Source organism: Cysteiniphilum halobium (assembly GCF_003574425.1).
In the GTDB taxonomy this organism is placed as follows: domain Bacteria; phylum Pseudomonadota; class Gammaproteobacteria; order Francisellales; family Francisellaceae; genus Caedibacter; species Caedibacter halobius.
This window is the reverse complement of the sequence record NZ_QLIU01000049.1, coordinates 1-57,671: the sequence shown is the minus strand read 5'-3', so window position 1 is coordinate 57,671 and position 57,671 is coordinate 1. Positions and strand designations below refer to the sequence as shown.

Sequence of the window (57,671 nt, the reverse complement as noted above, 5' to 3'; positions counted from 1 at the left end):
CATTGTTGAGTAATGATGCAGTAATGAGGTGATAGTTAAATAAATGACCGGAATAAACCCTTGATATAAGATATTAAGATATGTGCTTAACAAGGTATTTGTTTGATTTGAATATTGATTGGTGAAGATGATTTGTCTTAAGCTAAACATTACGACATATTCGACAATTGCGTAAATAATAAAAAACACAATAACGGCAAGTAATACCCAAGCTACATTAGCTGAGCCAATGGTATAAAAACACCACAATAGCGGCAACATCAACATACCAAATAAAAAGATATTCTGGCGTATCTTAGCATCAGTTGTTTGGCTTTTCTTATGTAAAATAAGGCGCAAACCAATGATCACGACGATTAATGAAAATACAGGCTCTAACGGATAAACTGCTTGATAGATTTGTGAAAATTGATCATTGAATAAAAACAACAGTACCGATGACATCAACACATAAACAACAATACTATATTGGCTTGCACCATTGATGCACAACATAATATAGCGTGGCTTGGTTTTGATAGCGATAGCAATACTCAGAAAAACAATAATGACAATGACAAGTGCATCAGCGATATTATGCCAGCGATACATTAATGCGCCACACAACAGTGCTAATAATGCGCCTATGGCAAAGGAGAGTAGACATTTTAAAAACACCTGTATATTGAAGGTTTCAATGCCACGCACAAAACGGAAGTAGTAAAAACATGCACCACAAATCGAAGTCACCAAGGTGAAAGGCAACAGCAGATTTAAAAAAGAGAAGCCAACAAACAAAATGGTGACGATAATGCCAAGGGTGTTGACGATAAATGACATCAGGTTGTTTTTGATCTCATTGGAAAGTGAGTCTTCTACAACAAGCTGATAACGTTTAGTATGCAATACGACTTGATTGCCTAGATAGGATAATAAAAAGAAATGCACTCCCATTGTCATGTAAAGTATACCACCACCAAATTTTCCGGAGAGCAGGATATAGGTAGTGAACATCAATAAAAATGGACAGAAGAAACCAACCATTGTTAAGGCATCTGACTTTTGCTTCACGTCTTTGACCAGTTTTTCAGTTAGCATGATGGTAAGCCAAGTAATGAGTCCTAAAATCGCACCAATAATCAGCATATCTGAGAAGAAATATAAACGTTCAAAATCATCTTTAAAAACTTGATTAAAGCTTGAAATGCTTTCTGCTAATGCCCGAATAGGGACATATACTGGCAAAATACAGAAATATAAAATACTTGGGTGGCGTATACAGTTAATCAAAAAAGCGCGTTGTGGTGACATTGGTAGTGTTCCTTTATTAAAATCTACTTAATGTACGTTCAAGTGCGCGACTAGATAGTATCCATTTCAAGAACTTAGCAATACTGGTAAATTTAGTGATGCTGTAGCGTGGTGCGGGATTTTTAGCTTTAAGAATTTTCTCAACAACCTTGGCTACGGAAATGGCTTCTTCGCTAAATGGTACAGGTTTATGGTCACCTGATATTAGTTTTTTATAATCACTTAAATGCACCGAATTTTTCAGTTCAATATTTTTAACTGTTTTCATTGAATTTTCTCGGATTTTACTGGTCACCGGTCCGGTATTAAGTATCGTCATATGGATGTTGGAGCCTCTTAACTCTTGACGCATTGAATCAACTAGCCCCTCTATGGCGTATTTACTGGTATTATATGCTCCTCGATATTTCAATGAAACCAGCCCTAAGACTGAACCATGCTGGATAATTTTGCCATACCCTTGCTTGCGCATTATTTTAAGTGCTTTACGCGTCAGGTTGTGTAGCGCAAAAAAGTTGGTATCAAACTGCTCTTTGACGTATTTTGTTGGAATATCTTCCAAGGCACCGGCTTGTGCATAACCGGCATTATTAAATACAACATCTAATTTACCATTCGTCTTTTGTAGAATATCAGCCAATGCAGTATCTATTTGCGCATCATTTAACACATCAATCAAGTAAGTTTCAAAACCTTCAGCAATGAGCTTTTCAACGTTTTCTCGATTCCTAGCGGAGGCAAAAACACGGTAACCTTGTGCCTTTAAATATTTTGCAGTGGCATAACCGATGCCGCCATGCGAGCAGCCTGTAATTAAAATCGTTTGTACGTCCATTAAAAAATTAACTCCAATATATTGAGAAGATTAGTGTCCAATGTTTGATACATACATTTGCACCTTTAAATATGATTTACGCTTAGCTACTCATACAACTTCTTATTTAATATTTCATTGACCTGCTTAGGATTGGCTTTACCTTTGCTATTTTTCATTATTTGTCCGACAAAAAAGCTTAAGAGTTTCTTATTTCCAGCGCGATAATCCTGGACTTGTTGTGGGTTATTGGCGAGTATCTCATTAACCAAGCTTTCAACCAATCCAAGGTCATTGCTTTGACGCACACCGAGTTGATCAATAATGCTTTGTATTGCTTGTGGTTGGTCATAATATTGCTGCAACACGGCTTTAGCCGATTTTAAAGAGATCTCATCCTTATCAACGCTCGTGATGAGCTCAAGCAATATCTTTACAGGTACGCAAGTAGCATCAAATGTGCTTTGTGCACGATTAAAAACAGCTTGTAGCTCAACGGCAACCCAGTTAAATGCCGTTTTCGGTGCAATGCTTTGCGTTAATGCATCGTAATAATCAGCTACTTTCGGGTTATCCATTAAGAAGTTGACTTCATCAGCGTTGAGCGTTTTGGTATATGCTTCACGTCGCACTTTTGGCAGCAGCGGCATCTGCGATTTTATGCGCATGATTTCCTCATCAGATAAGAGGATGGGCAATAAATCAGGATCAGGGAAATAGCGATAATCAAAGGCATTTTCCTTGCTGCGCATGCTGCGTGTTTCGTTGCTATCAGGATCATAAAGCCGTGTTTCTTGTGTAATTATACCACCTTTTTCCAAGGTATTGACTTGACGTTGATACTCATAATGAATTGCACCTTCGATAAAACGAAAGGAGTTAATATTCTTAAGCTCAGCCCTTGTCCCAAGTGCATTACCTGGTTTGCGAATCGACAAATTAACATCGCAACGGAATGATCCTTCTTGCATATTACCATCGCAAATCCCTAAATGCTGTACCAGTTGATGAAGGTCTTTTAGATAACAGACTACTTCCTCAGCACTGCGAAAATCCGGGTGTGTCACGATTTCAAGTAAAGGAGTACCAGCACGGTTATAATCTAAACCGGTTTGATCGCCAATAAAATCATGTACCGATTTACCAGCATCTTCTTCAAGATGGGCGCGTTCAATGCGAATGGTTTTAATGGCTTTATTCGTTGTAATCTCAAGCTGACCATTTTGCACAATCGGATTATTCGATTGACTGATTTGATAGCCTTTGGGTAAATCTGGATAAAAATAATTTTTGCGTGCGAAAAAGCTGTTTTTTGAAATTGTTGCATCAATGGCTAAACCAAACATCACTGCCATGTCGATTGCTTTTTTATTAACCACGGGCAAAGTTCCCGGTAAAGCAATGTCAAGAAAGCTTACTTGCGAGTTTGGTGCTTGTCCATATAAGGTTGCAGCCTGTGAAAATATTTTGGCTTGTGTTTGAAGCTGGACATGTACCTCAAGCCCAATGACCATTTCATAACTCATGCATCGACTCCTACTAATAATTGTTGTGGCAGGTGAAAGGCTGTTTCACGCTGAAATGTACAGGCTGCTTGTAGTAATACATGATCTTTAAAATTATTTGCCATCAGTTGTGCGCCAAATGGCAAATGTTCAATATGTCCAATAGGGAATGAAATTGCCGGTGCCCCTGTTAAATTAGCAATCAATGTATACATATCTGATAAATAAGTTGTCACTGGATCTTTTTGTGCACCCAGTTTTGGTGCAGTCGTCGCTGCTGTTGGCAGTAAAATCATATCGACATTTTGATAGATCATGTCAAGATCTTGCTTTAATTTGGCACGCACTTGTTGGGCTTTGTGATAATAGGCATCATACTGGCTGGCTGCTAAGACATAGTTACCAATGACAATTCGGCGTTTAACCTCGGTACCAAACCCTTCTGTTCGACTATTGATATACAGCTCATCTAACGTATTTGCGTGCGCACTGCGATAGCCATAACGCACACCATCAAAGCGCGCTAAGTTCGTGGCAGCTTCTGCCGGCGCCAATACATAGTAACTTGAAACAGCAGCTTGTAAATCAGGCAACTGAATGTTTTTAATCTTCACACCTTGCTTTTGATAAACAGCGATACAGTCTTGTAGTAGCGCTTGTGCCTCAGGCGAGAGTTTTGATAATAAATGCTCATCAATGCCAATGGTCAGGCTTGCTAGATCTTGCTGTAACGATTTGGTAAAAAAGTCTTTCTCTGTTGAGATACTCGTCCCATCTTTGTCATCTTTTCCCACCATGGTTTGCAATAAATAAGCACAATCTTCAGCATAATGGGCTAATACACCAACCTGATCAAAGGACGAGCCATATGCCACTAAACCGTAGCGTGATAAAGTGCCATAGCTTGGTTTCATCCCAGTGATACCACAGTAGCTTGCAGGTTGCCTTACTGACCCTCCGGTGTCACTGCCTGTGGCAAATGGGGTGAGTCCAGCGGCAACAGCCGCCGCCGAGCCACCGGATGAACCACCAGGGACATGACTTAAATTATAGGGATTTTTAACTGCGCCAAAAAAACTATTTTCATTGGTTGAACCCATACCAAATTCATCCATATTGGTTTTGCCTAGTAATGTCATGCCTTGATTTTTAAGCTTTTCAACAACCGTTGCATTGAAAGGTGAGTGGTAGGTGCTCAATATCTTTGAGGCACAGGTCGTAGTGAGTACATCAGTGCACAGATTATCTTTATGTGCCACAGGAAGACCTGTTAATAGTGTCATCTGACCTTTGGCAATCAAATCATCCATTTCTTTAGCATGTGCTAAAGCCTGTGTTTCACTATATGCGATAAATGCATTTAATACTTTATTTTTATGCTTTATTTCTCTTAAATAATCTGCTGTTAACTCTACTGAGCTTATGGTTTTATCATCTAGTTTCTGACGCAATGCTTTTAATATACTCACAAAAAACTCCCTTATTCAATCACTTTTGGCACGATAAAATGCTGCTTAGAAAACTCAGGTGCAATGCGTGTGAAGACCTCTGCATTTTCTTGTATCTTAGGTACATCATCACGCGTTTGATAGTGACTTTGCAAAGGTGAAATCATCGGGTTAATCCCACGGGTTTCAACTAACTTCAGATTGTCAAACAGATTAAAAATATTGTTCAGGTCATATTCAAATTGTGCCAAATCTTCTGGATTGGCTCTTAATTTTGAAAGCATGAGAATATGCTTTAACTCTTGCTGCGAGATTGCCATTATCTGATTCCCAAAGCTTGTTTTGTATAGAGGCTTATCATATACCCATCACAAACCATTTTACAGAATTTTTTCCTTTGCATTTTCTGTGATTTTGCCAAGTTGAATTTTGACAATAGCGAATGCGTTAAGAAACAATGAACAGTTTCATTGTTTTAGCAAAAGAGCGCCCAAAGCCTCTGGCAAGGGCAGCTATTGCCTGCCATTCAACTTGACAAAACCTTCACAAACTGCGTTGTAACCAAACACTACAAAATGATTTACGATGGGTATGCATTGTTAAATGATAACTAAAACAATTGATGATGCGGTTTATGTTCGATAAAGTGCGTCGCGTCATAGGCTGATAATGGCATGCTGAAATAGTAGCCCTGAATATAATCACATTGCAATTTTTTTAGTAGCTGGTATTGTTCAATGGTTTCAACCCCCTCGGCAATTACCGTGCATCCTAGGCGATGGCTCAAATCAATAATGCTTTCAACAATCAATTTACTGTTGATGTTTGTTAGCATGTCGTCAATAAAAACTTTGTCAATTTTAATATTGTCAATCTGCGCATGAATAAGATAGCTTAACGAGCAAAACCCTGTGCCAAAGTCATCAATTGATATTTTAAAGCCCATATTTTTAAGGGCTTTGAGCACCTGCGAAGTATTATCTAAATTATCCATAATCACGGTTTCGGTTACTTCAAAAGTAATATACTCACTCGGGATATTCATTTGTGCCATCAAGTGCTCTAAAAATGTCAGTAGGACCGACGCATTGTTAATCTGCACTGCTGAGAGGTTAATTGAAATGCTTGGTTTATGTATAATTGCTTCATCCTCATGCCACTGATAAAGCTGATAAAATGCCTGGCGAATAACCCAAGCACCCAGTTCAATAATGAGCTTAAGCTCCTCAGCAACGGGAATAAACTCGCCAGGTGAGACTTCGCCCAAATAACGATTATGCCAGCGAAGCAATACTTCAAAATGCATTTTTTGCTTATCATTCAAATGGATAATTGGTTGAAACATGAGATAAAATTCATTGTTTTTGATTGCACTAGCTAGATACTTGCTAAGTTCAAGTCGGCGAAAATAACGTGTGCCTATCTTTTCATTGAAGATGCAATAACTATTGCCACCGGCTTTTTTGCAGTCTCTGATCGCCATATCGGTATATTGCATCAATGTCTCGCGATTACTAGCGTGCTCTGGTGACATTGCTGCACCAATGCTTATCTTAAGATTAATAGGATAATCCTTTACTAGAATTGACTGATGGACAGCTGCAAACAAATGGCTTATGACTAACTTAACATCATCTAAGGAGCGAGTGTCTTTTAATACAATGACGAACTCATCACCACCAATCCGTGCGACAAAGTCACTTTTGCGTACACTGGACTTTAATCGCACCGCAACCTCACGCAATACGATATTACCAAAGTAATAGCCAAAGCTGTCATTGATATTTTTAAACCGATCAATATCAATATGCAATAAAGCAAGCTTTTTATTGTTTTCTAAAGCTTCTTCTAACATGTTTTCAAACACTGTTTCAAAGTATCGGCGATTTGGTAATGCAGTATGTCCATCTTCGTTCAGAAGCTGATAAAAACGACTATTTTCAACGATGACTTTATTGAGCATGGGGCGTAATAAAAGATATAACAACAGGATAAATACCACAACAAAACCAAGCATTGTCAATGGAATATGCGAGAGATTCCGCCAGATATTTGACACTACTGTCTTATTGTTAATGCCAATGGCCAATACTTGTTGTCCATTGATGCGTTTGAAATAATATCTTTTGTCTTTGATGATAAGATTTGATTGCTCTTTTGTCTTTAGCTGAGTTAAGGCCTCTGTTGGTAATGTTGTAAGATTATTGGCAAAACCGAAACTTACTGCCTGCCATGAGCTCCCCATTTTTATAAACCAATAAAAGTCGCGTTTCTGCGATAGGTTTTCAGATTCGAATTTGTTCAATAGCCTACTTAAGTCAAAATATAGCCGATCATATCCAATAATCTCTCTATCTTGTCTAAGTTGCGTGTAGATTGGGCTTGTTAGAATCGCAGTTAAACTGCCATTTTCGGTTGAAAATGTAAGTGCTTTTTTGTTAAAACGCTGATGCTGTTTGGCACCTACTTCAATCAGTAAATGTCCATTGCTTTCAAAGCGCTGTATCGATTGTAATGCAACACTTGACACTAGTGCTGATGCTAAAATTTGCCTTAAGGCATTGACTTCATCAATAATAGCATCACCCTGTTGGTATTTTCGTTCAATTTCTTCAGTAAGCCATGCGGCTTGTGTGCGGCTACTTATCTGCAATGCAATACTTCTTGCCTCTGACAAAGAAAGTTGAATTTCTGTTTTGTAGCTGGTTAACACCTCTTCATAGTAATGATTGATCGTACGCTGTGTTTTTTGATAAAAAGGGTAAAATGACAAAACAAAAACCGTTAAAGAGGACAAGGTGAGTAATACAATGGTGCTGGTTAGTACGCGCCAGAACACTTGCTTACCGATAAGTCGATCGGCTTTACTGGATTTTTTGATTTTTTTGAATATCTTCAAAGTCCGTCATCCTTGTCGCTATCAACTACCATTACTTGCCATTTTCTCAGTATAGCGCTAATAATTTATTTTTCGAGCGATCATCTGAACAATTTATGTATAGTAATAATGAAAAAATAAGTTGCAGCAACGATTATCCCACCTCATGTGGGAGAGCTCATGCATTGTAAGCTGCGTGGGTGAGGGGTAATAAAACTTACTTATTTTTCATGAGCTATATAGCTATCTCCCCATCGTAAATTGTTTTATGCTTTGAGTAAGCGCTTTGAGCATTTGCTATTTGGTAATTTTTTATATCGCAACAACAGTACGGTTTGTTATGATGACATAAGTTCTAAAACCGCAACATAGAAGCAATCTAATTATGATGAATGTTGATCAAGCTGAAATTAATAAGTTTAGCGCACTTGCGCATCAGTGGTGGTGTGAGGATGGTGAGTTTCGCACATTGCACCAAGTGAATCCATTGCGTGTGCGGTTTATTGAGGAGTGTGTGGGTAATTTGGCGCAACTCAACATTGCTGATATTGGCTGTGGCGGTGGTATTTTAGCCGAAGCACTTGCTAAGAAGAATGCAAATGTTACTGGCTTGGACCTTGCTGAAGCTTCTCTTAGTGTTGCTAAACTTCATTTATTAGAATCAAATCTTTCCATTCGCTATCTAAAAGACACAGTTGAAAACCTGGCACAAAGTGAGCCACAAAGTGTTGATCTTGTTACTTGTATGGAGATGCTTGAACATGTGCCTGATCCTGAAAGCATTATTCGTTCATGTGCTGAGTTATGTAAACCTGGTGGTTGGGTATTTTTTTCAACATTAAATCGTAATTTAAAGTCATTTGCTTTATCGATTGTGATGGCGGAGTATGTCATGGGGCTTATCCCCAAAGGCACACATGAATATAGTAAGTACATCAAACCGCTTGAGTTAATCAATGTTGCAAGCAAATATGGGCTTAAGGTCACCAAAATCAAAGGCGTGCACTATAATCCTTTGACCAAAACGCTGTCTCTAGGAGGCAATGCTGATGTTAACTACATCGCCGCATTTACCAAGGAGTCCTAAGCAGCCGCTTGACTTATTACTCTTTGATCTTGATGGTACATTGCTTGACTCATCCGAGGGGATTTTTAATGCGATAAAGCATGCTTTTATTTGTCATAAGCTACCTGTTGATTTCAAGGCAGATACATTAAGGCAACACGCAGGTCGTGGTGTTGAGTTTTTATTAAAGAAAATCAATGGACAACTCACCAGTGAGCAGTTAAGCACTTTGAAATATGATGCTTTTTTACATTATCAACTGCATGCTGCAGATATGACACATCCTTTTATCGGTACACGTGAATTAATGGATACCTTACATGAATACTCTATTGATTGGGGAATTGTTACCAGTAAGACGCGCAAATTAACTGCGGCTGTCATTGATAAAGTACCACAATACAAAAATGCCAAAATCATTGTTTGTGCTGATGATTTAACCTATAAAAAACCACATCCTATGCCGATTATTCATGCACTTAAATCATTAAACAGGACATCACAGTACACCGCGTATATCGGTGACACTCAATCGGATATGATTGCTGCAAAACGCGCGTATTGTTATCGTATTTTTGCTGATTATGGTTATGAAATAAGTACGATCAATGAAGATGACTATGACTTAAAAATCTCAAACTTGGAGCAATTACGCCAGTGGATTATCTATACGCTTGCCTGACTGAAAATACCCCGCAACCTGGATCTATTTATTATTATGCTTATCGGCATTGCTCAGAGGATGCTGCGAGAATACTTTACGCCCTGGATCAGTTAAAATACCAATGGCTTAAGGCATCTGAGCTGTACTCTGAGCCTTATCCTAGTTTGCAAAAACTGCAATGGTGGCAACAGGCGTTAGTCAATTTAAAAGAACATCGCGATCATCCATTACTCGCTATTTTATATCCATGTTTTGAGTTTGACAGATTACATGAATGTTTAACTCATGATCTGGATTATGCTTTACAGACGATTGCTAATGGGCGCAATTATCAAGGTTCACTTGATCTTCTTAGCGACAGTTTTCTTGGTATTGCCACGCTCAAAGCAAGCGCATTGCAGTGTAATGAAATTAAGCACATTAAAACATTAAATCATATCGATGAGTTATTACGCCATATGCTTATGATTGGCAAGCACTTCTCACGCAATATCAGGTTAGATAGCACATTAACACCACAAGTCACTAAAGAGAATTTCCATCAAGTCATGGAGAAACTCATGCAACACACGCAGATATTAAAGGCTCAATTAAATTTAACATCAGCGCAAATTAAACAGATTAAACCATTGATTGCACTACATAAACAGCAAATATTATGTGTTAAAAAATTTATCCAGAAGGTCGGTAATCCATTTACCGAAAGTATCCATATTTCACCTTTTTCCCTATTATTTGCCAGTGTATTTGCATCAAAACTTTAATCTTCCGTATTTTTCTTATACAATTACACTTAACTTAAATATGCCATATTGCTGCCATGAGTAGAAAATGTTTAATTTTATTATTGAGTTTGATTGCTATGCATGGCGTGTTTGCCAACACCAGCCCATCAAAACCATTTGATAAGCATGACTCTTTAGCCGTTAAGCCTTTGCTCAAAGAGCTCTTAATGCAAAATCAACAAACCCTTAATCATCTAATGACGGAAGTCCAAGCGCTACAAAAATCAAGACAACAAGACGTTATAACCACGCCAAAAAAGGCTGAAAAAATGCCCTCACCATTGGATCGCGAAGCAATGAATAGCCCAATTTTCTTGCCTGGTGGTGCGCCAATACCGGAGGGTTATAATGGTGGGGGTGCAAATCAACAAAAACAGCAGCAAGCAAGCACTCAGAATAATAAAAATAAATCTGCAGATGATGCCACGCAAACAAAAAATCAAAACAATGACAGCACAAGTGGCAGTTTATCTAACTATAATAACCCTTATAGCAACAATTATAATAACTATTCTGGTGGTTCATATTTCCCTAATACATCCACTAAATTTCAAGCAACTTTTAGTTCAGTCAATAGTAGTTATAGCTATGGCATTGCCAAGGAAAATAATACTTTTGTCGATCCTTTTGCCAATATTTCTGATAGTGATAAGATTAGTCTTAAGATTACCGGTAACTCAAGCGGATCTAACTCGACCTATAATTCAATTAAGTTTTGTAACGCCAACTTTACTACATGCAATTCAGTATTAAGCATGTCAGGTAATACAAGAAACCTCACAAGCAATCAACTGGTGGGTGGTAGCTCAAGCTACTCGTTGACAAGTCTGAGTTTTAATGGCACAAGCGCTAATTATCAGGTAGCACGCCTTTATGCGCAAATTACCAATAGCTCAAGCATAACAACCAATATTAGCTTTTCTTTTCCTGTATCTAACTGCACCGTTGCTGACAGTGGTGACCTAAGTTGCAGTTTAGGCACAAGCGGTGTCGTAGTACCTGTTGCAAGCAATTAATCGCTGACTAAAATAGCATTGCTGAAGTTTTCTTCATCGCTAAAATGCTTAAACTTTCTACTGGTACAATGAGCTTGCTTTAACTGTTGAATTTAGCGGTATTACTAATGCTTTAATGTAGCGTTCTATTCTCACTACTTAATACCATATCGTAACTATAGCTATTTGTCTTACCGAGTTCTTCATCGATAAAATCTTGCCAGTTCAGTAAGTCATCAATTTCACCTTGAACCGCAATAAACTGTTGGTATTCATCAAGGTAATAATCTAGCGCTTCATCAAGATTCGTTTGATGATCTTTAGCATACATATACAACTGATATACTAATTCCATTTTTTTGTAGAATTCATCCAGTGTCAGTGCGGTAAACACCTGACGCTGTTGTCCTTGATAAAAAACATTAACCGCATAAAGAACTACTTTCTTTTTATCATCAATACAACATTGCGCCTGTACGTTATAGCCGAAATAAGATAGAGCTAATTCAAAATACTGACAGCAACTGTCAAAATGAATGCGTTGTTGCTTGGTAAACAATTGATCGATTGACGTAGTCATAGCGCATCCTCCTATTGTTGGTTAGCCGCATGGCCTGCGCCGCCTGTTAGCCCTGTGCTTTCAGCGCAGCTAACACCGTACCTATCCTTAGTATAGCAGTATATTGAAATACGCAAGCCTCTTTTTTGTTTTTTCGCAAAAAAATATCTCAACAGCAGCTCAACTGCGGCTTTATTGAGCTATATACTACCCATCATAATCATTTTGTGGTGTTCAAGGGCAAAAATACTGTGAAATGGTTTATGGTGGGTATATACTGGCCTCATAGCTTTAAGGACAGCAGGGATATGATGACAAAGATCGCAATCGCTCAAATCAATGCATGCATGGCAGTTGGGGTTAATTTGCTTTGCTTAAAACGCATGATTGAGCGTGCAGCTGACGGTGGCGCTAAGCTGATTATCTTTCCTGATCGTTGTGCACTGTTTTCCATGAATTCATCAGATTATGAAATCAATAAAGAGATTTTAGGTGAGGGACGCATTCAGGATTACCTACAGAAACTAAGTCGTGAAAATAATATATGGATTATTGTCAGTGGTATCCCCATTGTGTCCGAGTACAGCAAACATAAGTATTATTTGGCAAGTATTGTCTATAATAATGTAGGTGACTTATATGAAGTTTACTATCACTTGGTACCTTCCTTGCCTTCTGCCTTTCAATGGACACATAGCCTGCTTCAAGATCAAGAATATGGTGAAGTTGTCAAAGTGATTAAAACACCGTTTGCCAATATTGGCTTAATTTCAACATATGATTTGTTTTTACCTGAAATTTTTCGTTATTTAAAAAAACAAGGTGCTGATATTTTTGCGGTAAGTGCTGCTTTTACCCAGGATATGGGTGTGCACGCTTGGAACACACTTCTCAAAGCACGCGCACTTGAAAACAGTAGTATGATTCTCGCTGCTAATCAAAGCGGCATTCATGAAGATGCTGATTTGCTTTTTTATGGTAATAGTATGGTTGTTAATTACAATGGTCAGCTTGAGCATCGTATTGAGATGGGAGAGCAACTACTCTACGCTGAGATTGATGCAAAATATTTTAAAAATATTTGTTTTGATCAAAATCCATTCCAGCTACAATACCGCAGATAAAATTAACTTAAAGGTATTTATATGCAGGTAACCATGCCAAAAATTGGCTTTGTCAGCTTAGGCTGCCCTAAAAATTTAGTTGATTCTGAACGTATTATGACAAAATTAAAAACAGATGGTTATGAGATCGCTGTGGATTATAGTAATGCTGATTTGGTGGTTGTAAATACCTGTGGTTTTCTAAACTCTGCCATTGAAGAGTCACTAGAGGCCATCGGTGAAGCACTTGATGAAAATGGCAGAGTCTTGGTAACGGGTTGTTTGGGTAAAAAATCAGACATGATCCTTGAAAAATACCCTAATGTTCTAGGCATTTCAGGTCCACAAGATTATGAAAATCTTGTTAAAGCGGTGCATGATAATCTACCGATTGAACATCATGCTTTTACTTCATTAGTTCCTGCTCAGGGCATAAAGCTTACACCAAGGCATTACGCTTATCTTAAAATTTCTGAAGGATGTAATAATAGCTGTACTTTCTGTATTATCCCAGATATTCGCGGCAAGCTCAGCTCGCGCAAACTTGATGATGTCATGCTGGAGGCAAAGCGCCTTGTTAGTGCGGGTGTTAAAGAGCTTCTGGTGATTTCACAAGATACTAGTGCTTACGGTGTCGACATTAAATATGCTGAGTCCAAATGGAATAATGAAACCTATCAAAGTCGCTTTATTGATTTAGCACGTGCTTTATCAACATTGGGTGTATGGATCCGTATGCATTATGTATATCCTTATCCGCATGTTGATAAAGTAATTCCATTGATGGCTGAAGGTAAAATTGCACCGTATTTGGATATTCCTTTTCAACATGCTGCACCACGCATCTTAAAACTGATGAAACGTCCAGCAAATATGACAAATACATTAGAAGCGATTAAACGCTGGCGTACCATTTGTCCAGAGCTTACAATTCGTAGTACGTTCATAGTTGGGTTTCCAGGGGAGACTGAAGAAGATTTTATGACACTATTGAACTTCTTGGAAGAGGCTGAGCTTGATCGTGTTGGCTGTTTTACTTACTCTGAAGTCGAAGGAGCTAAAGCCAATGATTTTCCAAATCTTGTTCCTGAAGATATAAAACAACAGCGTCTTGAGCGTTTTATGGCGGTACAGTCGCAAATCAGTGCCAAACGTTTACAACGCCACATTGGCAGCACGCAAAAAGTGATTATTGATGAAATTCGTCATGATGAGAATATTGCATTAGCGCGTACACAATATGATGCACCAGAGGTTGATGGTATTGTGATTATTGAAAACATCCATGATCATACTCTTGCTAAAGGAGTATTTATTGACGTTGAGATCTTTGCTGCAAATGAACATGATCTATTTGCAAGAGTTAAGATGGATTCGCTATAAACTTAAAGAGGTGAAGCACTGTTTTTTTTCTATCAATTGAACTAAAATCGCAAACAGATTGTTTTCAAAACAAAAACCTACTGATTTTTATTAATAAATGCCATAAGGAGACATTATGCGCTTTTTAAACACATTACTGATGCTACTGACGATTATCGGTGGCTTTAATTGGTTTACCTCATCAGTCTTTAACTTCAATATTATTACCAGCGTTTTCCATAGTTCAGCCATGTGGCAAAAGATCGCTTATGTGATTATTGGTCTTGCTTCTTTGTATTGCTTAAGCCTGTTAAAACAAATTTATAAAACCAAATAATCAGGAAATTCTGCATAATCCGTTTGAGCTCATTATTTATTGTGTCTATACTCTAAAAAATTATGCGATATGGAAGCTATCTTATTATGTGGAAAAAAAGCATTGTGACTTCTTTATTAATGGCTGGGTGCTTTGGCATGGCATTGGCTGATGATATTTCTTTACCATCAGCAAATTTTAATTTTGATGTCAAAACTGTTTCTTCAGACTCAACGTATAAACCCATTATGGGTTTTGTTGATCAAGGGAAAACCTATATTAAATTCCCACCAACAGTCACGAACAATAATATGCCTTTGATCCTAGTCGATCAGCTAGGTGATGGTGGTGCACCGGTTATTTCATGGTATCAGGGCTATGTTGTAATCAACCAGCCATCAACGCATGTTAAAGTCTATAATCCTAAAACAAGAAAACTTATTTATGATTTAACCTTTCCTGATCAATTTAACTATAGCAAAGTAGCCCCTTCACCAAGAATCCTGCCGTATGAATTTGCTGGATTTTTCATGGGCGCTACTGTTGGGATGTCTAACATTGGGGGTAAGGGTAATTCAGCCTCAGCCGGCCTAAAAGCCGGTTATGATTGGCATTTTACTAAAGGATTCCTAGCCGGTTTTGAGCTTGGGTTTAACTATGATGGTAAAGTGTCAAAAGATGCAGTGGATTATAAAAGCTGGGATATTAACGCAATGCTAAGAGCTAAATACCTATTCCAGTCTGGTTTTAATGTTACCGGCAAGGCTGGGGTTGCTTATGTTAAAAACAGTCAATCAACACCAGTTGGGCATCCAAAAAATAGTATTGGCAATAGTGTGACCCCACGGATTGGCGCTGAAGTCGGATACTTATTTACTAATGGTATTGGTTTAAATCTAGAATATGATCATCTTTTCTCAAACTCAAAAGTATTATCGGTTAACACTTTCCAAGTCGGTATTTCTTATATTTTCTAATTTTTCCATTTATGCAAATTGGATTTGCAAAGTAGTAATGGTCAACAGATAAGTTGCATTATCAATTACCTCTTCGCTTGTGAGAGAGATCGTGCAGCTTACGCTGCGCGGGTCGAGGTAATTGAAACTTAACTTAATTTTTTTGATTACGTATGAGAATAAATATTCCTAATATCACTATTAGCTCTTTTAATTTCACAGTGAAGCATGAGTTTTATACACTTCTGCTAAATTATTTTGTAGGAGTTAAACATGAAATTACGTTCAATTTTTTTATTATCAAGTATTGTTTTGAGTACAAGCTCCGCATTTGGACATGGTGCATTATCTTTCCCAGATAGTAGACAATGGCTTTGTTCAGGTGGAGCTACGCCAAATAAAGGAGTTCAGTGGAATGGTCTTAATGGGGCTGATATTTGTAGTGTTAGCTTGCATGGGGAGGGTATAAATCAAGTCATCACTGACTGGAGTGGTGTGGCGCAAGGGGCTGCTGCTGGCTGGTCCAATGATCCATCCTATACCAATGATTCACGTAGCCCACATATAGCTATTATGGGTGGCAAAGATGTACCAATTTGTTCTGCTAATTTAGAAAAATATCGTAGTCTAGAGGATAATAAATGGGTGGTTAATCAAGGAGATGACCTTTATCCAGTTAGATTAGCAGCAGGAGAGCATAACTTTACTTATGCAGTGACGGCACCTCACAAGACATATGGTAAAGGTTATATTGATATATACATCACTAAGGATCATTGGCAAACTAATAAAGTCTTAACATGGGGTGATTTAGAAGAGAAGCCAATTTGTCATTACATGCCAAGCACAAGTGAATCACCACTGCAATCGTATGGTTTGGGTGGTTTTGAGAGTTTTTCATGTACAATTCCAGAGTCAAAAATGGGACAGCATGTGATATATGCTGTGTGGCAGCGTGATGATAGTGCGGAAGCCTTTTATTCTTGCTCAGATGTCATTATTGGCAATGATACACCAACTCCACCAGAGGATGTCCTATGGCAGGAGATAAAAAGTTTTTCTGGAGAGAATGCATTACCAACTTTGAATATTAAGCCAGAGGATACAGTGACTATTGAGGTCTGTACTATGGATGCGCATAACCAGTGTCATACGACATCTTATAAACCGGTTGCACAAAATGATGCAAAATATTGGCAGCAGCAACTTGCACAGGAGTTTAATCAAAATAATCCTTATAATATGCACATTCAATTAGGTATCTTAAGCGCAGATGGTAAAGATATCGATACAAAGTTGCCATCAGGTTACAGTGTATATCAATTAAAATCATCCCCAGTAAATTATCAATGGCGCATCCAACACCATGCGGTAACACCAGAACCGATTGATAGTGTTTGGACACCGCTTGCAGGTAAAGAAGGTAGTGCAGTGTTTGGTGCAAGCTCTGAACAAGCTTACAAAAAGAATGACCTGCTAAATTTTAGATTATGGCGTAGTGATATCTTTGACTCTGGACGTTTAGGCGGTTATGAGGAAGCGATTGAAGTACCAATGGTTATTGATAATTTGGCGACATGGAAATCACAGTATATTGCCAAATTAAATGATGAACTACAGGGGTATGGTGTTGTAATTGGTGTGCTGCAAGATGATGATACGGTTAAGTCAGTCGAAGGTGGTATTAATATGGTTTATATCAATACGGAGATCGAACAGAGCAATCATATCGAGTACACTTGGCTTTTGGAGAATAAAGGACAAGTTTCACCTGAGCCAACGCCAGATTTACCAGAGTGGCCAAATGGCATAGGTAGTTATCAGATAGGCAGTAAAGTCATTAGAAATGGCGTGACATATACATGTACCGGACATGAAGGTTGGTGCAATCAAAATGCCTATGATCCGGCAGGAATCTTTGGACATGGTACGTGGACTGAGGGCTAAATCGGATAACAGAGAGTATAAAACTTAATTTATACTGCTTCATCATCGGTTTCCCCAGTGCGGATACGAATAACTTCTTCAAGGGGAGTGACGGTGATTTTGCCAGCACCAATTTTATCTGCTTTGTTGGTGTCGACAATCGCTTTTATAAAATCTTGTTGTTGTTCATCTTTGCAGATGATCTCGATCTTAATCTTAGGCAAAAAATCAACAGCATACTCGGCTCCACGATAGAGCTCAGTATGTCCAAGCTGTCGACCAAAGCCTTTGACTTCAGTGATGGTGATGCCAGTTGCACCAACGTTGAGTAAGGCTTCACGTGTGCGATCAAGTAGATGTGGTTTGATATAGGCTGTAATCAGCTTCATGCTCGAATTGATTTGTCAATTTGGCTGTCTATGCTACATTATGCACTATCTATTAGTAAAGCATTTAAGTGGTTGAGTATGAAACTAAACAATAAAATAATCGACGATGTCGCAAGCAAAATTTCCAATGGTATTCCAAGTGGCTTAAAAACAGTGGCTAGCGAATTTGAAAATAACTGCAAAAGTGTGCTCAAAGCAAGCTTTGAGAAGCTGGATCTAGTCACGCGTGAGGAGTTTGATATCCAAAAAGAAGTGTTAGCAAAAACACGTTTAAAGCTCGAGGCGCTTGAGAAAAAAGTCGATGAGCTTATTGCCAAGCAAGGAAATAAGTAAGTAACTGTTATGTCGCTGGCTACGGTTTTTAGTCGTGCACAATTGGGGGTGAACGCACCACAGGTAACAGTGGAAGTACACTTATCCCATGGGTTGCCGAGTTTATCGATCGTTGGTCTACCTGAGGCGGCGGTCAAAGAGAGTAAAGATCGTGTCAGAAGTGCGATTATTAATTCAGGTTTTCAATTTCCCAGTAAACGTATTACCATTAATCTTGCGCCTGCCGATTTGCCAAAGGAAGGTGGACGTTATGATTTGCCGATTGCCATTGGTATTTTAATTGCATCCCAACAAGTCATCGCACCTGATATTGCTGATTATGAATTTGCTGCTGAGCTATCATTAAGTGGTAAACTAAGGCCAATAAAAGGTATTTTGCCTTTTGCCATTCAAAGTTTAAGGCATAAACGTAATCTCATTATTGCAGTAAAAAATGAAAGTGAAGTTGCCTTATTGTCAGATCTTCACGCCTATGCAGCTAAGACCTTGATGGATGTTGTTCTACATTTATCAAAAACACAATTTATCAAAGAGGCACAACAGGCAGAAAGTGTGGTGTCAGATAATGCATTTGAATTGGATTTAGCAGATGTTAAAGGGCAATTTCAAGCCAAGCGTGCATTAGAGATTGCTGCAGCCGGTGGCCATAATCTACTATTTATTGGTCCTCCTGGTACAGGTAAGACAATGCTGGCATCAAGATTTAATACAATTTTGCCTAAACTTTCTATGGATGAAGCTTTAGCAACAGCCATGGTGGCATCAATTAAAGGTTCTCAGGATATTGCTGCGCATTTTTATCAGCGCCCATTTCGCGCCCCTCATCACACTTCATCGGCAGTTTCACTTGTCGGTGGAGGATCGAATCCAAAACCAGGTGAAATTTCTTTAGCACATAATGGTGTATTATTTTTAGATGAGTTGCCGGAGTTTGATCGCAAGGTATTAGAAGTTCTACGCGAACCGCTTGAGTCTGGCAAGATTGTGATCTCAAGAGCTAGCGCACAAGTTGAATACCCTGCTAAGTTTCAATTAATTGCAGCGATGAACCCTTGTCCTTGTGGATTTCTAGGTTCACAACGCAAAATGTGTAAAGACACCGACATGCAAATCAAACGCTATCAGCAAAAGCTCTCAGGTCCACTATTGGACCGTATTGACCTGCAGGTGGAAGTGCTTGAGATTGAGCATGATGTCTTGATTACTGACGCGCAAGGTGAGTCAAGTCATACTATCAAGGAACGTGTGATCAGGGCACGAGATGTACAAATCAAGCGTCAAGGAAAAATTAATGCAGAACTTCAGGGTAAGGAAATTGATCAATTTTGCATTTTAGGGGATAATGAGCGGCTGCTATTGGCAGACGCCATTGAAAAGCTTGGTTTATCGGCAAGAGCATATCACCGAGTTGTCAAAATTGCGCGGACTATTGCTGATTTGGCAGCGCAAGAGATGATTGCAAAGCATCATATTCAAGAGGCATTAAGCTATCGTAAATTTGAACGCTTTCAGCAGTAGAACAGTAAATAAGCCAAAAAAAACGGTAAAAGGCGATGAAGAGGATAGGTGCTCAAGCCCTAATATTAATTTTGTTTCTGTGGGGAAAACTAAGCTTCAAAACAGCACAGCGTATTGGTGTGATGATTGGGACGCTATTTTATTATTTTAAAAGCGATATGCGTCGAGTGGCGCGCATTAATATTGATAAATGTTTTCCTGAGCTAAGTGAATATCATAAGCGTAAGCTGGTTAAGAAAACGTTGCAGCAAACCTGTATGACAGGGGCTGAAATGCCTGGTATTTTATTTAAGAATCCACAAAAATTGCTTAAACAAATTCAAGTGGTGCATGGCGCAGATATCGCACAGCGTTTATATGAAGAAGGTCGCGGTGTTATGGTGGTTGCTCCACATTTAGGAAGTTATGAAATCGCCTCGATGTATTATTCAAGCAAATACCCTTCGGCGATGTTATATACACCACCTAAGATAAAAACACTGGATAAGCTTATTTTGCGTGCGCGCTCACGCTTGTGTAAGAACATGTCACCAGCTAATAAAAAAGGTGTAAAAATGCTATTTAAAGCCTTAGCAAATAAAGAGGTGATCGCAATGCTAACGGATCAAGTGCCAGTTGATGCCGGTAGCACATATATTGATTTCTTTGGCAATCCAGCCAAGACGATGAATTTCCCTGGCAAATTATATAAGCGCTACAAGCCCGCTGTTGTGTTAAGCTATGCCGTTAGAAATGACACTGGTAAAGGTCTAACATTGTTCCATGAGGACTTGGAGCCTTTGATTAAGAACTATCAAGCAATTGGTGGGATTGAAGACCCAGTGGCTTATGCCTTTACTAAACGGTTTGAGGAAATTATTCGTCAATATCCAGAGCAATATCAGTGGACATACAAGCGATTTAAATATCATCCTGATGGGGTTGATTATTACAAAAAGGACAAAAAATGAGAACATTGTTTTTAGATGCCTTACAGGGCAAATCTGTTATGCAGACGCCAATGTGGATTATGCGCCAAGCTGGACGTTATTTGCCAGAATATCGTCAGACGCGTGCGAAGTTTAGTGACTTTATGCAGATGTGTCGCCATGCTGAGGCCTGTTGTGAAGTGGCTTTGCAACCTTTAGATCGCTATGATTTAGATGCATCTATTGTATTTTCAGATATTTTAACTATTCCAGAAGCAATGGGCATGGATCTCAAATTTGTCAGTGGTAAGGGGCCTATTTTTTCTTCGCCGTTAACAACTGTGGCTGATGTGGAGCGTTTAGATATAAAAGGTGCCATTGGTAAATTGCACTATGTAATGAATGCGGTTTCAACCACTAAAAAGGCAATTAAAGATCGAGTGCCTTTGATTGGGTTTACTGGTAGCCCTTGGACGTTAGCAGCTTACATGGTTGAAGGGCAGGGATCTAAACAGTTTACACGGTTACGCAATATGCTCTATAGTGCACCAGAAGTCTTGCATAAATTGTTATCTGATTTAAGTTTAGTGATAGTTGATTATCTTGATGAGCAGGTCAAGGCAGGCGCGGATGCTTTGATGATTTTTGATACATGGGGAGGTGTATTAACGGAAGGTAATTATGCAACATTCTCACTGAATTATATGCAAATGATCACAGCTGAGCTTAAAAAACGCCACCAACATGTCCCTGTGACACTTTTTACTAAAGGGGGTGGTTTGTGGTTAGATCAGCTGGCAAAAACAGACTGCGATGGTATTGGGATCGATTGGAGTATTGAGGTATCACGTGCAAGAAAGGTAGTTGGAAACAAATTTGCTTTACAAGGAAATTTAGATCCCGCCGCGCTTTATGGTAGAGATCAAAGTATTATTGAAGCAGTAAAGAACATTGTTACAAGCCAAGCTCCATATAGTCGTTTTGTCTTTAATTTAGGTCATGGTGTCTACCCAGATATTTCACCGGATAAGGTTAAGGTAATGGTTGATGCCGTACGTGAATTCGGCGCTAAAGACTCAGTGAGTTAGAAATTAGAAAAATATATATAAATATAAAAATAAAATAGAAGCATAATGATGAAGAAAATAAAAAGATTTGAATTTAAACGTAATCCTGAAAGTAATGAGATGTGGGTTGAAACTGATTTGCATGGTAAGAGTTTGTTAACAATTGCCTCTCTTAACAAGGGGACAGCTTTTAGTGAGCGTGAACGTGAAGAGTTTGGGTTGCTGGGCAAATTACCTTTCCAGATCGAGTCACTCGAGGAGCAAAAAACACGCGCGTATCAGCAATATAAATCTTTTAGAAGTAACATTGGACGTTATAGCTTTTTAAAGAATTTACATAATATCAATGAGACACTATTCTATCGCTTAGTGCGCGACAATCTCAATGAAATGCTGCCAATTATTTACACGCCAACGGTTGGGGAGGCGGTGATGCGTTATAGTGAGCAATTTTTATCCCCAAGAGGGCTTTATATTGCTTATCCAGATCGCTACAAAATGCGTGAGATTCTGCGCAATCGTACCAACTCAGACGTTGATATTCTTGTGGTTAGTGATGCGGAAGGTGTATTAGGGATTGGTGACCAAGGTGTTGGCGGAATTGAAATACCTGTTGCCAAACTTATGGTTTATACGCTGTGTGCTGGAATTAATCCCGGGCGTTATTTGCCGGTATTCTTAGATGCAGGAACCAATAATAAAAAACTGCTAGAGGATCCATTGTACCTTGGCTGGCGTCATGAGCGCGTGCGTGGTGAGCAATATGATGAAATGGTACAGTTGTTTATCGAGGCAGTCAAAGAAGAGATGCCGGAGACATTTTTGCATTGGGAAGATTTTGGACGTGATAATGCGCGTAAAAACTTAGTGAAATACCAAAATGAAATTTGCAGCTTTAACGATGATATGCAGGGCACTGCTGCAGTTGCTCTAGCTGGCTTGATCTCAGCATCAAAACGCTCAGGTTTGAAGTTTAATCGTCAGAAGTTTGTTATCTTTGGTGCGGGAACGGCAGGCTTAGGGATTGCTGATCAAATTGTTGCAGCACTTGTACATTCAGGCTTAACAAAAGAAGAAGCTTACCAGCACTTTTGGTGTATTGATAAAGATGGTCTGTTAATTGATGATCAGGAAATGATGGATTTTCAACGTCCTTATGCCTGTACACGCGAGTCAGTTAAAGAGTGGTCTACTGATAGTAAGGGGGGCATTGAGCTTGCAGAAGTTGTCAAACAAGTAAAGCCAACGACTTTAATTGGTTGCTCAGGTGTTGCAGGTGCATTTACTGATGACGTTATTTTATCAATGGCTGAGAATAATGATCACCCAATTATCTTTACCCTATCTAATCCAACAAGTCGTTGTGAACGTGTGCCACAGGATATCATTCGCTTAACTGAAGGGCGTGCACTCATTGCTACAGGTAGTCCATTTGATGATGTTGGCTATAAAGGTAAAGTTTATCGTATTGCCCAATCAAATAATGCCTTGGTTTTTCCTGGTATTGGCTTGGGTATTGTCGCTATTGCTGCAAGATGCTTTACGGATAATATGTTGTGGGCAGCATGTAAAGCTTTGGCAAACTATTCAACACAAGATGATGCATTATTACCAAAGTTAAGTGAAGCATATAGCGTGAGCCGTCAGGTGGCTTTTGCTGTGGCACGCCAAGCAATTGAAGATGGTGTTGCCGAGGATGTTGATGATATTTGGCGCAAGATAGATCAAGTGATTTGGGAGCCGAAGTATTATCCATATTATTTTAAATCATAATTTTTTAAGTGTTTAACATACTAAGCTCTGAAAAAGCATATTTATGTATCTTGCCACAACTAAGTGTCAATATACGTTTGTTAAAATTCTTACTAACTTGACTGGGAATTGTCGCTAATCAAGCAATGATCTACTATGAGTATGGATGAACTCTACTGAAATTTATTTATTCTTTACTTTGCTCACTAAGAGTGATAGTTATACGAGGGGGAGTTAAAAGTATTGTAATAACTTTCAGGAGGATAGGTATGAATAATTATATCTTAATTGTGGACCCTTTAGTTTCAGCAAAATATACGGTGGGTGTTTTTTTAAACTTTGGATTTAAGGTTCTTGCATTTTGGACCAAAGAAATTGATATCCCCTACTTTAAAAATTGTATACAGGATGATTTATTTTCTAAGTCAGTACTAAGTAGGCAGGATTTTAATCAAGACATACAGTTAATTGATGGGCAGCTTAACAAAGAAGGCAAGATTATTTTTGTTATGTGCGGTACGGATAATTCGGTTGGATATGCGGATATGTTAGCAGAGCATTATTGCCCTGAATTGGCAAACAATAGTACAACTTCTTTATTACGGTTTAATAAATTTGAGATGATAGAGGCACTTAAAAAAGCAAATCTTCCGACCCAGTACCAAAGGAGTGTAGCAGACTTAAAAGATTTTAAAGGAGATGACTTTTACTATCCTGTTATTGTAAAGCCATTAGCATATAGCTCGGGATCATTTGATGTTAAAAAATGTTTGGATAAAGAAGAAGCTGAAAAGCAAATCACTCAGATATTGTCTCATGATAGTTTATATGGATACAAAACAGCGGCATTAATTCAAAACTATGTAGGTGGAGATGAATATGCAGTTAATACAGTGAGTTATAAAGGCAAACATTATATTACATCAGTTGTAAAATGCATTAAGAAAGATATACAGGGTATGTTCATATATAAATATCTTGAGATTGTTTCTGACGCGATAGTATTAAATGTCATTCACCAATATGTTATTCAGGTATTAGGTGTACTTGAGGTTAAAAATGGATTTGCTCATACTGAAATAAAAATTCAAAATGGAACCCCTTACTTAATCGAGCTAAATCCACGTGTTGCTGGTTGCTCAGGGGTTTTAAATCATATGGAGCATATATTCTACGATATTGATCAGCAGTTACTTCTGTGTCATTTTCTTGACAATAAAAACAGTGTCACCAAGAAGAATTATGATTATTGCTTGTTATATTTCTTGAATAATTTTGATATGCCCTATGATCAAATAAAACTTGATTTGATAATAGGTCTAGATTCTTATGCTTATCATAAAACAATGAAAATAAGTGACAACAATATGCATAAAGAGAATCAATTTTCACTAAATGATGTGGCTGCATATATTGTACTAGCTCATAAAGATAGAAAAGTGATTGAGAGTGATATCAATATGCTTGAAGAATGTATTAAAGATAACGAAGTGTTTCTTTAAGAAAGCCTATGGGTTGTCAAAGAAAGTAACGGTTGATAAGAATGGCGATAAACCCAAAACTTAACATGACCAATGAACGATATTACATCTACTCACTGGTCCCCTTTTTTGTTAGTATCTAAAAAATTAATTTATGATGTAAGATTGTTGAGGAGTTGAGGATGAATGATAAACAGACACTGAAAGTATCAATACTCGCGGGCACTGGCGGGATGTTAGAGTTTTATGATTTTATTTTATATATGCTATTTTCAGCACAGATAGCAAAAGCATTCTTTGTTGATATTCAATCACCAGCATTAAAAAGCTTAATTGTGATGATTGTATTCTCAATTGCGTATATTGTCAGGCCAATTGGTGGCTTTTTAATCGGTTGGATGGGTGATAGTATCGGTAGGAAAAAAAGTTTTTCTTTTACCATTTTACTGATGGCTTGTTGTGTTTTGTTAATGGGCATTATGCCAACTTATGCCATGATCGGTGTGATGGCCCCCATTATTTTTATATTATTACGTATTATTCAAGGTTTGGCATTAGGGGGAGAGCTACCTGGCGCGATTGTTTTTGTTTATGAATCAGTGGCAAAAAAGGGTCCGGCATTAGGCATCCTCTTTTCGATGGTTCTTGGTGGGATTTTATTAGGTCAGATTATGAGTATTATCTTGCATGCTATTTTTGGTGAATATGCTTGGAGAGCCGCTTTTATTAGTGGTTCTATTGTGGCCTTTATTGGTTTCTATATTAGGCGAAAATTGCAGGAAACAGAGATGTTTAGAAATCTAGAAAGTAAACAAAAGTTCCCACTGATCAAGCTCCTTAAGTCACAGTTAAGAAGTCAAGTTGGCACAATTCTTTGTGTCGTTTTAATTGGGTTTGATGGAGTCATGGCTATGCTTTATTTCCCCAAATATTTAACTGTCCACTTGCATTACCCTCAACACTTTACCAGTATTGTGGCGATTATCGCTTCTTTTTTCAATCTTGGCGTAATTTTTGTAGCTAGTTTGATAAGTGATTATATAAACTACCGACGACTATATGCGATAAGTGCTTTATTACTTATAGTCATTGCTTATCCTGCTTTTTATTTGATTAATAGTTTCCATTTTTTTGATGTGCTTATTGGCATGTTGCTATTGACATTGCCTCCGGCAATGATGTGTGGTTTATTTATGCGTATTATTTGTGAAGCTTTTACTACAGATGTCAGATTTTCAGGAGTGGCCATAGGATATAATTTAGCTTTTGCAATGGTTGGTGGTTTGGTTCCGGTATTAACTGAACTCATGATTCAAAGCAGTGGCAAGATTCTTGGCCCTGTAATTATTAGTGTTTGTTGTGGTGTTATTGGTTTGCTTTCAATGTGGATACTAGGAGGTGGAGGATTACAAAATGTATCATATAAGGCTGTAGGGAGTAAGGAAGCTACACAGTCATAATACTCTTTATTATTTTTCACGATTAATTTCTTATGACTGTGTTATCTTAAAAGTTTTGTGTTATCCTATACATGGTGCAATTTTGCATATTCAACTAAAAGCACAACCTTAGTAGCATTTTGTAGTGTGTTTGGTGGTATTTTATTTTTTTGACTTCCTAAAGCAGATGAAACTTGATAACTAAAGAATAAAATCAATAGTATAAGTGTAAAAGTGCGTATCTGATCTACTAGAAATATTTTTTTACATCCATTCATGATCTTCTCCTTACTTCAAGCACTAAACTTTAAGTAAATATCCACCACCTTTAAGCAATGTGATTTTGGGTGATATTGTGTTGAATTTGTTGATACATATCGTTTTGAGTACCTCTTGCATTAGCACTGTAAAATCCAAATACAATAAATGCAGTAATACCTAAGATTCCGAGTAATTTTTTCATGTTATTTCTCCTTAATAAGAATGTGATATTAATTTTAGTATCTAAAACGATCTCAAAATAAAACATAGGGTAAGTCGTTATTGTCTTTTAGTGACCATCTATCTCTCTGAGATGACATGCCTATTAAAGCAGTAAAGGGTAAATAGAAATTAGCACTAAAAGGCGATGCTTTTCCTTAAAAGCTTATTCGTCAATCCGTTCTAGAACTGCCTCCATTATATGACGATTAATTTACTATTATCCAATGACTAATAAATATAGGTCACATAATTATTTGTTATATGGAGTCGAGTTGCATATTTGGGCACTGTCCGCCCATTAGAATTTCTTGGGAGGTGCTTTATATTGTCGGGTAACAGAGCCATGTTGCCATGACCCTGTATAATACTCCCCATTATTATGGTCATCCCTGAAAAAGCCTCATTTCCCCATAACGACATGTTTAAAGTACACTCAAAAACATCTTTAATAACATCGGCTGGTAAGTTTTTTAATGGGTGGTTATCCTTTAGGTTGAAATGTACGTCATTTTCTAACTCCTTCTTGTTAATTGATAAACCTTGTATTGATAATAAAGTGCAGGAAGTAACAATAATGCCAGTATTGTAGCGCTTACCATCCCCCCTATCATTGGTGTAGCAATCCTTTGCATAACTTCAGAACCTGTACCTGTTGCAATCAAAATTGGAATCAACCCCGCAATAATAGCTGTGACTGTCATCATAATTGGACGAACTCGCAGCAAAGCACCTTCAATAATGGCATTTCTAATTTCTTCTCTAGAAGGTTGTTTTTCTAATTGCTTCAGTGACTGATTCATATACACCAACATCAGAACACCAATTTCTACAGCAACACCTGCAAGCGCGATAAATCCAACACCCACTGCAACGGATAAATTGTAGTTCAAAAGATAAATAAACCAGATACCGCCAACAATAGAAAGTGGCAATGTTAAAACAATCATCAATACATCACTGATTCTTCTAAAGCTTAGGTATAGTAACAATAGTATAATAGCAATCGCAATAGGGACTACTTTCATAAGTTGTTGATTTGCACGCTGCATATACTCATACTGGCCAGAAAAGCTAATGGCGTATCCTGTAGGTAAGTTTAATTTTTCATTTAGAATTGACTTGGCATGATGAATATAATTTCCAATATCCCCTTTAATATCAACAAGCACCCAGCCTGTTAATCGTCCATTTTCACTTTTTATCACAGGTGCGCCACTGTCAATGTATAAATGAGCAACATCGGACAAAGCAATGTGAGCACCTGTAGGGGTAACTATCGGCAAGGTTTTAAGTTTTTCTAATGAATCTCGATCATATTGTGGGAATCTTAAATTGACAGGGTAACGTTCTAAACCTTCCACTGTTTCTGTAATATTCATACCACCTACGGCCATGGAAAGCATCGATTGAATCTCTGTCATTGACAGCCCGTAATTTGCCGCCTTTTTACGATCGATATCAACATTAATATAACGCCCACCGCTAGCACGATCCGCATATACTGACGTTGTTTGCGGTATTGTTTTTAGTAATGATTCAATATTCTGTCCTATCTTCTGTATAGTTGATAAATTATCGCCTGATATTTTAATTCCTATTGGTGTTTTTATCCCTGTTGCCAGCATATCAATTCGAGTTCTAATTGGCATCACCCAAGCATTTGTTACACCAGGTATTTTGACAACTTGATCTAACTCCTGCTTAATTTTTTCAAATGTCATTCCCTCTCGCCACATTGATTTGGGCTTAAATTGAATCACCGTTTCAATCATTGTCAAAGGGGCTGGGTCTGTTGCTGTTTGTGCCCGTCCAATCTTTCCAAAAACACTTTTAACCTCCGGTATTGTTTTAATTAAACGATCTGTTTGCTGTAATACCTGCTGTGCTTTACCAATCGATACCCCAGGTAACAGTGTTGGCATATACATCAAATCACCTTCATTCATATCTGGCATAAACTCATAACCAATCTGCTTTAAAGGGTATAAAGTTGCTAAAACAATTGCAAAACATAACACAATAGTCGTTTTTGGAAATTTCAGAACCCAATGCAAAAAGGGGCGATAACAAGCAATAAGAATTCTATTGACTGGATTTTTATGCTCAGAAATAATTCGACCTCGAATTAAATAGCCCATCAATATGGGTACTAAGGTGATGGATAAACCAGCGGCAGCGGCCATAGCATAGGTTTTTGTATAGGCTAGTGGCGAAAAAAGTTTTCCTTCTTGAGCTTGCAGTGCAAATACAGGCAAAAAGCTCAAGGTAATGATCAGCAAAGAAAAGAAAATAGGGGGACCAACTTCAGCGGTGGCTCTACCAATCAATTGCCAACGATTTTCACTTGTTACCTTTTCTTTTTCAAACTGTTTATGTACATTCTCAATCATCACAATGGCGGCATCAACCATTGCTCCAATGGCAATAGCAATACCGCCCAAAGACATAATATTTGCATTTATGCCCTGCATGCGCATAACAATAAATGCACAGAGAATACCGATAGGCAAACTGATTAATATAACTAAGGATGAGCGAATGTGAAATAAAAATACCAGACAAACTAATAATACAATAATAAGCTCTTCAATGAGCTTATAGCTTAAATTATCAATGGCACTATTAATCAATGTAGAACGGTCATATGTTTCAACAATTTTGACACCTTTAGGTAAGCTTTTTTGAAGACTCTGTAATTTTGCCTTGACTGCATCAATGGTAGAAAGTGCATTCTCACCATCACGCATTACAATAATGCCACCCACCGTATCACCTTCTCCATTTAGATCAGCAACACCTCTTCGCATTTCTGGACCAATTTTAATATCAGCAATATCTTTGAGTAAAATAGCTGTGCCATTTTGCATAACACCAACAGGAATATTTTCAATGGACTGAACATTTTTCAGATAGCCATTTGTTCTTACCATATATTCAGCTTCTGCCATTTCTAACACAGAACCGCCGACTTCCTGATTTGCATCAATAACGGCTTGTTTAATTTTATTTAAATTCAGATTATACGCTCTAATGGCATTAGGATTTAGGGTGATTTGATATTGTTTGACCATCCCACCGACTGTAGCAACCTCAGATATACCAGGAACAGTTTGCAACTCATACTTTAAAAACCAATTTTGAAGGCTGGTCAACTCAGATATGTCATGAGAATGTGTAGGATCAGTTAATGCATATTGATAAATCCAGCCAACACCTGTTGCATCAGGCCCCAATGAGCTTTTAGCTGATTTCGGTAATTTAGATGAGACTTGGCTTAACACTTCTAGCACACGTGAGCGAGCCCAGTAAGGGTCTGTCCCCTCTTTAAAAATAATATAAACATAGGAATCCCCAAAAAAAGAATAGCCGCGTACACTCTCTGCCCCTGGAACCGACAAAAGGGCTGTTGAAAGCGGATAGGTAACTTGATCCTCTACAACCTTTGGCGCCTGTCCAGGGTAATTTGTCTTTACGATCACTTGCACATCAGAAAGATCAGGGATTGCATCAACTGGTGTTGTTTTAAGGGAATAAATACCCGCAATAACAAGGGCGATCGTTGCAGTGACAACAAGAAATCTATTTTTAATAGACCAGTAAATGATTGATTTGATCATGTTTTACCTCTTGCTGACGGCAGTAATCATATAATTTCCATCTTGTTCATGGAATGTAAAATTAACCTTGCTTCCAACGTCAATACCATTTAATGAAACACTATGGGCAAGTTGAAAAAACATATCCATTTCTGGCCATTGTAATGATTTAATAGGTTCATGATGTATTTCAATATCGCTGCCATCTATGGATTTGATGACACCAACAGCTTGATAGCTCTCATGAGTTTTTGTCACGGTCATTTCATGATGATCATGGTGCATATCGCTGGCATAGATATTGGCACCAAAAAGTAATAAAAAGCTTGTTATCATTGCAGTTATTATTCTCATTATCACGCTCCTTCTTAATGTGTCATTATTTTAATAATTTCATACCCATTCTTATTTTTCACAAATTGAAAATGTATTTTCTGATCAGGTGTTATACTCTCTAAGTTAACTTCTTTTTGTACAGCAAAGCGCATAGTCATCGATGGCCAATTAAGCGATTTGATTGGCTCATGTGATATAACAATATTATGTTCATTAGCATTCACTTTGCGTACAACACCTACAGTTTGATAAACCAAAGTTTGATCATCTGATTTTATGGTACTTTTTTGATTTACATTAAGACGAACTAAACTTGCTTGTACATTCGACTCTGAATCAATTAAAAACTGCGCTGAAGTAACTACTTTCTCATCTGGGGATAGTCCTTCAAGCACCTGTACATACCCTTGTGTTTCAACACCAAGCTTAACCTCTTTAGCAATGAATCGTCCTGATTTATTCTGAGTGATCACATAATTGATATTTTTTAATCGAATCACAGCGGAGCTTGGTATGCTTAATGTTTTTGGCAGTTCTTTTGAAATGATGGAGACATCCATATATAAATTAGGCTTAAGCAGCTGTTTGCTATTATCAAGCGTTGCTCTGACTGCTATCGTTCTTGTAACTGGATCAATGGTTGGCGATATAAAAGTTATTGTCCCCGTAAATGCATCATTTATTCCTTTAACTTTGCCCGTAAGCTTGTCTCCCACTTTTAGAAATTGCATTTGATATGGAAAAACTTCAGCACTTAACCACACTGTATTTAAATTTACAATTGTCATAAGATTCTGTGCGGGTGTCACATACATCCCTTCTTTTGCGTCAAGCTCAGACACAACCCCTGAAATAGGTGCATACATATCTATCAGCATATCCGCCTTTTTATTTTTCTCTATTCGCTGAATTTGCTTTTGTGAGATGCCAAGTGCTTCAAGCTTAGATTTAGCTGCTTGGAGATAATCCGTTTGATCTGTATAACTGGACACTTTATATTGATTAGTTTGAGTGCTATTTTGCAATGCTAGAACTAATTCCTGCTCTGCTTCAATAAGTTTTGGAGAATATAACTGTGCAACCAACTGCCCTTTTGTTACTTCACTGCCAATTTCGGCAATCTCTAACTTGCGTATCCATCCATTTTCATAAGTATGGATATGCTCTACATGGTTTTCATTTTCCTTAATGATACCTAGAGAATTAATGATGATGTGTAGATTACGATATTTAACTGGTTCAACCTTAACTCCAATATTATTCATTGTGTCAGGTGATATTCTAACACCCCCACTATCGTTATTTTCTTTATAAACAGGAACCAAATCCATGCCCATAGGAGATTTACCTGGCTTATCTCTTTTATAATTTGGATCCATGGGTGCCACCCAATATAATGGCTTTGTACCATCTTGCTGTTTATTGTTAACATTCTCCCGACCAAGGTTTGTCAATAAATAAAAAAATAAAACACCTATGACAAACCCTAGAATAATTAATGCTAAATACTTAACAATTTTCTTTTGCATAGCTAACCTTCTCCAAAACTTATTATGATCACTATTTTTACTTGTCTCCCGCTTTAACAAAGCGTAAACGATTAACATTCATCCAATTCTTGAGCTGGAAACCATTGTTTTTGTCTAACACGAATGCTTTCTGCATCTTTCTAATCCTCTTTTTTGTTAGTTACCTAACTAACGCTCAGCTTTCGCCGGTAAATTTCTCCTCGCAATGTTAGAAAGGCTTTTTACACTAAAGCACTGTTCGTATCTACGCACTGTTTAACTGTTAGCGACAGGACCTAAAGCTGGAGAAGCACTCTAAGGTGTCCTAACCTATCTAACGTAGCACTTGAAGTGCTTAGGCTGGTCAACCATTCCTAAATTCCAAACCTTCAAGCTCCGTCCTTCAGAGCGAGGTAGTTGACGCTGCTTTATTTCATGCTTTTCCATTTTTAAGACTCCTTGTATGACCAACCTCTAATGTATAAAGGCTTTCCATAATTGGGCACTCTGAAGAAGGCCTGCTTCCATCACAAGTTTGATCCAATCGCATTAAGTTTTTCTCTAATTGCTTAAGTAAATATATTTTGTCCTTGATATCAGATAGCTTAGACTGGACTTTTTGTTTTATCTCAATACTGGATATATACTGACGCTCTAATGAAAAAAGCTCATTAATTTCTGATAAACTAAATCCCATAAATTTAGCATTCTCAATGAACCTTAGCTTTTCTACAGCCTTGTCATCATATTGGCGATAGCCATTTTGATTTCTATCTGGCTGTAATAATCCTACTTTTTCATAATGCCTTATTGTTACATTGGTAATACCAAGTAATTTAGAAAGCTCACCAATATTCATACTGGTATATCCTAAATACATTTATTTACTTATAACTATATGATTAACCTTAAGGTTAAGGTCAAGAATATAATTAGATTATTTTTCAAAATATTTGAGGAAACATAATTTAGTGTATATGGATATAATATGTATCTAAAATAAAGCTACTAGCTCTTGTAATATGCAAAAATTAATCAACTGATACTATTAAAAACTCAGCAATAAAGCTTTCATACAGGTCAATGTCATAATTATATCAATTAATTATTAATCGCATGAATTGCAATATCAGATAGCTTTTTTAGTGTTTTCATTGCTGAGTGATAACTTAGCTTATCGCCATATACCATCATATCAATAAATAAAGCCCAGTTTTCTGACCAACAGGAATTGGCTTTCAGTTCATGAAGTGATTGCTTAATTGCTTTAACAGGGGTTGATGGTGTTAAAATAAGTAATTCTTATGGTAATTTCTCAAGATCAACATGATAGAACTACTTATTTCAACATTTTGCCGCATAGACGACTTTTGCATTATCTATGAAAAGCAACTTAAACTCAAACAAATTGGCATGGATAGAAACAGAAAATATGGCAAAGCGCAACAATTAGCAGTGAGCGAAATTATGACAATTTTTATTATGTTCCAGATAACTCAATCGCAATTTCAAAATATATTACAACGAGTTTATCAAAGTTTATTGGCGTGAATATTTTCCTCAAGCACCATCGTATAATCGTTTTGTAGAGCTGATGAGCAAAGCTATTTTACCTTTGTCCTGCTTTGCACAACAAGGGCTTAAACTGATTACTACGCTCAAAAAGAATATGAAAAAACTATTTAGAACACCACAGAAAAAGCAATTGTTACGCCATAGAGGTATGATTGAAACACTATTTGACCATTTGAAAAATAGTTTAATGTTGTGCCATACGAGACATCGCTCACCTGTAAATGCATGCACAAATTTAATGACATGCCTAGCAGTATGGGTTATTGATCCTATCTCTATTGTTGGACAGAGAAGATTGAGTGTTTTATAAACCGAAACTCCGAACTGAGGTTATATGGAGTCGAGTTACATATTTGGGCACTGTCCGCCCATTAGAATTTCTTGGGAGGTGCTTTATATTACATTACTCTGGGATAAGGTTACTTCTTTTCATCTCTTGCCAGAGAGCCTCTGGAATTTTGGTGTTTAACCATAGTTTATTTTGCATTACTTGTTCTGCGGTATTCATCCCAGCAACAACTGATGCAATAGCTGGATGGCGTAAAGGAAATTGAAGTGCAGCAGCAGGCAAAGGCACATTAAATTGTTGGCATATTTTCTCTAATGCTTTGACACGCTGGATAATTTCATTACTTGCTAGATTGTATTGGTATTTGGCATTTTTATTTGCAGAGCCTTCAACCAGGATTCCTGAGCTAAAAGCGCCTGCTACAAGTACACTAATGCCTTTTTTAGCACATTGATTTAAAAACTCCAATGCATTGTGATCTAGAAGTGTATAGCTATCCTGCAACATAAAGCAGTCAAAATCACCATATTTTAAAGCATCTTGACAGACTTCCCATTGCTTAACTCCCATACTGATTGCGCCAATCATTCCTTGTTTCTTGAGTTTGGCTAATAAGGGATAGCCGGATTCCATTGCCTGCTTGAAGTAACGATGAAAAGTATCTTTTAATACAAGATGATCAAGGTCATGAATGTGAACAATGTCGATATGATTTAGTCCTAGACGTTGCAGACTATCCTCAATGCTTCTTTGAAACCCATCATATGAGTAGTCATATATTACTTGAAAGGGTAAAGGGTTAATGAACCAGTCTTCATCTGCTTGAGCTATGCCACTTGTTGGCCTTAGGATTTTACCAACTTTTGTTGATAACACAAACTTATCTTGTTGTTGCTCTTGCAGAAAGTAGCCTAGGCGATGTTCACTTAATCCTGAGCCATATTGAGGTGCAGTATCAAAGTAGTGGATATCACTCTGCCAAGCCATTTTTATGGTTTCATTTGCTTGAAGATTTGATATTTTTTGATATAAATTACCTAAAGGCGCACCGCCTAGCCCAAGTTCTGTCACTCTAATGTCCGTGGTACCAATTTGTCTTTTTTTCATGATATTGCCGCCCATTTTAGACCGTTTGGAAATTCATACTGATTTATCGTTTCAGGATACATCGTAATACTATAGCCTGGCACTGTCGGTGCGATATAATGCCCTTTTTCTATTTTTACAGGTGCAACAAAATGTTCATGTAAATGATCGACATATTCAAGCACCCTATCAGTTAATGAACCAGAAATGCAGATATAGTCAATCATGGCTAAGTGTTGAACATACTCACATAGACCAACGCCTCCAGCATGAGGACATACGGGAATATTAAATTTGGCAGCCATTAAGTAGACTGCTAACACTTCGTTGACACCGCCTAAACGACAACTATCAATTTGGACAATATCTAATGCGCCACTCTCAATAAATTGTTTAAACAAAATACGGTTCTGACACATTTCTCCAGAGGCAACCCATATAGGAGAAATGGCATCTTTAATTTTTTTATGCCCTAGTATGTCATCTGGGCTTGTCGGCTCTTCAATAAACCATGGTTTAAATTGTTTTAAGGCATCCATCCATTGTATTGCTTGAGAGACTTCCCAACGTTGGTTTGCGTCCATCATTAATTTACGATGAGGGCCTATAACCTCTCTGGCAATGGTGCAGCGCCGAATATCATCTTGCAAATTATCACCCACTTTTAATTTAATATGATTCCATCCTGCATCAATGGCTTCTTGACATAAACGACGTAACTTTTCATCAGAATATCCAAGCCATCCAGCAGAAGTTGTATAGGCTGGATAACCTTTTGTTAACATTTCTTTTTTACGCTGTGCTTTATGTGGTGCCTGTTTTTGCAGTAAAGCAAGTGCTTCATTTGGCGTGAGAACATCTGTTAAATAAGTAAAATCAATACAGCGCGCCAGCTCTTCTGGAGACATATCTACTACTAGCTCCCATAGCGGTTTAGCTTGTTGTTTGGCCCATAAATCCCAAACTGCATTTACAACAGCAGCTGTTGCCAAATGAATAGCACCTTTGTCTGGACCAATCCAGCGTAACTGGCTATCGTTAGTAATATATTTCCAAAAAGCACCCATATCTTTAGTAAAATCAACAAGCTTTTTACCAATGAGTAGTGGAGCTAAAGCTTTGATTGCTAAAGTACAAATTTCATTTCCTCGCCCAATTGTGAAGGTAAGACCATTTCCCTCTAACTCAGGTTGATTTGTATGTAGAGTAACGTATGCGGCGGAGTAATCTGGATCTTTGTTCATCGCATCCGATCCTGCTAAACTTTTAGAGGTTGGGAAACGAATATCATACACATTAAGTTCGGTGATAATTATTTCTTTAGTCATTAATATCTCCTTTCACTAAAATAAAATATATAATGCTGTGGTTTCTACAATACTAGTTTCTGTGCTTACGACTTTTTAATATAAAATACCACTAGATTTTTCTAATAGGTCATGCGGTGTATAAATTTACTCCTCATCAATTGTGTATTGTGTTTGTACGCCAAGGCCATCAATTCCTAGGCGAACTTTTTGTCCTGCACGCAAATAAATGGGGGTAGGCTTTTGTCCAAGTCCTACACCTGGAGGGGTGCCAGTGGATATGACATCACCTGGTTGTAAACTAAAGAATTGACTAAGATAATTTATCAGTTTAGGAACTTTGTACACCATTGTTTTGGTATTTCCATCTTGATAACGTTTTCCATCAACTTCTAGCCAAAGATGTAAATTATTATAATCTTCAATTTCATCGGGAGTGACTAAGTATGGCCCCATTGGACCAAAGCTATCAAAGCTTTTTCCTTTTACCCACTGGCCTTGGCGTTCCAACTGAGCTTCACGTTCAGATAGATCATTAATAACACAAAACCCAGCGACATGGTTGAGAGCATCTTCTTGTGAAATTCGCTTACCTCCTTTGCCTATAACAACACCTAGCTCAACTTCCCAGTCTGTTTTTGTGGAGTTTTTAGGAATAATAATATTGTCATTTGGACCACAAATTGCACTAGTATATTTAGAGAAAATAAGAGGTTCACTTGGAATTTGTGCATTAGTTTCAGCGGCGTGATCTGCGTAATTTAAACCGATACAGATAAATTTACCGATATTACCAACACATGCAGCTAATCTAGGTTCGCCATGCACAAGTGGGAGCTTATCTACGTTAAGACCCCTTAAGGTCTTTATAGCTTCTGGTAATAAGTTGTTATCAGAAATATCTTCAACATATTCGGATAACGCTCTAATTTGTCCTTTCTTATCTAACAGTCCTGGTTTAATGACTCCATCTTGATAATAACGTAATAATTTCATTGTTCACCTTTGATTATTCATGTTAACAAAAAATTTAACTGACAGAAATTTTGCTGCTATATGCTCCAGCCACCATCTATGATTTGTACGGTCCCTGTTGTAAATGAACTTTCATCAGAGGCTAGATAGACAACCAAAGCGGCAATTTCTTCTGCTTTACCAATGCGACCTATCGGTTGACGCGCAATAAAAGCACGGCGTGTTTGTTCGGGATCACCATTTCCTTGAGATCGGACACGCTCTTCCCATGAAGGTGATTCAACAGTGGCAGGAGCAATTGCGTTAACCCTTATTCCTTGTGTTATAAAATCAATAGCAAGAGATTTTGTCATGCCAATGACAGCAGCTTTAGTTGCTCCATATAAAAATCGGTTAGGTGCTCCCTTAACGCTAGATGCAATAGATGCCATATTAATAATGCTTCCACCACCATTTTGAAGCATTTTGGGTAGAAAAGCATGATTCATGTGAAACATTGATTTAACATTAAGATTAAAGCTAAAATCCCATTCGTCGTCTGTACAGTCCAAAATTGTTCCATGATGGACAAATCCAGCGCAATTAAACAATATATCGATGGTATCTATTGAGGTAGAAAGCTCTTGAATTGCCTCATTATTTAGGACATCTAATACTTTTATTTGAATCTCAGGGTGTTCTACTTGTAGTTGCTGCAGTAACTTGATATTGATGTCACTGGCAATAACTTGTGCGCCTGCTTTTGCCATAGCGATTGCGGATGCTTTACCAATTCCTTGGCCTGCAGCAGTTACTAGTGCTTTTTTACCGCTTAATCTCATAGATTGAGCCTGTTGATTTGTCATGATATATGCCTCTTTTGTTATAAACAATTTATGTTTCTCTACTCTTTATCTTAAGAAACTACTTAGCATCATACATAATGATATAGGATATGATTCACTCCAATAGAAAGACTGAAGGTATTGTTTTCCACCATTGTTTTTTCGGTCTATCATCAAATGGGATTTGACATGGGGCAGTTTGTTTCCACCACTGTTGGATGACTGGCGAATTTGCCATGGACTCCATATCTTTTTCAAAGCATTCACCATCATATTCAAAGTAAGCAAATAGCGTATCATTATGGATAAAGATAGAATAGTTATTGATATTGGCTTTTTTTATTTCTTGTAGTACTTGATGAGGGACATTTTGGTGTAAATGGATATACTCTTCAATTTTATCTTGTTTGAGTTTGATTATTTCTGCAATACGTTTCATTTTGTTTGTCCAAGGTTTTTTAATCGAACTCCAGAAAAGAGATTTTGCTCAATTGATTCCAATGAAATACCTCTGGTTTCTGGTATGAAATAATAAATCAAAAATAAGCATACAAAATTAATAATCGCGAATATCATAAACGTGTTTCCAGGACCAATACCTTTAAGTACGCTTAAGAAAAATAGCGCTAAAATGAAGTTTGAAATCCAATTTGTGCAAGTGGCAATACACAAACCAAAGTCTCTTCCTTGTAAAGGAAATATTTCTGCACATAAGACCCAAATTACTGGTCCTGAACTAAAGGCAAAAGTCACCAAAAATAAAACAATTGCAATAATTGCAAGAATTTTAAGTGCTAACGAGGTGACGCCAATATAAAAAACTAAAGATAAAAATACCATGGCCACAGTCATGCCTAAATAGCCATAATATAATAGAGGCTTTCTCCCTTTTTTATCAACAAGTGGGATGGCGATTAAGCATGCAATAATATTAACAATACCAATGAATACCGTTACCCATCCTTGAGAAACTGGAGTATTAAACCCAGCCATGCCAAAAACAATAGAAGCGTAATAAAAAATCATATTGATTCCAGTAAACTGCTGCATAGCTTGCAGTAGAATACCGAATCCAACAACTTTTCTATAGTGCCGGTTATAACAAAAAAGTTTAAATCCGCTTTGACTTTTTGTTTGATTAATAGCATGACTAATTTCATCTATCTCTGCAGTGATTTCATCATTTGATTCTCTTATTTTAGTTAATATTTGTCTTGCTTGATCATCATTACCTTTACTCATAAGAAGCCAGCGGGGACTTTTAGGTAGCAGCCATAATAAGGCAAACATAATAACTGCAGGAATTGCAATAATGCCAAGCATTCCTCGCCATGACGCAAAATAAGTAAAAATTGTATCACTTACAAACGACAAGAAGATGCCAAGATATACCATGACCTGATACATACTAATAATTCCACCACGCAGGCGTTTTGGCGCCATCTCTGAGAGGTACATAGGGGCAACAAAAGCTGCTATACCAACAGAAAAACCAAGCATTAATCGGTATACAATCAATACGCTTTGATCTGAGGCACTCGAAGACAAAAGGGAACTAATGGCATAAATGGCTGATGCAAGGATTAGTGAAGATTTTCTCCCATATTTTTTAGAGATAAAGGAGCCTGCGATTGTACCTATAAACGCGCCGAATAAAACAGCGCTAACCACAATCTCTTGTTCAAATGTACTAATATTGAATTCTTTTTGTAATAAGGGTAGAGCGCCTGAAATTACGCCAGTATCAATCCCAAATAATAATCCAGCTAGTGCAGCAACGATTGTAATAAGGACGATCATTTTAGACGACTGTTGTTGACGATTCATGATAATTAAACCCCCTATATGTTTTTAGCTGAAAATTGATACATTTCATCGTCCTTTTTGAGGGCATGAATGATTGCAGAAACCACACAAGCATCTCATGCTTTAGCAATTAAAATGTATTATATTTACAAGAACAACAATGTATCACTAAAAATATAAATTAATCTACCATCAACAAGCAGAAAATAGATGAGTATAGGTAAATTATTTAGATAGTAGTTTTTTTGCGTTCTGATGGAATAATTTTTCTGCAAAAGCATTACCATAAGGTTTAATAATTTGATTTAATGCAGTGATCCACAGATCAAAACAACCATATAGGTTACACATTGGCCAGTTGCTACCGAAAATAACACGTTCTTCGCCAAATAAATTGTAGCAATATTCAATAATTGGCGTAAGATCCTGTGTCTGCCATTGTGGTGTTCCAATATTTTGAAGTAACCCTGATATCTTACAAATAGCTTGAGGGTGCATTGCATAATTTTTGATGCCTTGATGCCAAGCAGCTTTTAATATTTTATTAGTTTCAAGAGGATTAATGCCCCCACAATGATCAATAATAAATCGCGTATTAGCACAGCTGCACATTAATTTATAAACTGCATTCATGTGTTGGATTTTAGGTAAGACTTCACAGTATAATCCCAGCTCGCCAAGTAGCTTTACATTAGTGGTAAAAGTCTTAGATAGGTAAATAGAGGCATCTTGGAAATCGTGGCCACCATGGCGCACGCCAATGACTTTATTTTCTTCTATAAAAGAAAGGATGTAGCTTGGGAAATGTTCACTTGTAAGATCAGCGCCCAATATAATGCTGGTAATTGTATTTGATTGCTTTGCCAGATGGATAATATTTTGAGCTTCATTCATTAAGTCATTTTTAGCTACGTCGACTTCGACATAATTAATTTGAGTAACATTATAACTTGCAGTTGCTTGTTGATAATCCATTAAATCATAGTTGCGATTAAATAATTTTACTTCTGGATTGTTGAGCCATGGCATCTCTAGTTTGTCCTTATTCCAGATATGCACATGCGTGTCATAAATTTTTTGCAACATCAATCCTTAAAAGCTAATTAGATGGCAATCTGAACTTGTGTGGCTACTACTAAAGCATTAGGTGGTGAAGATGGAGTACCTGACAACTGTATACTACCACCATAAGGGTGAATAATATATTGTAAGTCTGGCTGGATCGCTAACCATTTATTTACTTGTATTTTGTAATTTAGGTCAATATTCATTTCATAGCCAAAATTAGCACCTTTTTGTGTAATAACATCTCGACCATATCTACCATAAGCAAAGCCTAAACCTGCTGTATCATTTGGTCTATATGGATTTATCCCTTTAAATGTAAAACCTCCATCTACAAATAGTGGCATATAATTACTTTCCCAATGATTAAAATACTCTATTGTCAGGAAGGTTTTTAATGTTCGAATCCCTTGATCATATATTGCCTGATCTGCTTGTAGATAATAACCCGTGTCTCGCCTATCATAAGTGCCAGAATTTTGCCCGTAGTAAGCTGGATTTTCATTAGGACCAGTAAAATATGTCATACCAAAAGTATAATGACCAGCATAACGTTGATTATCGTTTAATAAATAACCAATGGAACCTATTAACTGTACTCCTTGGTCACCATTGAATGAGAAATTGAAGCCATGATATTTATTTTCCGATACACTTTCATTTGTATTATACACCCCAAATTTGGCAACAACATAATTAGATTGGGCAGATACAATTGCACCCCATTGCGCATTAGGATAAGCAGAAAAAGGTACATTATAAAAAATACCTATCGGACTGCCACAAAAGGCATTATTCACAAATTGACAATAGATATCAGAACTTAAAAAGTCGTTAGATGCATCAAGTCGACCAATTTTAAACGAGATCTCTTTATTAGCCCAATATTGTTGAAGATAAAGTTCATTAAGCCTGAAGTTTTGCCCACCATAAGACTGTGAAACCGGATATTGATTTCGTATATATTCAGCACTTAAGTTATTTCCATCTCTTTGCACAACATCGATGTGAAATCTAGTATTATTTAAAGAGTGCTCTTTAAAAAGTTTACCAAAGTTTACATCTAAGCTGACACCAAAAGAATCATTATATGTGGCACCTTTTTTATAGCCTCCGATGACATTCCCAAGGACAGCACCTGTATAACTTGCCTGTAAATCAATTCCTCTGCTTTTTAAATCGTCTCGGACACCACCCCAGTTACCAGTAAGGGTATCACCATCCCACCAGTCTTGGATGACTGAAGAAGATTGCTTTTGTGCATTTGCGTTTGATGGTAAATCATTTTCATTAGCAGCATTTGCTAATGAAAAGGAAGATAATGATACCATGCTAATTAAAAATAGTATCTTTCTTTTCATGTTCGCACCCGTTTTAGGATTGCATTCCTTTTGTACTGAATGATCAATAACATTTTTATGTGTTTGTGTTCTTGTAACACAAGTTGTTTCACTAGTCATTGATTTAAATTCATCTTTGTTACAATTATGATAATCTTTTTTTGCTCTTTTAGTCATATTCCTCACTCCTCCATCACCTTAATTCTTGTCTAAAATATACCGTTAATAATTTAAATGCAATATTTACAACCATAATAATCGCTGACTTTGGCATAAGCTTTTTATTAAGCTATTAATTGAATCAATTACTAAGTATTTATTGATCATGCGCATGAATTCTTCAGCGTTTTGCAGCAATCAAATGAGTAGTCATTTAAACCTTAATCTTGCTTCATGGCCTTTCATTATCTAAGCATATGCACAATAGAAGTTGAGCTTGAACTCCTAATTCATCAATATATAACCTTAGTCTTTTATGTCTTTAAATTATCAATTTGAAATTTAGTAGTAATAAATATGATTTAAATAGAAATCCTTACTCTACTTATGACAAAGTCCCTTGTTTGCAAGTGTGCCAGATTGAGTTAACCACCACACCATACTTTTAAAGCATGTGTTTGCTAGAATATACCAGGGTGAGAGTATATGAATATTCTTTCGATTCATCAGGAAAATCTAATGGTGCCCGGGGCCGGAGTCGAACCGGCACGAGAGTTAAGTCTCGAGGGATTTTAAGTCCCTTGTGTCTACCAATTTCACCACCCGGGCAAAGACTTTGTTCTGGAGGCTGAGACCGGAATCGAACCGGTGTCCAAGGCTTTGCAGGCCTCTGCATAACCACTTTGCTACCCAGCCAACTGGAGCGGGAAACGAGGTTCGAACTCGCGACCCCAACCTTGGCAAGGTTGTGCTCTACCACTGAGCTATTCCCGCAGAACAGGATCAAATTATAAGGGCTAACCCCCTAAAGTCAATTGTATTTTTTGCGTTTTCATACGTTTATTAATGAATTTTGCTTGAGTGTACAAATGCGCTACAGAATGTATTGACTTAAATCACGATCTTTAACCAAATCACCTAGTTTCTCGTTAACATAATCACTAGTAACATTAAAGGTTTTTTCAGTGCGATCGGAGGCATCAAAGGATACTTCTTCTAATAAACGCTCTAATACTGTATGCAGGCGTCTGGCACCGATATTCTCCACTTCTTCATTCACGCGAAATGAAATTTCAGCAATGCGTCTGATGGCTTGATCTTCAAAGACAATTTCAACACCTTCAGTACCTAATAGCGCGACATATTGTTTAATCAATGAGTAATCAGGTTCCGTTAAAATACGCACGAAGTCTGCCACTTCAAGCGACCTTAGCTCAACACGAATTGGTAAACGCCCTTGTAGTTCAGGAATTAAATCTGAGGGCTTGGCGACATGAAAAGCTCCAGATGCAATAAACAATATGTGATCTGTTTTGATCATGCCATATTTCGTACTGACTGTTGAGCCTTCAACCAGTGGTAATAAATCACGTTGAACACCTTCACGCGACACGTCTCCGCCACGCTGATCTGATTTTTTGCAGACTTTGTCAATTTCATCAATAAATACAATACCGTTTTGTTCAACAGCTTCAATTGCTTTCAACTTGATATCATCTTCATTGATTAACTTACCAGCTTCTTCGTCTTGCAATAGTTTCAAGGCATCCTTAACCTTAATTTTACGACGTTTTTTGCGTTCATTTCCCATCGATGAAAATAAATTTTGTAGCTGGTCAGTCATGTCTTCCATGCCTGGAGGCCCCATTATATTCATCTGTGGTGCAGGCATTGCGATATCGATCTCAATTTCTTTGTCATTTAGCTCCCCTGCGGCAAGCTTTTTTCTAAAAAGTTGGCGTGTTGTATTATCTGCTTTTTGCTCTACCTCAACTGGCTCATTAGCAAAGCCAACTTTGCTCTCACGTGCCGCGGGTAACAGCGCATCTAGTATGCGTTCTTTCGCCAATTCTTCAGCGCGTACAGCGACTTTGGTTTTCTCTTGCTCGCGATGCATCTTGATCGAGCTATCTGCCAAATCACGAATAATTGAATCAACATCCTTACCAACATAACCTACCTCGGTAAATTTAGTTGCCTCGATTTTGATAAATGGTGCATTGGCAAGTTTTGCCAAGCGTCGTGCTATTTCTGTTTTACCAACACCGGTTGGTCCAATCATTAAAATATTCTTGGGAGTGACTTCTTGGCGCATGCCATCTTCTAGCTGCATTCTACGCCAGCGGTTTCTAAGTGCGATGGCAACTGCTTTTTTTGCATCTTTTTGACCGATAATAAAACGGTCTAATTCACTGACAATTTCTTTAGGTGTCATTTGTGACATAATTTCTATCCTCTTCGTCAATTATATCGCTGCTTTATTAGCGAGCTTTTCAATGGTTAAATTATGATTGGTATAAATACAAATATCTGCAGCAATATTAAGACTCTTCTGAACGATGTCATATGCCGAAAGATCTGTGTTATCGACCAAGGCATGTGCTGCTGCCTTAGCAAAAGAAGAACCAGAACCAATCGATAAAATACCTTTTTCATCAGCAGCCATTACATCTCCAACACCTGATATAAGAAGCGATTTATTTTCATCGGCAACAATAATCATTGCCTCAAGCTTACTCATCATTCGATCTAGGCGCCATTCACGCACCATTTCAACTGAAGCACGTTCCAGGTTGCCTTGATAAAAATCAAGTTTTTGCTCAAACTTCTCAAATAAGGTAAATGCATCTGCCGTTGATCCAGCAAATCCTGTTAACACTTTACCATTACTTAATTTGCGTACTTTGATGATATTATCCTTTGCAACAGTATTGCCTAAAGTTGCCTGACCGTCGCCACCGATGACGACTTCATCGCCACGACGTACACACAAAATCGTGGTGCCTTTCATTTCTAACATAATTTCCCCGCTTAAATGATTGGGTTTGTAAAAACATGATCGCTATAGATTGCGTTTAAGAGAAAAATTACAAGTTTTTATTTTAAAAGATTTCATTGAGGTTGAAGCATTTACATCTTTTTAGGTGCTTTACTGTGAGAGTGTATGGGCACCTCTTGAAAGAATATACCCATCATAATTGATTCACAGTTTTTTTTATTTGCATTGCGCGATGCAATCAACGATTGTAAATATCCTCTAATCTTACGATATCATCTTCACCAAGATAGCTACCAATCTGCACTTCAACGATTTCACATGGCGAGTTTGTCGTGTTTTCCATGCGGTGAATTTCCTCTTTTTCAATATAGACATGGTCATTGGTGTGATACATTTTTTTAGTGTCGCCAATAGTGAAAGTTGGTGAACCTTTGACAACGACCCAATGCTCAGCGCGTTTGAAATGTTTTTGCAAAGAAAGTTGCCCACCAGGGTTAACTGTAATAACTTTTACCTGATAACCGCTTGCTAATTCAATCGTGCGATATGTCCCCCAAGGGCGCTCATATACTTTACCTACTTCATTTATATCCATCTTTAAACCTTTAATTAACTTATGCTCAATTTCTCTAAATTGATTATTCTGCCTCAAACACAGGGTTCTGTGGTGTTATTTTTGTAACAGTGCTAGCTAAAGCCAATGCGCCCATAATGCCAGCATTATCTGCTAAAGCCGGTGGCACGATAATCGATGGGATATTATCACAATAGTCTTTATTCAGATAGCCATTAATTTTTGCTTTTACTTTGTTGTGAATCTCTTTAAATAAATGTGTCTGTTTCATTACCCCACCTCCTAAGATGATACGCTTAGGCATAAAACACATTATGTAGTTCACTAGTGCATAAGATAAATACTCAGTCTCAAGATGCCAAGCAATGTGATCATCTGCAAGATCTAAAGCTGAATCAACCTGCCAACGTGTTTTTAAAGCAGGACCTGAAGCTAATCCCTCTAAGCAGCGTTCGTGATATGGGCAAATTCCCTTAAAAGTATCTTGTGTTAAATCCACGGGAATATAGATATGCCCCATTTCGGGGTGTGCACTACCATGGACTAGCTGATTATTGACGATAATGCCACCGCCAACGCCAGTTCCTACAGTTAGATAAATCAGATCACTTACTCCTTTACCGGCTCCCCAGCGGTGTTCACCTAATGCTGCTGAATTGACATCAGTATCAAATGCAACAGGTAGGTGCAGTCCATCTTCTAGGTGTTTAACAATATTGTAGTCACGCCATGGCAATTTTGGCGTATGCGTGATATATCCATATGTTTTAGAATTAACATCTGGGTCGATAGGGCCAAAAGATCCACAACCAATGGCGCTAAGAGGATATTTGTGCATATACTCACGGAAAAAACCAATGATTTCTGGCATCGTTTCTGCTGGGGTGCGGGTTTTAATGCGAATGCGTTGTAGAATTTTTCCGTCTTCTGTACCGATTGCACAGACGAATTTAGTGCCTCCTGCCTCGATAGCGCCTAAAAATTTATGCATAACTTGGTTGCCTTTTTCTTTTTTATGATATTTTTGCAGAAAATTTACCCACGCCAAATATATCGCATTTTGAATTCAGTTGACAAGCATAGAACAAGCCAAATGGTCAGAAAATTAACCTTTCATTTAGCAAATGGTAAACAGCATTAATAGCAACTTAATAACGTGTTCTACACAGCTAGGAACTTTTTGACAGAACAATGATGATTTTATGTAATACCTTTGCAGCCATCTAAATTTGAATTGCTTAATAAACGACATCAAATTATTTTGCGCAATTAATTCAGTAACTTATTGACAAAATATGCAATTATTGCTGCAATGCTGTGTTAGCGGATTTTTACCATTCATTATCTATCTTAAACAAATGCTAAAAGCGGGGAGAATTCAATGACTACTAATGTCAATGCAAAAAAAGAGTATCAGAAACTCGTGTATATGATCTGCTTAATCGGTGCATTAGGAGGTTTATTATTCGGTTTAGATCAAGGGTTTATTGCAAACTCATTATCAACGATAGATCGTGTCTATGATTTAACCATACAGCAGGGCGAGCATTATTCCGCAGTCCTGGCATGGGGCGGTATTCTTGGCGCATTACTTAGTGGACTTTTTGCGCGCGCTTTAGGGCGTAAAAAAGTACTTGTTTTAGCAGGCTTCTTATTTACGATATTTTCACTAATTTCAGCTTTTTTGCCGCCATTAGCCATGCTTGTCGTGTGTCGATTTGGTTTGGGATTTGCTGTTGGTATTGCCTCATTTACTGTGCCACTTTATTTATCTGAGACTGCACCAAAAGCTATTCGTGGTGGTATGGCAACATTGTTTCAGCTAATGATTACTATCGGTATATTTTTAATTGCGGTAACAAATGTCTATATTGCTAAGGCGCTAGGCCACGTTGAAATTTCACTTTCCTTAATGTTTGGTGTGATTGTGATATTTGCTTTAGTTATGTTTCTGGGTAGCTTATTTTTACCAGAGAGTCCACGCTGGCTACTCCTAAAAGGCAAAGAGACACAAGCCATTGTAGTCTTAAAACGTGTCCGTTCATCACAACAAGAAATTGATGACGAAGTAAATGAAATTAAAGAAAGTATATCGCTTAATAAAGGTGTTGGCTTTAATATGCTTTCTAAAGGTTTTTTCTGGAAAATTCTTATCGTTGGTATCGTGCTGCAAATGTTCCAGCAGTTAGTTGGTATTAATATGATGATTTACTACGCACCAACGATCTTTGGTTACGCTGGTATGACAGGAATTATCGCACTTCTTGCTGTTCCAACGGTTAATATGCTGTTTACTTTCCCAGCAATTAAGTGGATTGAAAAATGGGGTCGCAAAAAACTACTGTATGTTGGTGCTGTTGTGATGATGGTGTCAATGTTTGCAGCGGGCTTTGCTTTTCTATCAATGGCAGGCAGTGCTTCTCCTAGCGGATTATCAAAAACGGTTTTACTATTATCAGCTATTGTCTATATTTTTGGTTTTGCATGTTCTTGGGGACCTGTTGCTTGGGTGATTTGTGCTGAGGTTTTCCCATTAAAAGGGCGTGAAATCGGTATGACCGTAACAACAATGGTTAACTGGACATTTGCAGGTGTTGTTATGGCAAATGCATTAAGCTTTATGAAAGCTTATGGCAATGCTTCAATTTTCTTTGTATTTGGTGGATTTTGTATATTAGCAATGATCTTTTTAAAATTTTTCGTGCCTGAAACAAAAGGTGTAAGTCTTGAGTATATTGAAAAGAATTTAGAAAAGGGTGTTCCTCTTAAGAAACTTGGTGAATAAATAAAACCTAGTACCGTTCAACTAAATAAAAGCCAATGGAAACGGCAATCATCGAAATAAAAACACTAAGCATGATATAAACAATTGCTTTTAACCATTCACCTTTTTGTAAAAGTGTCAGTGCGTCGAGGCTGAAACTTGAGAATGTCGTAAAGCCTCCCAGAAAACCAGTGATTAACAAGGCTCTAAAGTGCGGGGTAAGGAAATGCTCAAGCAAACGCTCTTTTTGAAAAAAGGCAGCTAATGCACCAATAAACAGGCACCCTAAAATATTGACAATTAAAATACCATGTGGGAAAGACTTGCCAAATATTTTATAAATAAACTCAGATAAACCAAAGCGGCTTATGGAGCCTAAGCCGCCACCTAAACCAATCAATAATAACGTTAACATTGTTATAACTCTCCTTTAAGCTCTTATTGTATAGACGTCATCAATCTTAAAGGATGGTTTAAGTGTTTTTTCGATATAATCAGCAATACACTTAGGAAGAACGTCATTTCCTTGATGGCAAACTATAACATAATAAATTGTGAAATCAATATGGCTTAAAGTGGATAGCTATTAAACTTATGTAATATCATTTACGATAGGTGAGCTATATCTGTAGCATCTTTGGTATAGATAAGTTAGCATTTTGTAGCAAGTGTTAAGTAAAGGCTTAATGATGATATGGCAAAAATATTAATCGTAGATGATGAACCGCCAATAAGGCAGCTGTTACACCTCACATTAACTCGGCAGCAATATGATGTTGTTATGGTCGAAAATGGTGTACAAGCATTAAAAGTACTAGCTGGTGATTCGAGTATTGATTTGGTTTTGTTAGATTGGATGTTGCCTGACACTAGTGGGATTAAGCTATTGGCAGAAATCAGGCAAACTAAACAGCTTGAGGCTTTACCTGTCATTATGTTAACCGCTAAGGCTGAGGAAGGTGATGTTTTAAGAGGTTTTGGCATGGGGGTAGATGACTATGTGACCAAACCATTTTCACCCAAAGAGCTTATTATGCGCATTCAGGCGCTATTAAAGCGAACAAAAGTATCCAACAATGATCAATCAAAACTTACTTTTCGTGAGCTTAATGCTGATTTACAAAGTCACTTGTTGAGCTGTAAGGGTAAGGTGGTCAAATGTGGGCGGCTTGAATTTAAGTTAATAACATACTTGATGCAACATGCAGGTAAAACCTTGTCACGGGCACGCATTTTAGATCACGTTTGGGATGCTGACAAAGAGATTACTGAACGTACAGTAGACGTGCATATTACTCGAGTTAGGAAACTATTAGCCCCTTTTCATTATGATATTTATCTGCGTGCGATTCGTGGTGAAGGCTATCAACTAATTAATCAAGACCTAGTATGAAGACACCAGAAGAACATAATAAAATCGGCTTATTTTGGGCAAAGACTTTTGCGCAAGGTATCACTGATGCCGTTGTTATTGTTGATCAAGAAGGATTGGTACAATGGTTTAATCAACCTGCTAAAAACTTCTTTCAATTATCAAGCGCGCAATTGATGCAAGATGTCACTGAAGTTTTTGAGTTTCCTGCCTTATCAACCTACTTGCAGCAAAAAAATATGAGTACATTTGAATTACCGCTTCCCAAAACACCAGATCAAATGTTGTCCGTAGTACTTATTCCATATGATCAGCATTTTTTGCTCATTACTCAAGATGCAGGTTTTCGTCATCATATTGAACGTATGCGCCAAGATTTTGTGGCAAATGTGTCACATGAAATGCGCACACCATTAACAGTTATTCGTGGCTATTTAGAGTTGATGCAACCGGATGTTGCTGGGCATTTGAGTGAATGGTTGCCTTATTTTGAGCAAATGCAGCAACAAATGATGCGTATTGAATGGCTTATTGAAGATTTACTGTTATTGTCTAAAGTTCAAAGCCATCAAGTGCAAAAGGGTGAGTTAGAGACCCTAGCCATTGCACCAATGCTAATCGAAATTATCGAGTCAGCGAAAACATTAGGCACGGATAAACATCACTTTGTTTTAGATATTGATGAAACACTATCACTGCAGGGCAATGAAAAAGAGATTAATAGTTGTTTGAGTAATTTAATTATCAATGCGGTGCGCTATTCCCCCAATGGAGGGCCAATTACCATTGCTTGGTATCAGGATAAGCATGGCAAGCATTTTTATGTGAAGGATGAAGGCTTAGGTATTGAACAAAAGCACATCCCACGTTTGACAGAACGCTTTTATCGTGTTGATAAGGGGCGCTCACCAGCAACAGGTGGTGCAGGCCTTGGCTTAGCAATCGTAAAACATGTGCTTATTCGCCACAAAGCATCACTGAGCATTCAAAGTGAGCTTGGCAAAGGTAGTATATTTCGCTGTGATTTCCCAAACTGAGGAATCGTCATAAAATAATTAAATGTTTGCGTTGCCTATTTGTTTGCAAGCTTGTTGCTTTATTTTGCTCCAATCTCTAGTGGTTAATGGATGAATCTAAATAACGCTTAATTTCAATGACTTCATTTTGCTTGTTCACAAATACAAGATGTGGATTGTGATCCATGAGTTCATTTGATTCGTATTCAGCATAGGAGGCAATAATCACGGTATCGCCTGTGGCAACGTGGCGAGCAGCGGCACCATTTAAACAAATTTCGCCTTTATCTCCTAAGATGACATAAGTTGCAAAGCGTGCGCCATTGTTGCAGTTGTAGATTTCAACACGCTCAAAGGGGATAAGGTTAGCTTCTTTACAAAGTGCGCGATCGATGCTAATTGAACCATAATAATTCAAATTTGCTTCAGTGACTGTTGCCATGTGAATTTTGGATTTTAATAGGGTGCGTTTCATGTATTTTCCTTAGTAAGTTGAGTGATTTCAGAAAGAGGGAAATTATCAATAAGACGAACCTCGTCAATAATAACAGCTGCAAAGCGACGATCTTCAATGTCCTCTAGATAATCAATGGTTATATGGTTTGAGATAAGTGCATTTCTCACTTGTTCAATGTCGTTACTTTGACGAATGGCTTTAGCAAAATAACCTGCTTTGGCACGGGCATTCGTATCTAAACGTAGGTTTCTTGAACTAAAAGCAAGCCCATCTTCCTCACGAACAGTCGGGCAAGCAATAATATTTGTTGGAATAAAAAATGCTTGCGCCATGCCTTTTATTAACTGAAATTGTTGGTAATCTTTTTCTCCAAAGTAGGCATTGTTCGCTTGAGCAATATTTAAGAGTTTCATTACAATGGTCATCACTCCCTCAAAATGACCTAAGCGTGAGGCACCACAAAGTATTGGACTTAAGTTTTTCTCCTTGATTAGGTAATTATAATTATCAGGATAAAGCATCTCTTTTTGTGGAGACAGTAGAAAATCAACACCTTGAGCCTTTAGCAAATCAATATCCTGTTGCCATGTTTTTGGATAGTTGACAAAGTCGCTTTGATTATTAAATTGGGTTGGATTGACAAAAATTGACACTAAAGTGTAATCATTATCTTGTTGGCTTTGTTTTATTAAATTCAAATGTCCTTTATGTAATGTACCCATTGTCATCACAATGCCTAGGGTCTTATTAGATTGTATTTGTTGGCGGGTTGCCTGCCAGGACGTAATCTCATTAAAAATCTTCATTTGTTTTCCTTAAACTCTGGAGTTATACACTTTTGCTCAACTTCAGTTAAATTATGCAATCTTAATATCATAACGCTCTTGTTTGTTGGGGTAGTCACCGGTTTGTACTGCTTGATGATAAGTATCAAAAGCGGCCTTAATGTGACTAAAGCCATTAAAAAAGTGGCGTACAAATTTTGGTTGTAGATTATTGTTCAAGCCAAGCATATCTTGAATAACAAGCACTTGACCATCAACATCGTTACCTGCTCCGATACCAATCACGGGAATGGTAAGCATTTGACTAATTTCTTTGGCAAGTCCACTTGGCACACACTCCATCACAAGGCTAAAGCAACCAACTTCTTGCAGTTGTAGCGCTTGTTGTTTTAAGCTCTTAGCAGCTCTGTCATCTTTTCCTTGTACTTTATAGCCTAATGTATGCACTGATTGTGGCGTTAGTCCAATATGCCCCATCACGGGGATACCAGATTCAATAATGTGTTTAACTACATCTTGATGTCCATTAATTCCTTCGATCTTAATGGCATTGGCACCGCATTTAATTAATCTATCTGCACAGTGTATGGCGTGAGCAATACCTTGACGTTGTGCTAAAAAAGGCATGTCAGCAATAATGAATTTGTCAGGTGCTCCTTTAACAACCGATTGTGTCATAAAGCACATCATCTCAATTGTAGCGTGCGTAGTATCAGGGTAGCCTAATTGTGTCATAACGCCACTATCACCAACAAGTAGCATGTCAATGGCAGTTTGATTAATGATTTGTGCAAAAGTAAAATCATAACAAGTTAGCATCGATAGCTTTTGTTGGTTTAGCTTCTTACTTTGCAGGTTACTAATGCTAGGCTTTTTAATTAGGTTATGCGTACTCATATTTCTTTTCCATTTGATTATGTATATTTGCTTGATAGACGTCAACAAAGGCCTGATAAATTGTGGCAAAAGTATCATCTTCAAGTGCGTTTAAGTTGTGTTTTATCGTTTGTAAATCTTGGCGTTTTAAGGGGCCTGTTAGGGCATTATGATAATCTGTGTTAAGGTTGAGTAATGTTTGTTTCAGATAGGGCTTAAGATCCTTTAGTGATGCATTAAAGGTTGTTGTCATTTCATTAAAAAACTTTTGCCATAAGAGAGTTGTGAAATTATTGGCCATCACACAAAGTGCGTGATAATAGGCTTTTTTTGTTTGTGGAATATGAATGAAGGGATTACTTAACTGTGGAAAAATATCATCAAATCTTGGCGAGTTATCCTCACCAACAAATAGCAGGTTTTGATAAAAGTCAAGGTCTTGTAGTTCTGATGAGAATGTCATTAAGGGGTGATATGATAACGCATATGGACTGACTAAAGAACCCGAGAAGTGTACGCATAATTTATCGTTTAATTGTGGGTGTTTATCCAAAAATGAATCTATTCCATCGTCGTTAATTACCACAAGAATAATATCACTTTGACTTATTATATTTTCAGGTGGCTCTGGTTGCTGGCGATGCCACACAGTATGTGGGATATTTTTGAGCTTAAAATAAAACTGTATATGTCGTGCAAGTCGACCATTGCCAATAATACCATAACTTGGGTTATTGCCTAGAGCATGAGATACCTGTCGCATGGGATCAAGTTCCTTATTTTATGTTTTTCTATATTGCTTGAGCTTTTAAGTTGTTACCATTTTTTATATTTTCTCAGTAAAGAGTAAAATTAGAGGGCTTCAACCTAAATGACATCGTAGGATAAAATGGTGGTTGGCGCAATGGGGTATAACATTATTTAGTGGCTTTTTTCCAACGATATGGATCGTGGTAATCTTTTTCAAGTTGATCCATGTTTTTTTGCAAACGATCAAGGCAAAACCGCATGCTTTCAGGGCGTGATAAGTTGCGATTTGCCAGTCCACGGATAGTAATCCCAGCTTTTTCAATTGACGGCATATCAAGGCCTTCAAGCAGCAAGTCTTCAATATCTTTGTTTAATAAGCCGCTGCGTTGTAAATTTGCACTGGCAACGATCTTTTCAGTGATTGAGGTTAAGGTAAACAGGCGCTGTTCGCGTTGCATTAAGATAATTTTAAACTGTTTACGTAAACGAAATATGCTATAGAAACAGATTATACTGCCAATACCAAGCCCAACAAGAAAGCTATAATCCAACATGATTAATATAAGACTTTATAAATCAAACTTGACAGAAGTATACTTGTTTTTTAGTGTGTGTAAAAGGCTATGACCATATTCCTGATCACTTTGATTGTGTAAGCGTTGGCTGAGCGTAAGTCGAAGTCTCTATGAAGTGTGATTTTCCCAAGCTTACCCTTCGACTTACGCTCAGGGTACGGTGGGCACTTGTGGGTGAATATTTAGTCTTAGCCGTGTAAAAAGAGGGCTAAACTAGATGTAGTCCGCCGCTACCTTTCTGTGCATTACCCTTTGAAGGGTTGACGTCATTATCGTCACCTTCATTGACATCAATCCCATAGCCAAACTCACGGGCATAAAGTCCTTGTGCAGTCTCTCCTGCATAGAGCTCAAGTACTGCCTCAACAGGGATTTGTAAAGACATTACCTCGCCATCAAATGTTGCATCAAAGCGAATAAATTGATCATCACAGTCAAAGCGTTCAATTGCTTCAGGGGAAATATTAAGGAGCATTTTGCCATCTTCATCGATATGACTCTCAGGCAAGATAACTTCATCATATTCGGTATCGACAAGTAAATAAGGCGTTAAATCGTGATCGATCATCCAGTCGTAGGTTGCTTCAATTAAATAGGCTCGTAACATTGCCATTGTTGGTATTCCTTATTGGGTTCTAATGCTTTTTCTAAATGAACTGCGTGCAAATAAGCGTTTTGCATATTTGATTAGAGGCATCGCTTTTTCAGGTAGACGGATATCTAATTTAGGCAAGTTGTATAGGATAACTGCCAGTGAGCAATCTGCAATCGTGAAATCATCTCCAAGCAAATAGGATTGCCTGCTTAGTGTTGGGATCAATGAAAAAAGTGCTTTAAGTAGTGCAATCTTATTGGCTTGTCGAATATCTTCATTCTCAGCATTTAATGCATTGATTAGATAAGGCATCCATTCGCTGTCAATTTTCTTACATAACATGCGTGCTTGGGCTCTTTCAAGCGGGAAAACAGACAATAAAGGAGGGTAAGGGAAACGTTCTTCAAGATACTCAAAGATAATATTTGGTTCATATACAATCAGATCTTTTGTCATTAATGTTGGCACGCCGCCATAAGGGTTCAGCTCATAAAGTTCTTCTAGTTTATCTTCCGCAACAACATCAATAATATCTGCACTAATGTCTTTTTCCGCGAGAATCATTTTAATGCGATGACAAAAAGGGTCATTACCGTTGGTATATAAAGTCATTGATGATCGTTTGTTTTGAGCAGACATTTATCCCAATTTTCCTTATTCAATATTAGCTTCAACATTATATACTACTGATCAGCCATTTTGCATCATAGAAGTCATAGTAATAACAAAAAAGCCCCGCTGAAGCTTCAGTTGGGCTTTTAATAAAAATGTATAAAATACAAAAAAATAAAGTGTGTGTTGCTTAACGCTTAGAGAACTGACGTTTTCTACGCGCTTTTCTAAAGCCAACTTTCTTACGCTCAACTTTACGTGGATCACGTGTAATAAAGCCAGCGTGACGTAGCTCAGGCTTTAAGCTCTCATCGAAGTCAACTAAAGCACGTGAAATACCTAAACGAATTGCACCAGATTGACCAGTTTCACCACCGCCGTGAACATTAATTTTGAAATCAAAGCTCTCCAGGTTGTTCGTTAATTCAAGTGGCTGACGTACAACCATGCTTGCCGTCTTGCGACCGAAGTAATCATCTAGTGGCAAACCATTAACAACAATGTTGCCAGTGCCTTTTTTCATAAATACACGAGCAACTGAGCTTTTGCGACGACCAGTACCGTAATTGTATGCTTGAGTCATTTTCCTATCCTATATTTTATATTTCTAAAACTTGTGGTTGTTGCGCTGTATGCGGGTGAGATTCCCCTGCATAAACTTTTAACTTTTTGTACATCGCACGACCTAAAGGATTTTTAGGAAGCATGCCTTTAACAGCAGTTTCAATCGCACGCTCTGGGTGTTGCGCGATTAGTTTCTCAAAAGAAACAGATTTAAGACCACCAATATAACCTGTGTGGTGGTAGTAAATTTTATCTTTTTGCTTGTTACCAGTTACGGAAACTTTTTCAGCATTGATAACAACAATATAGTCACCTGTGTCGACGTGAGGTGTGTATTCAGCTTTGTGCTTACCACGAAGACGTCTTGCAATCTCAGTTGCAAGGCGACCTAAAGTTTTACCATTTGCATCGATCAAAAGCCATTCTCTTTTGACTTCATCACTTTTAGCGCTAAACGTTTTCATCTTTGTTACCTTAATATTTATTATTAACTACTCAGTTTTGCTAATTTTCTGTGTGGGTTGTTGCCAATCCATAAAAATTCAAGCGTGGCGATTCTATCATAGGGATTGGTTAAAAAGAAGTGATAAGTTTAGATTTTGCATGTTTTAGGTGATTGCGTGGGTGAATTATAGGCGATTAAGCTTTTTGGACTCACTTTTTTTCGAAAAAAATAAAAACGCCTCTTTCTATTTATAAAAATGCCGTTATAATTGGCGCCACATTCGGAGAGATGGCTGAGCGGTCGAAAGCGGCGGTCTTGAAAACCGTTGACTGTAACAGGTCCGGGGGTTCGAATCCCTCTCTCTCCGCCATAAGTTTTTTTATCATGCTCAAATGTCTCATTTATCAATAAATTTAGATGTAAGTATTAAGCGTACTGTCAATAATGGTTATAATTCATATGCACTCCCTATAGTGTCATTCTCGCTAATTAAATACTGATCAATATTATACTTTGGGATAAGCCAATAGACGTTTAGTATAATATAGATAAATAATCCTATTGACATGATTGCGAGAGAATATTCTATGCGGTCGAAGACAGA

55 protein-coding genes, 4 tRNA genes, 1 pseudogene and 1 riboswitch (1 of these 61 running past the window's edge) are annotated in these 57,671 nt (G+C 37.6%); of the genes and pseudogenes, 21 read left to right on the top strand and 39 right to left on the bottom strand.

All coding sequences use genetic code 11. The features are described from left to right. The 6 genes from DNK85_RS08575 to DNK85_RS08550 form a co-directional block, all read right to left on the bottom strand. Positions 1-1,290 carry the 5' portion of a hypothetical protein gene (locus DNK85_RS08575; protein WP_119329161.1) on the bottom strand. The gene continues 96 nt to the left of window position 1, outside the view, so only the first 1,290 of its 1,386 coding nucleotides appear in the window; the start codon lies at positions 1,288-1,290; its stop codon lies beyond the left edge, outside the window. A gap of 16 nt (positions 1,291-1,306) precedes the next feature. Then, the gene (locus DNK85_RS08570; RefSeq protein WP_119329160.1) at positions 1,307-2,125 is read right to left on the bottom strand and encodes an SDR family NAD(P)-dependent oxidoreductase; all 819 of its coding nucleotides are present in this window, start codon (positions 2,123-2,125) and stop codon (positions 1,307-1,309) included. An 86-nt stretch (positions 2,126-2,211) separates the two neighbouring features. Then, positions 2,212-3,630 carry an Asp-tRNA(Asn)/Glu-tRNA(Gln) amidotransferase subunit GatB gene (gene gatB / locus DNK85_RS08565; RefSeq protein WP_119329159.1) on the bottom strand — a complete coding sequence of 473 codons (1,419 nt, stop codon included), beginning with the start codon at positions 3,628-3,630 and terminating at the stop codon, positions 2,212-2,214. After that, positions 3,627-5,078: an Asp-tRNA(Asn)/Glu-tRNA(Gln) amidotransferase subunit GatA gene (gatA, locus tag DNK85_RS08560; protein ID WP_119329158.1), complete on the bottom strand. Its 1,452-nt coding sequence runs from the start codon at positions 5,076-5,078 to the stop codon at positions 3,627-3,629. Before gatA ends, gatB begins: the two co-directional genes overlap by 4 nt. A gap of 11 nt (positions 5,079-5,089) precedes the next feature. Next, positions 5,090-5,377, bottom strand: a complete 288-nt coding sequence (gene gatC, locus DNK85_RS08555) for an Asp-tRNA(Asn)/Glu-tRNA(Gln) amidotransferase subunit GatC (RefSeq protein WP_119329157.1) — start codon at positions 5,375-5,377, stop codon at positions 5,090-5,092. Between the two features lie 290 nt (positions 5,378-5,667). Further along, positions 5,668-7,956: a putative bifunctional diguanylate cyclase/phosphodiesterase gene (locus tag DNK85_RS08550; protein WP_119329156.1), complete on the bottom strand. Its 2,289-nt coding sequence runs from the start codon at positions 7,954-7,956 to the stop codon at positions 5,668-5,670. Between the two features lie 364 nt (positions 7,957-8,320). Between DNK85_RS08550 and ubiG the strand changes: the two genes are divergently transcribed. From ubiG to DNK85_RS08530, 4 genes are read left to right on the top strand one after another with little or no spacing between them, the layout of a single operon-like run. Continuing rightward, positions 8,321-9,022, top strand: coding sequence for a bifunctional 2-polyprenyl-6-hydroxyphenol methylase/3-demethylubiquinol 3-O-methyltransferase UbiG (gene ubiG, locus DNK85_RS08545; protein ID WP_119329155.1), 702 nt, complete (start codon positions 8,321-8,323; stop codon positions 9,020-9,022). Further along, positions 8,985-9,683, top strand: a complete 699-nt coding sequence (locus DNK85_RS08540) for an HAD family hydrolase (protein WP_162896629.1) — start codon at positions 8,985-8,987, stop codon at positions 9,681-9,683. Before ubiG ends, DNK85_RS08540 begins: the two co-directional genes overlap by 38 nt. Then, positions 9,659-10,429, top strand: a complete 771-nt coding sequence (locus tag DNK85_RS08535; protein WP_119329153.1) for a hypothetical protein — start codon at positions 9,659-9,661, stop codon at positions 10,427-10,429. Before DNK85_RS08540 ends, DNK85_RS08535 begins: the two co-directional genes overlap by 25 nt. 56 nt (positions 10,430-10,485) lie before the next feature. Beyond that, a complete protein-coding gene (locus tag DNK85_RS08530; RefSeq protein ID WP_162896628.1) occupies positions 10,486-11,466 on the top strand; it encodes a hypothetical protein in 981 nt (326 codons plus the stop codon). Positions 11,467-11,578: 112 nt separating this feature from the next. On the opposite strand, the gene DNK85_RS08525 is transcribed toward DNK85_RS08530, so the two are convergent. Further along, a complete protein-coding gene (locus tag DNK85_RS08525) occupies positions 11,579-12,025 on the bottom strand; it encodes a hypothetical protein (RefSeq protein ID WP_119329151.1) in 447 nt (148 codons plus the stop codon). A gap of 287 nt (positions 12,026-12,312) precedes the next feature. Between DNK85_RS08525 and DNK85_RS08520 the strand changes: the two genes are divergently transcribed. The 5 genes from DNK85_RS08520 to DNK85_RS08500 all read left to right on the top strand — a co-directional run bounded on the left by DNK85_RS08520 (position 12,313) and on the right by DNK85_RS08500 (position 17,688). Beyond that, positions 12,313-13,128 (top strand): carbon-nitrogen hydrolase family protein, encoded by an 816-nt coding sequence (locus DNK85_RS08520; RefSeq protein ID WP_162896627.1) that lies wholly within the window; start codon positions 12,313-12,315, stop codon positions 13,126-13,128. Positions 13,129-13,149: 21 nt separating this feature from the next. Then, positions 13,150-14,490, top strand: a complete 1,341-nt coding sequence (gene rimO / locus DNK85_RS08515; RefSeq protein ID WP_119329149.1) for a 30S ribosomal protein S12 methylthiotransferase RimO — start codon at positions 13,150-13,152, stop codon at positions 14,488-14,490. A 115-nt stretch (positions 14,491-14,605) separates the two neighbouring features. After that, positions 14,606-14,806: a DUF378 domain-containing protein gene (locus DNK85_RS08510; RefSeq protein WP_119329148.1), complete on the top strand. Its 201-nt coding sequence runs from the start codon at positions 14,606-14,608 to the stop codon at positions 14,804-14,806. Between the two features lie 86 nt (positions 14,807-14,892). Beyond that, complete coding sequence (locus DNK85_RS08505; RefSeq protein ID WP_162896626.1) at positions 14,893-15,762, top strand: outer membrane protein; 870 nt, start codon at positions 14,893-14,895, stop codon at positions 15,760-15,762. Positions 15,763-16,014: 252 nt separating this feature from the next. Beyond that, positions 16,015-17,688 (top strand): lytic polysaccharide monooxygenase, encoded by a 1,674-nt coding sequence (locus tag DNK85_RS08500; protein WP_119329146.1) that lies wholly within the window; start codon positions 16,015-16,017, stop codon positions 17,686-17,688. Between the two features lie 29 nt (positions 17,689-17,717). Here DNK85_RS08500 and DNK85_RS08495 read toward each other — a convergent pair whose 3' ends face one another. After that, on the bottom strand, positions 17,718-18,056 hold the full coding sequence (locus DNK85_RS08495) for a P-II family nitrogen regulator (RefSeq protein WP_119329145.1): 339 nt from the start codon (positions 18,054-18,056) through the stop codon (positions 17,718-17,720). 30 nt (positions 18,057-18,086) lie between these two features. Here DNK85_RS08495 and DNK85_RS08490 point away from each other — a divergent pair, with 30 nt between their 5' ends. The 7 genes from DNK85_RS08490 to DNK85_RS08460 all read left to right on the top strand — a co-directional run bounded on the left by DNK85_RS08490 (position 18,087) and on the right by DNK85_RS08460 (position 26,575). Then, a complete protein-coding gene (locus tag DNK85_RS08490) occupies positions 18,087-18,389 on the top strand; it encodes an accessory factor UbiK family protein (RefSeq protein WP_235842416.1) in 303 nt (100 codons plus the stop codon). A 9-nt stretch (positions 18,390-18,398) separates the two neighbouring features. Beyond that, a complete protein-coding gene (locus tag DNK85_RS08485; protein WP_119329144.1) occupies positions 18,399-19,907 on the top strand; it encodes a YifB family Mg chelatase-like AAA ATPase in 1,509 nt (502 codons plus the stop codon). Positions 19,908-19,942: 35 nt separating this feature from the next. Further along, on the top strand, positions 19,943-20,857 hold the full coding sequence (locus DNK85_RS08480) for a lysophospholipid acyltransferase family protein (protein WP_119329143.1): 915 nt from the start codon (positions 19,943-19,945) through the stop codon (positions 20,855-20,857). Beyond that, positions 20,854-21,903 carry a uroporphyrinogen decarboxylase gene (hemE, locus tag DNK85_RS08475; RefSeq protein ID WP_119329142.1) on the top strand — a complete coding sequence of 350 codons (1,050 nt, stop codon included), beginning with the start codon at positions 20,854-20,856 and terminating at the stop codon, positions 21,901-21,903. The genes DNK85_RS08480 and hemE overlap by 4 nt, the downstream gene beginning before the upstream one ends. A 45-nt stretch (positions 21,904-21,948) precedes the next feature. Next, positions 21,949-23,655: an NAD-dependent malic enzyme gene (locus DNK85_RS08470; RefSeq protein WP_235842415.1), complete on the top strand. Its 1,707-nt coding sequence runs from the start codon at positions 21,949-21,951 to the stop codon at positions 23,653-23,655. Between the two features lie 248 nt (positions 23,656-23,903). Next, entirely contained in the window at positions 23,904-25,136 is a 1,233-nt protein-coding gene (locus tag DNK85_RS08465; RefSeq protein WP_119329140.1) for an ATP-grasp domain-containing protein, read from the top strand. Positions 25,137-25,297: 161 nt separating this feature from the next. Further along, on the top strand, positions 25,298-26,575 hold the full coding sequence (locus DNK85_RS08460; RefSeq protein WP_119329139.1) for an MFS transporter: 1,278 nt from the start codon (positions 25,298-25,300) through the stop codon (positions 26,573-26,575). A gap of 65 nt (positions 26,576-26,640) precedes the next feature. Here the strand turns inward: DNK85_RS08460 and DNK85_RS08455 are convergent, their stop codons facing one another. From DNK85_RS08455 to DNK85_RS08435, 6 genes are all read right to left on the bottom strand, one after another. After that, on the bottom strand, positions 26,641-26,832 hold the full coding sequence (locus tag DNK85_RS08455; RefSeq protein WP_119329138.1) for a hypothetical protein: 192 nt from the start codon (positions 26,830-26,832) through the stop codon (positions 26,641-26,643). A 50-nt stretch (positions 26,833-26,882) separates the two neighbouring features. Continuing rightward, a complete protein-coding gene (locus DNK85_RS11910; protein ID WP_268876840.1) occupies positions 26,883-27,017 on the bottom strand; it encodes a hypothetical protein in 135 nt (44 codons plus the stop codon). 532 nt (positions 27,018-27,549) lie between these two features. Continuing rightward, positions 27,550-30,654, bottom strand: coding sequence for an efflux RND transporter permease subunit (locus DNK85_RS08450; RefSeq protein WP_119329137.1), 3,105 nt, complete (start codon positions 30,652-30,654; stop codon positions 27,550-27,552). Positions 30,655-30,657: 3 nt separating this feature from the next. After that, the gene (locus DNK85_RS08445) at positions 30,658-30,987 is read right to left on the bottom strand and encodes a copper-binding protein (protein ID WP_119329136.1); all 330 of its coding nucleotides are present in this window, start codon (positions 30,985-30,987) and stop codon (positions 30,658-30,660) included. Positions 30,988-31,001: 14 nt separating this feature from the next. Next, complete coding sequence (locus DNK85_RS08440; RefSeq protein ID WP_162896625.1) at positions 31,002-32,498, bottom strand: efflux RND transporter periplasmic adaptor subunit; 1,497 nt, start codon at positions 32,496-32,498, stop codon at positions 31,002-31,004. A gap of 412 nt (positions 32,499-32,910) precedes the next feature. Continuing rightward, positions 32,911-33,336: a MerR family transcriptional regulator gene (locus DNK85_RS08435; RefSeq protein WP_162896624.1), complete on the bottom strand. Its 426-nt coding sequence runs from the start codon at positions 33,334-33,336 to the stop codon at positions 32,911-32,913. Between the two features lie 467 nt (positions 33,337-33,803). On the opposite strand from DNK85_RS08435, the pseudogene DNK85_RS08430 reads away from it, so the two are divergent. Next, positions 33,804-34,362, top strand: a pseudogene (locus tag DNK85_RS08430) (transposase). Between the two features lie 93 nt (positions 34,363-34,455). Here the strand turns inward: DNK85_RS08430 and DNK85_RS08425 are convergent. The 15 genes from DNK85_RS08425 to DNK85_RS08355 all read right to left on the bottom strand — a co-directional run bounded on the left by DNK85_RS08425 (position 34,456) and on the right by DNK85_RS08355 (position 47,247). Further along, positions 34,456-35,448, bottom strand: coding sequence for an aldo/keto reductase (locus DNK85_RS08425; protein ID WP_162896623.1), 993 nt, complete (start codon positions 35,446-35,448; stop codon positions 34,456-34,458). Continuing rightward, positions 35,445-36,755, bottom strand: a complete 1,311-nt coding sequence (locus DNK85_RS08420; RefSeq protein WP_119329132.1) for an L-fuconate dehydratase — start codon at positions 36,753-36,755, stop codon at positions 35,445-35,447. The genes DNK85_RS08425 and DNK85_RS08420 overlap by 4 nt, the downstream gene beginning before the upstream one ends. Before the next feature lie 126 nt (positions 36,756-36,881). Then, positions 36,882-37,730, bottom strand: a complete 849-nt coding sequence (locus DNK85_RS08415; RefSeq protein ID WP_119329131.1) for a fumarylacetoacetate hydrolase family protein — start codon at positions 37,728-37,730, stop codon at positions 36,882-36,884. Between the two features lie 56 nt (positions 37,731-37,786). Continuing rightward, entirely contained in the window at positions 37,787-38,554 is a 768-nt protein-coding gene (locus DNK85_RS08410; RefSeq protein WP_208123158.1) for an SDR family oxidoreductase, read from the bottom strand. A 94-nt stretch (positions 38,555-38,648) separates the two neighbouring features. Beyond that, the gene (locus DNK85_RS08405) at positions 38,649-38,972 is read right to left on the bottom strand and encodes an L-rhamnose mutarotase (protein WP_119329130.1); all 324 of its coding nucleotides are present in this window, start codon (positions 38,970-38,972) and stop codon (positions 38,649-38,651) included. Next, a complete protein-coding gene (locus DNK85_RS08400) occupies positions 38,969-40,360 on the bottom strand; it encodes a sugar porter family MFS transporter (RefSeq protein WP_119329129.1) in 1,392 nt (463 codons plus the stop codon). Before DNK85_RS08400 ends, DNK85_RS08405 begins: the two co-directional genes overlap by 4 nt. A gap of 204 nt (positions 40,361-40,564) precedes the next feature. Then, entirely contained in the window at positions 40,565-41,425 is an 861-nt protein-coding gene (locus DNK85_RS08395; protein ID WP_119329128.1) for an amidohydrolase family protein, read from the bottom strand. 17 nt (positions 41,426-41,442) lie between these two features. Next, positions 41,443-42,921, bottom strand: a complete 1,479-nt coding sequence (locus DNK85_RS08390) for a carbohydrate porin (protein WP_119329127.1) — start codon at positions 42,919-42,921, stop codon at positions 41,443-41,445. A 502-nt stretch (positions 42,922-43,423) separates the two neighbouring features. After that, positions 43,424-43,512, bottom strand: a tRNA-Leu gene (locus DNK85_RS08385). 13 nt (positions 43,513-43,525) lie between these two features. Then, positions 43,526-43,599 (bottom strand) — tRNA-Cys (locus DNK85_RS08380). Between the two features lie 3 nt (positions 43,600-43,602). Further along, a tRNA-Gly gene (locus DNK85_RS08375) sits at positions 43,603-43,677 on the bottom strand. A gap of 100 nt (positions 43,678-43,777) precedes the next feature. Continuing rightward, entirely contained in the window at positions 43,778-45,127 is a 1,350-nt protein-coding gene (hslU, locus tag DNK85_RS08370; RefSeq protein WP_119329126.1) for an ATP-dependent protease ATPase subunit HslU, read from the bottom strand. Positions 45,128-45,148: 21 nt separating this feature from the next. Next, the gene (gene hslV / locus DNK85_RS08365) at positions 45,149-45,703 is read right to left on the bottom strand and encodes an ATP-dependent protease subunit HslV (RefSeq protein WP_119329125.1); all 555 of its coding nucleotides are present in this window, start codon (positions 45,701-45,703) and stop codon (positions 45,149-45,151) included. A 217-nt stretch (positions 45,704-45,920) separates the two neighbouring features. Next, positions 45,921-46,277, bottom strand: coding sequence for a phosphomannose isomerase type II C-terminal cupin domain (locus DNK85_RS08360; RefSeq protein WP_119329124.1), 357 nt, complete (start codon positions 46,275-46,277; stop codon positions 45,921-45,923). Between the two features lie 43 nt (positions 46,278-46,320). After that, a complete protein-coding gene (locus DNK85_RS08355) occupies positions 46,321-47,247 on the bottom strand; it encodes an ROK family protein (RefSeq protein WP_119329202.1) in 927 nt (308 codons plus the stop codon). Between the two features lie 390 nt (positions 47,248-47,637). Here DNK85_RS08355 and DNK85_RS08350 point away from each other — a divergent pair, with 390 nt between their 5' ends. Then, on the top strand, positions 47,638-49,041 hold the full coding sequence (locus DNK85_RS08350) for a sugar porter family MFS transporter (protein ID WP_119329123.1): 1,404 nt from the start codon (positions 47,638-47,640) through the stop codon (positions 49,039-49,041). A 7-nt stretch (positions 49,042-49,048) separates the two neighbouring features. On the opposite strand, the gene crcB is transcribed toward DNK85_RS08350, so the two are convergent. Then, positions 49,049-49,435, bottom strand: coding sequence for a fluoride efflux transporter CrcB (crcB, locus tag DNK85_RS08345; RefSeq protein ID WP_119329122.1), 387 nt, complete (start codon positions 49,433-49,435; stop codon positions 49,049-49,051). Positions 49,436-49,459: 24 nt separating this feature from the next. Continuing rightward, positions 49,460-49,555: riboswitch (Fluoride riboswitch) on the bottom strand. Positions 49,556-49,714: 159 nt separating this feature from the next. On the opposite strand from crcB, the gene DNK85_RS08340 reads away from it, so the two are divergent. After that, on the top strand, positions 49,715-50,413 hold the full coding sequence (locus tag DNK85_RS08340) for a response regulator (RefSeq protein ID WP_119329121.1): 699 nt from the start codon (positions 49,715-49,717) through the stop codon (positions 50,411-50,413). Further along, the gene (gene phoR, locus DNK85_RS08335) at positions 50,410-51,429 is read left to right on the top strand and encodes a phosphate regulon sensor histidine kinase PhoR (protein WP_119329120.1); all 1,020 of its coding nucleotides are present in this window, start codon (positions 50,410-50,412) and stop codon (positions 51,427-51,429) included. The genes DNK85_RS08340 and phoR overlap by 4 nt, the downstream gene beginning before the upstream one ends. 76 nt (positions 51,430-51,505) lie before the next feature. Here phoR and panD read toward each other — a convergent pair whose 3' ends face one another. From panD to rplM, 9 genes are all read right to left on the bottom strand, one after another. Further along, complete coding sequence (gene panD / locus DNK85_RS08330) at positions 51,506-51,883, bottom strand: aspartate 1-decarboxylase (protein ID WP_119329119.1); 378 nt, start codon at positions 51,881-51,883, stop codon at positions 51,506-51,508. After that, positions 51,880-52,671 carry a pantoate--beta-alanine ligase gene (gene panC / locus DNK85_RS08325; protein ID WP_119329118.1) on the bottom strand — a complete coding sequence of 264 codons (792 nt, stop codon included), beginning with the start codon at positions 52,669-52,671 and terminating at the stop codon, positions 51,880-51,882. Before panC ends, panD begins: the two co-directional genes overlap by 4 nt. Positions 52,672-52,722: 51 nt before the next feature. Beyond that, positions 52,723-53,547, bottom strand: a complete 825-nt coding sequence (gene panB / locus DNK85_RS08320; protein WP_119329117.1) for a 3-methyl-2-oxobutanoate hydroxymethyltransferase — start codon at positions 53,545-53,547, stop codon at positions 52,723-52,725. Next, a complete protein-coding gene (locus DNK85_RS08315) occupies positions 53,534-54,289 on the bottom strand; it encodes a Rossmann-like and DUF2520 domain-containing protein (protein WP_119329116.1) in 756 nt (251 codons plus the stop codon). The genes panB and DNK85_RS08315 overlap by 14 nt, the downstream gene beginning before the upstream one ends. A 154-nt stretch (positions 54,290-54,443) precedes the next feature. Further along, positions 54,444-54,830: a hypothetical protein gene (locus tag DNK85_RS08310; protein WP_119329115.1), complete on the bottom strand. Its 387-nt coding sequence runs from the start codon at positions 54,828-54,830 to the stop codon at positions 54,444-54,446. Between the two features lie 229 nt (positions 54,831-55,059). Next, positions 55,060-55,464, bottom strand: a complete 405-nt coding sequence (locus tag DNK85_RS08305) for a ClpXP protease specificity-enhancing factor SspB (protein WP_119329114.1) — start codon at positions 55,462-55,464, stop codon at positions 55,060-55,062. A gap of 12 nt (positions 55,465-55,476) precedes the next feature. Continuing rightward, on the bottom strand, positions 55,477-56,085 hold the full coding sequence (locus DNK85_RS08300; RefSeq protein WP_119329113.1) for a glutathione S-transferase N-terminal domain-containing protein: 609 nt from the start codon (positions 56,083-56,085) through the stop codon (positions 55,477-55,479). Positions 56,086-56,248: 163 nt separating this feature from the next. Then, on the bottom strand, positions 56,249-56,641 hold the full coding sequence (rpsI, locus tag DNK85_RS08295) for a 30S ribosomal protein S9 (RefSeq protein WP_119329112.1): 393 nt from the start codon (positions 56,639-56,641) through the stop codon (positions 56,249-56,251). A gap of 16 nt (positions 56,642-56,657) precedes the next feature. Next, complete coding sequence (rplM, locus tag DNK85_RS08290; protein WP_119329111.1) at positions 56,658-57,086, bottom strand: 50S ribosomal protein L13; 429 nt, start codon at positions 57,084-57,086, stop codon at positions 56,658-56,660. Between the two features lie 263 nt (positions 57,087-57,349). On the opposite strand from rplM, the gene DNK85_RS08285 reads away from it, so the two are divergent. Next, positions 57,350-57,437 (top strand) — tRNA-Ser (locus DNK85_RS08285). Positions 57,438-57,671: the final 234 nt, after the last annotated feature.

What these genes read in the sequence shown, in the direction of transcription:
- DNK85_RS08570 (WP_119329160.1), bottom strand. Translation starts at nt 2,125, where the DNA reads ATGGACGTACAAACGATTTTAATTACAGGCTGCTCGCATGGCGGCATC.
- gatB (WP_119329159.1), bottom strand. Translation starts at nt 3,630, where the DNA reads ATGAGTTATGAAATGGTCATTGGGCTTGAGGTACATGTCCAGCTTCAA.
- gatC (WP_119329157.1), bottom strand. Translation starts at nt 5,377, where the DNA reads ATGGCAATCTCGCAGCAAGAGTTAAAGCATATTCTCATGCTTTCAAAA.
- ubiG (WP_119329155.1), top strand. Translation starts at nt 8,321, where the DNA reads ATGATGAATGTTGATCAAGCTGAAATTAATAAGTTTAGCGCACTTGCG.
- DNK85_RS08540 (WP_162896629.1), top strand. Translation starts at nt 8,985, where the DNA reads ATGTTAACTACATCGCCGCATTTACCAAGGAGTCCTAAGCAGCCGCTT.
- DNK85_RS08530 (WP_162896628.1), top strand. Translation starts at nt 10,486, where the DNA reads ATGAGTAGAAAATGTTTAATTTTATTATTGAGTTTGATTGCTATGCAT.
- DNK85_RS08525 (WP_119329151.1), bottom strand. Translation starts at nt 12,025, where the DNA reads ATGACTACGTCAATCGATCAATTGTTTACCAAGCAACAACGCATTCAT.
- DNK85_RS08520 (WP_162896627.1), top strand. Translation starts at nt 12,313, where the DNA reads ATGATGACAAAGATCGCAATCGCTCAAATCAATGCATGCATGGCAGTT.
- rimO (WP_119329149.1), top strand. Translation starts at nt 13,150, where the DNA reads ATGCAGGTAACCATGCCAAAAATTGGCTTTGTCAGCTTAGGCTGCCCT.
- DNK85_RS08510 (WP_119329148.1), top strand. Translation starts at nt 14,606, where the DNA reads ATGCGCTTTTTAAACACATTACTGATGCTACTGACGATTATCGGTGGC.
- DNK85_RS08505 (WP_162896626.1), top strand. Translation starts at nt 14,893, where the DNA reads ATGTGGAAAAAAAGCATTGTGACTTCTTTATTAATGGCTGGGTGCTTT.
- DNK85_RS08500 (WP_119329146.1), top strand. Translation starts at nt 16,015, where the DNA reads ATGAAATTACGTTCAATTTTTTTATTATCAAGTATTGTTTTGAGTACA.
- DNK85_RS08495 (WP_119329145.1), bottom strand. Translation starts at nt 18,056, where the DNA reads ATGAAGCTGATTACAGCCTATATCAAACCACATCTACTTGATCGCACA.
- DNK85_RS08490 (WP_235842416.1), top strand. Translation starts at nt 18,087, where the DNA reads ATGCTACATTATGCACTATCTATTAGTAAAGCATTTAAGTGGTTGAGT.
- DNK85_RS08485 (WP_119329144.1), top strand. Translation starts at nt 18,399, where the DNA reads ATGTCGCTGGCTACGGTTTTTAGTCGTGCACAATTGGGGGTGAACGCA.
- DNK85_RS08480 (WP_119329143.1), top strand. Translation starts at nt 19,943, where the DNA reads ATGAAGAGGATAGGTGCTCAAGCCCTAATATTAATTTTGTTTCTGTGG.
- hemE (WP_119329142.1), top strand. Translation starts at nt 20,854, where the DNA reads ATGAGAACATTGTTTTTAGATGCCTTACAGGGCAAATCTGTTATGCAG.
- DNK85_RS08470 (WP_235842415.1), top strand. Translation starts at nt 21,949, where the DNA reads ATGATGAAGAAAATAAAAAGATTTGAATTTAAACGTAATCCTGAAAGT.
- DNK85_RS08465 (WP_119329140.1), top strand. Translation starts at nt 23,904, where the DNA reads ATGAATAATTATATCTTAATTGTGGACCCTTTAGTTTCAGCAAAATAT.
- DNK85_RS08460 (WP_119329139.1), top strand. Translation starts at nt 25,298, where the DNA reads ATGAATGATAAACAGACACTGAAAGTATCAATACTCGCGGGCACTGGC.
- DNK85_RS08455 (WP_119329138.1), bottom strand. Translation starts at nt 26,832, where the DNA reads ATGAATGGATGTAAAAAAATATTTCTAGTAGATCAGATACGCACTTTT.
- DNK85_RS11910 (WP_268876840.1), bottom strand. Translation starts at nt 27,017, where the DNA reads ATGAAAAAATTACTCGGAATCTTAGGTATTACTGCATTTATTGTATTT.
- DNK85_RS08450 (WP_119329137.1), bottom strand. Translation starts at nt 30,654, where the DNA reads ATGATCAAATCAATCATTTACTGGTCTATTAAAAATAGATTTCTTGTT.
- DNK85_RS08445 (WP_119329136.1), bottom strand. Translation starts at nt 30,987, where the DNA reads ATGAGAATAATAACTGCAATGATAACAAGCTTTTTATTACTTTTTGGT.
- DNK85_RS08440 (WP_162896625.1), bottom strand. Translation starts at nt 32,498, where the DNA reads ATGCAAAAGAAAATTGTTAAGTATTTAGCATTAATTATTCTAGGGTTT.
- DNK85_RS08435 (WP_162896624.1), bottom strand. Translation starts at nt 33,336, where the DNA reads ATGAATATTGGTGAGCTTTCTAAATTACTTGGTATTACCAATGTAACA.
- DNK85_RS08425 (WP_162896623.1), bottom strand. Translation starts at nt 35,448, where the DNA reads ATGAAAAAAAGACAAATTGGTACCACGGACATTAGAGTGACAGAACTT.
- DNK85_RS08420 (WP_119329132.1), bottom strand. Translation starts at nt 36,755, where the DNA reads ATGACTAAAGAAATAATTATCACCGAACTTAATGTGTATGATATTCGT.
- DNK85_RS08415 (WP_119329131.1), bottom strand. Translation starts at nt 37,730, where the DNA reads ATGAAATTATTACGTTATTATCAAGATGGAGTCATTAAACCAGGACTG.
- DNK85_RS08410 (WP_208123158.1), bottom strand. Translation starts at nt 38,554, where the DNA reads ATGACAAATCAACAGGCTCAATCTATGAGATTAAGCGGTAAAAAAGCA.
- DNK85_RS08405 (WP_119329130.1), bottom strand. Translation starts at nt 38,972, where the DNA reads ATGAAACGTATTGCAGAAATAATCAAACTCAAACAAGATAAAATTGAA.
- DNK85_RS08400 (WP_119329129.1), bottom strand. Translation starts at nt 40,360, where the DNA reads ATGAATCGTCAACAACAGTCGTCTAAAATGATCGTCCTTATTACAATC.
- DNK85_RS08395 (WP_119329128.1), bottom strand. Translation starts at nt 41,425, where the DNA reads ATGTTGCAAAAAATTTATGACACGCATGTGCATATCTGGAATAAGGAC.
- DNK85_RS08390 (WP_119329127.1), bottom strand. Translation starts at nt 42,921, where the DNA reads ATGACTAAAAGAGCAAAAAAAGATTATCATAATTGTAACAAAGATGAA.
- hslU (WP_119329126.1), bottom strand. Translation starts at nt 45,127, where the DNA reads ATGTCACAAATGACACCTAAAGAAATTGTCAGTGAATTAGACCGTTTT.
- hslV (WP_119329125.1), bottom strand. Translation starts at nt 45,703, where the DNA reads ATGTTAGAAATGAAAGGCACCACGATTTTGTGTGTACGTCGTGGCGAT.
- DNK85_RS08360 (WP_119329124.1), bottom strand. Translation starts at nt 46,277, where the DNA reads ATGGATATAAATGAAGTAGGTAAAGTATATGAGCGCCCTTGGGGGACA.
- DNK85_RS08355 (WP_119329202.1), bottom strand. Translation starts at nt 47,247, where the DNA reads ATGCATAAATTTTTAGGCGCTATCGAGGCAGGAGGCACTAAATTCGTC.
- DNK85_RS08350 (WP_119329123.1), top strand. Translation starts at nt 47,638, where the DNA reads ATGACTACTAATGTCAATGCAAAAAAAGAGTATCAGAAACTCGTGTAT.
- crcB (WP_119329122.1), bottom strand. Translation starts at nt 49,435, where the DNA reads ATGTTAACGTTATTATTGATTGGTTTAGGTGGCGGCTTAGGCTCCATA.
- DNK85_RS08340 (WP_119329121.1), top strand. Translation starts at nt 49,715, where the DNA reads ATGGCAAAAATATTAATCGTAGATGATGAACCGCCAATAAGGCAGCTG.
- phoR (WP_119329120.1), top strand. Translation starts at nt 50,410, where the DNA reads ATGAAGACACCAGAAGAACATAATAAAATCGGCTTATTTTGGGCAAAG.
- panD (WP_119329119.1), bottom strand. Translation starts at nt 51,883, where the DNA reads ATGAAACGCACCCTATTAAAATCCAAAATTCACATGGCAACAGTCACT.
- panC (WP_119329118.1), bottom strand. Translation starts at nt 52,671, where the DNA reads ATGAAGATTTTTAATGAGATTACGTCCTGGCAGGCAACCCGCCAACAA.
- panB (WP_119329117.1), bottom strand. Translation starts at nt 53,547, where the DNA reads ATGAGTACGCATAACCTAATTAAAAAGCCTAGCATTAGTAACCTGCAA.
- DNK85_RS08315 (WP_119329116.1), bottom strand. Translation starts at nt 54,289, where the DNA reads ATGCGACAGGTATCTCATGCTCTAGGCAATAACCCAAGTTATGGTATT.
- DNK85_RS08310 (WP_119329115.1), bottom strand. Translation starts at nt 54,830, where the DNA reads ATGTTGGATTATAGCTTTCTTGTTGGGCTTGGTATTGGCAGTATAATC.
- DNK85_RS08305 (WP_119329114.1), bottom strand. Translation starts at nt 55,464, where the DNA reads ATGGCAATGTTACGAGCCTATTTAATTGAAGCAACCTACGACTGGATG.
- DNK85_RS08300 (WP_119329113.1), bottom strand. Translation starts at nt 56,085, where the DNA reads ATGTCTGCTCAAAACAAACGATCATCAATGACTTTATATACCAACGGT.
- rpsI (WP_119329112.1), bottom strand. Translation starts at nt 56,641, where the DNA reads ATGACTCAAGCATACAATTACGGTACTGGTCGTCGCAAAAGCTCAGTT.
- rplM (WP_119329111.1), bottom strand. Translation starts at nt 57,086, where the DNA reads ATGAAAACGTTTAGCGCTAAAAGTGATGAAGTCAAAAGAGAATGGCTT.